The sequence below is a fragment of the Microvirga splendida genome (assembly GCF_016427565.1).
Classification (GTDB): Bacteria; Pseudomonadota; Alphaproteobacteria; order Rhizobiales; family Beijerinckiaceae; genus Microvirga; species Microvirga splendida.
Map to the genome: position 1 here is coordinate 56217 of NZ_JAELXT010000012.1, position 54319 is coordinate 110535.

Below are 54319 nucleotides of genomic sequence, written 5' to 3' on the forward strand. Positions count from 1 at the left end.
GGCGCTCGCCATCGATGCGGCGACCCGCGCCAACCTGGAACTGACCCGCACCCTGTCGGGCGAGCGGGCGGGGAGCCTGCTCGCCACCATCGACTGCACTGTGACGCCGGGCGGCGCGCGGCTGCTCGCCGAACGGCTGGCGGGTCCCCTCACCCATCCGGACCTGATCCGCGACCGGCAGGATTCCGTCACCGCGCTCGTCGAGAACGGCGACTTGCGCGACCGGCTGCGGCGCATCCTCAAGCGCTCCCCGGATCTCGCCCGCGCCCTCTCGCGCCTCAGCCTGGGGCGCGGCGGACCGCGCGACCTGGCCTGCGTGCGCGACGGCCTGTTCGCCGCGCGGGAGCTTGGCCTGGAACTCGCCATCGCGCCCAACCTGCCGAGGGAGTTGGCCGAGGCCGCAGGGGTGCTGCAGCGCCTGCGCACCGACGTGGCCGACCGGCTGAGCGCGGCTCTCGCCGATGAGTTGCCCCTGTTGAAGCGCGACGGCGGCTTCATCCGCGCAGGCTTCGACCCGAACCTCGACGAGTTGCGCGAGTTGCAGCAGGATTCGCGCCGCTTCATCGCGGCCCTCCAGGCGCGCTACGCCACCGAGACCGGCTGCCGGACGCTTCGCGTCAAGCACAACCACATGATCGGCTACTTCGTGGAGGTGCCGCAGAATGTGGGCGAGGACCTGTTGAAGGAGCCGTGGAAGGACACCTTCGTCCACCGCCAGACCATGGCGGGCGCCATGCGCTTCTCGACCATGGAACTGGGCGAACTCGAATCCAAGATCGCTTCCGCGGCCGACCGGGCGCTGAAGATCGAACTCGCGCTGTTCGACGAGATGGTGCAGGCGCTGCTCGACCTCACGGCGGACATCGCGACGGCTGCGGAATCCATGGCCGTGATCGACGTGACGGCGGCGCTCGCCGACCTCGCCATGCGCCTCGACTGGACACGGCCCCTTGTCGACACCGGCCTTGCCTTCACGATCAAGGGCGGCCGCCATCCGGTGGTCGAGGCGGCCCTCAAGCGCGAGGGCGTTCCGTTCATCGCCAACGATTCGGACCTGTCGGGCAAGGATGCGGGCCATATCCTGCTGATCACGGGCCCGAACATGGGCGGTAAATCCACCTATCTGCGCCAGAACGCGCTCATCGTCGTGCTCGCCCAGATGGGCTCCTACGTTCCGGCTAAGCAAGCGCATATTGGCATCGTCGACCGGCTCTTCTCCCGCGTGGGCGCCGCCGACGATCTGGCACGGGGCCGCTCGACCTTCATGGTCGAGATGGTGGAGACCGCCGCCATCCTGAACCAGGCCACCGCCCGCTCGCTTGTCATCCTCGACGAGATCGGCCGCGGAACGGCCACCTTCGACGGGTTGTCCATCGCCTGGGCGGCCATCGAGCACCTGCACGAGACCAACCGCTGCCGGGCGCTGTTCGCCACGCACTTCCACGAACTGACGGCGCTGGCGGAGCGCATGCCGCGCATCTCGAACGCGACCCTGAAGGTCACGGAATGGAACGGCGAGGTGGTGTTCCTGCACGAGGTCGTGCCCGGCGCCGCCGACCGCTCCTATGGGCTGCAGGTGGCGCGTCTCGCCGGCCTGCCCGCAGCCGTGGTCGAGCGGGCGAAGACGATCCTGAGCGAGTTGGAGAGATCCGACCGGGAGGCCCCGAAGCGTGCGCTGCTCGACGACCTGCCGCTCTTTGCCGTGCCCGTGCGCAACGAGCCCCCGCCCGCGCCGAAGCAGGATGCCCTGCGGGAGGCGCTCGCGGCTCTTGATCCCGACCAGATGACCCCGCGGGAGGCGCTCGACGCGCTCTACAGGCTCAAGTCGCAGGGGTAGCGAAAAGGCCGGTCAGGACATCCGGGAGCTACGCTGGCGGGTCGCCGGGTCGAAAGGGACGAAGGTGACCGTTCGCGCCTCCTGATCCTCGCGCGGATGACCGGCCATCACGTAGGACAGGGCTTCCCGCACGCCGCGCTCCGTATAGGGCTTGGCGATGACCCCCCAGGCGCCTGCGAAATCCTCAGGGATACGCTTGGCATTGGCGGTCATGAACAGCACCGTGACCTCATGCTCGTTGCTGAGATGGCGCGCCACGTCGACCCCGGTCGGCCCGTCGGAAAGATGAATATCGACGAAGGCAAGATCGGGCTTGAGATCCCGGCCGAGGGACAGGGCGTCCTGGGACGAGGCTGCGATCCCCACGACGTCATGCCCTAGATCCTGGAGCAGGCTTTCGAGTTCGAGCGCGATCAGGATTTCATCCTCGATGATGAGGACGCGCAAAGGCTTCTCGCTACTCAAACTTCGTCTCCTCCGCCGCCGCGGGCACTCCAGTCCCGGCGCGTGTACCTGGCTTCCAATCGCGCCAAGTCAACCGCCCCTTCAATCGAGAGACCAGCATGGTGATTTCCGAGAACCGTCAACGTTTCATGAGCGGGGCGCGCCTTGCGGCTTCAGCGAAATGGAATCGACCCGCGTCATGAATGGCCCCTCTCTGGCAGGCGCTTCGGAAACCCGTTGCCTTCGGCTCACCTGCAGTCGGACTCAACGCTCATCCGGGCGCAGGGTTCCGCAGGAAAGTTCAAACCCCGCCAATAGATAGAGCAACACTATCGCGTTTCAAAAGACCGCGTTAACATCGGGCTTCTGCGGGAGGTTCAGGCAGGATGGTGACGCGCGTTTCCACTGTGGCGTTCGAAGGGATCGAGGCGCGCGCAGTCGATGTCCAGGTGCAGATCTCACCGGGCGCGGTGGTGTTCACCATCGTCGGCCTGCCGGACAAGGCGGTGGCGGAATCCCGCGAGCGGGTCCGCTCTGCCCTGATCGCCTCCGGACTGGCCCTGCCGGCCAAGCGCATCACGGTCAATCTCGCCCCGGCCGACCTGCCGAAGGAAGGCAGCCATTACGACCTGCCCATCGCCCTGGGGGTCATGGCGGCCATCGGAGCCATTCCGGCGGACGCCCTGGGCGGGTTCACGGTGCTGGGCGAGCTGGCGCTCGACGGCTCGATCACCGCCGTGGCGGGCGCTCTTCCAGCCGCCATGGCGGCCCATGAGCGCGGGTATGGCCTGATCTGTCCCGCGGCCTGCGGCTCGGAAGCCGCCTGGGCCGGCAGCGACATCGAGATCCTGGCGCCGCGCTCGCTCATCCAGCTCGCCAACCACTTCAAGGGTACCCAGGTGCTGGCACGTCCCGAGCCCGCCATCATGCCCGCCTCCGGCATGCTGCCCGACCTCAGGGACATCAAGGGGCAGGAAAGCGCCAAGCGGACCCTCGAGATCGCGGCGGCCGGCGCCCATAACCTGTTGATGAACGGCCCGCCCGGCGCCGGCAAGTCCATGCTGGCCCAGCGCCTCCCCTCCATCCTGCCGCCGCTCTCGCCGCGGGAGCTGCTGGAGGTCTCGATGATCCAGTCCGTGGCCGGGCTGCTGGCGGAGGGCGCCCTGTCGAACCGCCGCCCGTTCCGGGCCCCGCACCACTCGGCCTCCATGGCCGCGCTGGTCGGCGGCGGCCTCAACGCCCGCCCCGGCGAGGCCTCGCTCGCTCATCACGGGGTGCTCTTTCTCGACGAGCTGCCGGAGTTCCAGCCGCAGGTGCTCGACTCCCTGCGACAGCCGCTGGAGGCAGGCGAGATCCTGATCGCCAGGGCCAATCACCGGGTCACCTATCCGGCCCGCTTCCAGCTCGTCGCCGCCATGAACCCGTGCCGCTGCGGACAGGCGATGGAGCCCGGCTATGTCTGCCGCCGCCAGCCGAACGAGCGCTGCATGGCGCAATATCAGGCCCGTATGTCGGGTCCCCTCCTCGACCGCATCGACCTCGCCATCGACGTGCCGGCCGTCACGGCGGCCGACCTGATCCTGCCGGCGCCCGCCGAGGGCTCGGCCCAGGTCGCCGCGCGGGTCGCCAAAGCCCGGGAGCTCCAGGCCCGGCGCTATGGCGCCCTCCAGCTCGACGGCGTGACGACCAATGCCGCCTGCCCGCCGGCGCTCCTGGAAGAGATTGCCCAGCCCGATCCCGAGGGCCTGTCCCTCATCCGCGATGCGGCCAATGCCATGCGGCTCTCCGCCCGCGCCTTCCACCGGGTGCTGAAGGTGGGACGGACCCTGGCCGATCTCGACGGCGAGGAGCGGGTCCGGCGCATCCATGTGGCCGAGGCGCTCTCCTACCGCGCCCATGCGGACCGGCGCCCAGCCGCCGCGTGACGGCAGGCCGGCCTCTCTCCCCGGACTTGTGAATCCCTGGACCGGCCCCGACATTTTCCACCGGCACAGACATGTTTTCTGTCACAAAACAGTTTGGAACGGGTTCTATGTCATGGCGGAAGCGGCCGGTGCCGGAGAGACGACCCTGTGAGGCAACGATGAGTCAGTATCCTTCGAACCATGCCGCGGCCGGCCTGGCGCCTGTCGGTTCGGGTCCTCTCGGGCTCAACCTTTTGCCCGGCGGCGACAGGATCGTCCGCGACTACGGCAGCCTCGATCCCGTACTCGGCCGGATCGGCTCCCTCGAGGTCCGCTTGGCCACCACCGCCAAGGAAATCCGGCGCGCCCAGCGCCTGCGCTTCAAGGTGTTCTACGAGGAGATGTCGGCCTCCCCCAGCGGCGCAGCCCTGATCTCCCGCCGCGACGTGGACGAATACGACCGCATCTGCGACCATATCCTCGTCCTCGATCATGATGTGAAGGCCAAGCCCTTCCGTTCGGCGAAGCCGAAGGTGGTGGGCACCTACCGCCTCCTCCGCCAGGACGTCGCCGAGCGACATGGCGGGTTCTACACCAAGGCTGAGTACGATATCGCGCCGCTCCTGAAGGCCCATCCCGACCTGCGCTTCCTGGAGCTCGGCCGCTCCTGCGTGCTCAAGCCCTACCGCAACAAGCGCACGGTCGAACTGTTGTGGCACGGCATCTGGGCCTATGTGCTCCACCATCGTATCGACGTGATGATGGGCTGCGCCAGCCTGGAGGGCACCGACCCGCGGGCGTTGGCATTGCCCTTGAGCTTCCTGCACCACTACGCCGCCGCCCCGGCCGAGTGGCAGGCCAGCGCCCTGCCGGAACGCTTCACGCCCATGGACATCCTGCCGAAGGAGTCGATCGACCCGAAGGCCGCCCTGCACGCCCTGCCGCCTCTGATCAAGGGCTACCTGCGTGTCGGCGCCACTTTCGGCACGGGCGCCGTGATCGACCGCCAGTTCGGCACTACGGACGTGCTGGTCCTTCTGCCGGTCTCGGCCATCAATCCGCGCTACATCGACCATTTCGGCCCGACGGCGAACCGCCACGCGGCGTGAATCTGGCTCGTCAGCAAAGCCGCACTTCACACCCTCAACCCTCATCCTGGGGAGCAGCCGTGAGGCTGCGTCTCGAAGGATCATCCAGTGCTCTCTGGAGGCTCCTTCGAGACGGCGCTTCGCGCCTCCTCAGGATGAGGTTGGAGGATGATGGTTCGCTTCTCAGGGTTAGGCCAAAGCCTCGATTCGTGGCTCCATCGCCCGGCGCCACTCCTCGCGCACGTCCGGATCGCTCTCCTGCTCCAGCCGCTCCGCGGCATGGAGCGCCATCGCCTTGGGCGGCAGCAAACGTCCGAGCGCCCAGACCGCCATGGCGCGCACCAGCGGGGAGGCGTCGTCCAACAGCCGCTCGGCATTCTCGGCGAGACCCGCATCCCCCGAGTTGCCGATGGCGATCAGCACGTTGCGGATGAACCGGTCGCGGCCCGTGCGCTTGATCGGCGTGCCGGCAAAGCGGGCGCGGAAGCTCGGATCGTCGAGACGGGCGAGATCCGCCAACGGCAGCAGGGCAAGATCGTCGCGCTGCACGAGCCGCGCCTCGCGTCCGGCCTGGGCGAACTTGTTCCAGGGGCACACCGCCAGGCAGTCGTCGCAGCCGAAGATGCGGTTGCCGATGCCGGAGCGCAGCTCTTCGGGGATGTGCCCCTTATGCTCGATGGTCAGATACGAGATGCAGCGCCGCGCATCGAGCTGATAGGGCGCCGGGAACGCGTTGGTCGGACAGATGTCGAGGCAGCGGCGACAGGAGCCGCAATGGTTGCGCTCCGGCGCGTCGGCGGGCAGCTCCGCCGTGGTGAAGATGGCGCCTAAGAAGAGCCAATTGCCGAACTCCCGCGACACGACGACCGTGTGCTTGCCCTGGAAGCCGAGGCCCGCCGCTTCGGCCAGCGGCTTTTCCATCACAGGCGCCGTATCGACGAACACCTTCACGTCGGACGAAGCTTTTGAGGCCAGGAAGCCAGCCACCTCCTTGAGCTTGCCCTTGATCACGTCATGGTAGTCGCGGTTGCGGGCATAGACCGAGATGTAGCCGCGATCCTTGTGGGCGAGTTCCGCGAGAGGATCGTCGGCCGGGCCGTAGTTCAGCCCGAGCAGGATGACGCTGCGCACCTCCGGCCAGAGGGTTCGGGGGTCGGCACGGCGGTCCGCCGTGTCCGCCATCCAGTCCATGGAGCCGTGATGCCCGGCCTCGAGCCAGGCCTGAAGACGCTCCGGCGCGAGCGGGATCGAATCCGGTTGGGCGATGCGAACGATGTCGAAGCCGAGGGCCTTGGCGCGCTCGATGAAGGTGCGCTTGAGCGCGTCCCCGTCTAGAAATCCAGATTGTCGTAATGGTCCGCCGGCGCCATGCCCGGCACCCGGTCCGCCAGGAGCGTGCGAAAGGACGGCCGGGACTTGATCCTGGCGTACCAAAGCTTCGCTGTCTCGTCCTCGTTCCATGGCACGTCGCCGAGATAATCCACCACCGACAGATGGGCCGCCGCCGCCAGATCCGCATAGGTCATCTGGTCGCCGGCGAGCCAATTCCGTTTTGAGATCAGAAAACCGATATATTTGAGGTGGTATCGCACATTGCTCTGGGCCGCGCGAATCGCGCCCATGTCCGGCGGCCCGCCCCCCAGTTCGCCCGGCATGAACCGCTTATAGATCTTTTCTGTGGCAAGGTAGTCCGACACCTCGCCGTGAAACTTGACCAGAAACCAGTCGAGCAGGCGGCGCACCTCCACCCGCCCGGCGAGATCGCCCGGCAGGAAGCGGCGGTCCCGAAGATCCTCGCCCCGCGTCTCGTCTAGATATTCCGCAATGCCGACAGGACCGGGCACCGCGAGGCCGTTGTCGTCGACCAGAAGCGGCAGATTGCCGGCCGGATTGATCTCGAGATACGGGATGCGGCGATCCCACGGCCTTTCCTCGACCACGTGCGGCTCAAGGCCAAGCTCCGCCAGAATAAGGCGCGCGAACCGCGACTGCGGGCAGAAGGGATAGGAATGCAGGGTGGCCATGAATGATGCTGACGCGAAACAGGCGGCAAGAATAAGGCCGTGCTTCGTTAAGGGTTGGTAAGGAATAATGGTGAATCTCATGCCTCTGACGCAGAAGGGCCGCGCCTGCAGCGCAAACCTTTCTTGACAGAGGTCGAGGCGCCCCCGCATCTGGCGCCGTTCTCAGGATTTCCAACGATGTCGCAAATCATCGAGGCGCTCTTTCTCGGCCTCATCGAAGGGCTGACGGAGTTTCTCCCCGTCTCCTCCACCGGCCATCTGCTCCTCGTCGGCCACTTCCTCGGCTTCGAGTCCACGGGCAAGACCTTCGAGGTGCTGATCCAGCTCGGCGCGATCCTGGCGATCCTGTCGGTCTACTTTAACAAGCTCTGGTCGATCGCCAAGGCCCTGCCGCACGACCCGATGGCACGCCACTTCGTCATCGGCGTGCTGGTGGCCTTCCTGCCCGCCGCCCTGATCGGCGCGGTGCTGCACGGCTTCATCAAGGAGGTGCTCTTCGACCCCTGGATCGTGTGCATCACGCTGATCGTCGGCGGCTTCGTGCTGCTGGCCATCGACCGGATGCCCCTGGAGGCGACGAAGACCGACGCGACCCGGTTTCCCCTGTCCATGTACCTCAAGATCGGCCTCATCCAGTGCGTGGCCATGATCCCCGGCGTGTCGCGCTCCGGCGCGACCATCGTGGGCGCCATGCTGATGGGAGCCTCGAAACGCGCGGCGGCGGAATTCTCGTTCTTCCTCGCCATGCCCACCATGGCGGGCGCCTTCACCTACGACCTGCTGAAGAACTACAAGATCCTCTCGGCCAACGATGCCGCGATCATCGTGGCAGGCTTCATCTCCGCCTTCGTGGCCGCACTCGTGGTGGTGAAAATGCTGCTCGACTACGTGTCGCGCCACGGCTTCACGCCGTTCGCCTATTGGCGCATTCTCGCCGGGGCCGCGGGCCTTGCGGGCCTGATCGTCTACGGCTGATCCATGCTGTCGCGCGACGAGGCTCTGGCCGTCACCCTCTCCATTGCAGTCGCGCTGCTGGTTGTAACATTCGCGGTTCTTTTCGGCATGAGCGCGGAACCTCGTGCGGCAAGGAAGGACGGCGCGCCGGATGCGACGTGCCTGGAATGGACCGACGGCTACGTCGTCTGCAGCCGCACGTCGCAAGGGCTCGCCTGCTCGACGCCGGGCATCGCCTGCACACGCTCCGCGCCGCACTGCTTGAGGCGGTAGCTGCACTCACAGTGTCATTCCCGGCCGGAGCGCAGCGGAGGGGAAGGGAATCCACTCGCACGCGCTGCGCTATGGATCCCCTCCCCTCGCCTATGGCTCGCCGGGGATGACACCGAGTTTCACGGAATCGTCTTGTCCGGGTAGCGGCACAGGTCGTTGACCTGGCAGCGCCAGCATTCGGGCTTGCGGGCCTTGCAGATGTAGCGGCCATGCAGGATGAGCCAGTGATGCGCGTGGAGCCGGTACTCGTCCGGGATCAGCTTCTCCAGCGCCACCTGCGTGTCGAGCGGCGTCTTGGTGATCGCGAGCGGCAGGCGATTGGTGACGCGGAAAATGTGCGTGTCGACGGCTACGCGTGGGTCTCGGAACGCGATGTTGACCACGACGCTCGCGGTCTTGCGGCCGACGCCCGGCAGGGTCTCCAGGATCTCCACGGAGTTGGGCACCTCGCCGTTGAACTCTTCCACCAGGCGCCGGGCCATGGCGATGACGTTCTTCGCCTTGGTGTTGAAGAAGTTCAGCGTCTTGATGTGCTGGCGCAGGCCCTCCTCGCCAAGCTCCAGCATCCTCTGAGGCGTGTCGGCGACGGCAAATAGCCCGCGGGTCGCCTTGTTGACGCCGACATCGGTGGCCTGGGCGGACAGCGTCACGGCGACCAGCAGCGTATAGGGATTGGTATAGTCGAGCTCGCCCTTGGGCTCGGGATCGGCCGCATGCCAGCGGCGGAAGATCTCCACCATGGTGGCCCGGTCGACCGGCTTCGGCATGCGCGAGCGCACGGCCTTGCCCACGGCCTTCGCCGGCACGGAGGGCTTCGGTTTCGCCTTGGAAATGCGACGGGAGGTCTGCTTCAGATCGGACATCTCTGCGTTATATCCATGCTATGGCAGGCAGCAAGGCGACATTTGATGGCGCGGACCGGTTCGAGCAGCCGGTGTTTTCGGCCGTCATCCGCCCGCATCGGTCGTTGAGCCCGCAAGGTTTCAGGATCGTCATGGTGCTGGTCTGCCTCACCTCCCTGGTGGCCAGCATCCCCTTCGTGGTCATGGGCTTCTGGCCCGTGGCCGGCTTCTTCGGCCTCGATTTCCTCGGCCTCTACATCGCCTTCCGGGTCAGCTACCGGCAGGGCGACGCCTTCGAGCTACTCGAGCTGACCCCGATCCGGCTCCTGTTCCGAAAAGTCAGCCCCAAAGGCGAGGTGAAGGACTGGCAGTTCAACCCGCTCTGGACCCGCCTCGACCGGGAGGTCGACGACGAATACGGCATGCAGAAGCTTGCGCTCACCTCCCGCAACAAGCACGTGGTGATCGCCCGCGACCTCTCCCCGCCGGAACGGGAGACCCTGGCCGAAGCCTTGGGCCGCGCCCTGGCGGATGTGAAGCGGGGCTATTGAGAAAGAGCCAGCGCCTTGGGGCCCGCAGCGATGTGCTGCGAGCCTGAAGGTCAGTCGAGGGTGGCGTGCTGGGCAGCCCGGCTCGATGTGGTGTTGGTAAGTGAGAGCCAGACTGCTCGTCACGCGCGGTTTGTTTCAGCGGACCTGGTCAGGCCAGGATCGGCCACCCGCGATCACAGGCGTGCGAGACCTGCGGCGGGACCGCTTCCCACCCCACTCCTGCGACGCCTCGCGAGCGCGCCCCTCGAAGGGCGGGAATGCACAACGATATAGCCGAGCTTAAGGCAACAGTCAAGAACAAAATGAGAACACACGTTCGCTCCCTCCCGTCATGGTACGGTGTGTCCTGGCCATCCACGTCACAGCCCGGAGCTCTTTCAGTAGGTCTTGTGCCCCCTCCATGCTTCCGAAACGTAGCCTAAAGTATTTCTGGCCTATCGGATTATTGTCAGATTGAGCATGCTATGAATGCAAAGCTTAACTTAGCTAGGGGCAAAACCTGATGAGCAAGAAGTCCTTCATCGACCTCGACTTGTTCGACGATCTTTTCGAGGATGCCACACCGGACATTACGGCAACCGCCACCACCTGGACGGTCAAGTTCACATCGGGATCCTACGCCGGCTATACGCTGACCCTGAAGGGCACTGGCCTCTCGGGAAGCAGTTTCCTGCCCGACACCGGAATCGTCAGCGATATCACCCTCATGGATGGTGAAACCTCGCTCGTCGCCATCACGGGCCTGTCGATCGAGGCGGCTCGCCTTCTCAAGGCCGCCGACCTCGAAGACGACGAGGATGAGGACGATGAGGATGATGAGGACGAGGACGACGATGACATCCTGTGCGGCGACGACGATGACGACGTCAGGGGCGGCATCGGAGACGATGACATCTACGGCGGCACAGGAGACGATTCGCTCTCCGGTGGGGCGAATGACGATCTTCTCTGCGGCGAGGGCGGCAACGACGACTTGCTCGGCGGACGCGGCAAGGACGATCTTCGGGGCGGTGTCGGCAGGGACGATCTCTACGGCGGGTCCGGCAGGGACATTCTTCGCGGCGGCAACGGCTTCGACAAATTCATCTTCAAGTCCAAGGGCGACAGCGGCGTGACCGCTGCCGCCTGCGACGTGATCACCGACTTCCTGCGGGGCGACAAGATCGATTTCTCCGCCATCGACGCGAATGCGAAGGCCGCTGGCAACCAGCGCTTCAAATTCGTGGCCGAACTCACCGGCAAGGCTGGCGAGTTGGAATGGGACAGGACCTCGAAGGGGTTCAAGGTCAGCGGCGACGTCGACGGCGACGGCAAGGCCGACTTCAGCGTTCAGGTGAACAGTTCCGTCGTCAAGCTCTACGGGTCAGACTTCCTGCTCTGACGGATTTGGCCCTTCCTGCGTGAGAACCCTGCCCTTCGAGGCAGGGTTTTTCATGGGCTTCGATGGAACACGCTCCTTAGGGTCGGCAGTGCCTTGGGATGCGCAACAGAAATCGGGTGTCGCGTGCTCACCCAATGGCTAGGATGGTCGGCAATGAAGGATCATTCCCATGCTCGATACCTTGCGCGACATCACCATTGAGCCGGCAGACCTCATGGTGCCGGACGAGCCCCATTCCGATTATGAGCGGGTGCGCCGGATCATTGCGTTCATCTCCGAGCGCTGGCGCGAGCAGCCCTCGCTGGAGGCGATTGCCGACCATGTGGGGCTCTCCACCACCCATGTGCACCACCTGTTCCGGCGCTGGGCGGGCCTGAGCCCCAAGGCCTTTCTCCAGGCGATCACGCTCGACAACGCCAAGGCGCTGCTGGCGGATTCCGCGAGCGTGCTCGACACCACCTACGAGCTCGGCCTCTCGGGACCGGCCCGGCTGCACGACCTGTTCGTGACCCATGAGGCCATGACGCCCGGCGACTACAAGGCGGGCGGCGCAGGGCTCACCATGCGCTTCGGCTTCCATCCCTCGCCCTTCGGCGAGGCGCTGCTGATCGTGACCGACCGGGGGCTCGCGGGCCTCGGCTTCGTGGACGACGGCGACCGTCCGGCGGCGCTCGCCGACATGACCCGCCGCTGGCCCAAGGCCGAGTACGTGGAGGACCCGGCCGCCACGGGGCCCGTGGCCAAGCGCATCTTCAGCCCGTCGCAATGGCAGGCCGAGCAGCCGCTCCGGGTGGTGCTGATCGGCACGGATTTCGAGGTCCGGGTCTGGCAGACCCTGCTGCGCATCCCCCGCGACCGGGCCACCACCTATTCCGACATCGCCCGCCACATCGGCAAGCCCGCCGCAGCCCGAGCCGTGGGTGCGGCCGTGGGCAAGAACCCGGTCTCCTTCGTGGTCCCCTGCCACCGGGTGCTCGGCCGCTCGGGCGCGCTCACGGGCTATCATTGGGGACTCACCCGCAAGCAGGCGATCCTGGGGTGGGAGGCTGGGCGGAGTGTGGCCCCGCCGGTCGCTTAGGCGCCATCAACCGCGAAACTGCGGACCCGGTCGGCTCCGCAGTTTCGCGCCTCAGGCTCAGGGTTTCTTACGCGGATCGTCAGCGGCGTTGGCGTAGTCGATGTTGGTTGGAGAGGTGCTATGCACTTCGATCACCGTCTCCTCAGGCCCCGTCCAGACAACATGGGTGGTCTTCGCGGGCATGGCGAAGAAGCCTCCGGCCTTGAGCATGCCGGCCGGTTCCATGGTGTAGGCCTCACCCTTTGCCACCCCAAGACTTCCACTGATGACGGTCACCATCTCCATATCGGGATGGGTATGCGGCGGAATGCGGTAATTTGCAGGGAATTTGTGCCGGCGCACGTAGATCCCCGGCTTGTTGGACTCGCCGAGCAGGCCTGTGCTCATCACGCCCTCAGGCAGGGAACGGTTGGGCATCCAGGACAGCTTGTCGGGCTGAACGATGACGGGCTCCCGGAGCTGTTGCTGAGCGTCCTGAGCCAGAACGGACCCTGCCAGCATGGCCAATGCGGCAGAGAGCAGAAGCACTTTCATAGGACTCCTCCTCTGAAGTTCCTTGCCCCCCAACACAGGTCACGTGAGAACCGCAAATATAGCACAGGCGCGGCTCCGGCGCGCGCCTTGGTTTCCGGGCCGCTGAGGCTTTGAGAGGCGTCGCCCCGGAGGGGGGGGGGCCCCGCATGTTCAAGGAATGGGGCGTCTGCGAACCGACGGCCGAACAGACCGCGGCGCAGGAGCATGAGCGCACCGAGCGGTTCAAGAGCGATCAGCTCTTGCCGATCATGGAGAATCGGAGGGGAAACGCCGAGCCCGCCGTCTTGAACCACAGGAAGCTTGGGTATTGCCGCGTCCACCCGTCCCTGTTCAAGCCTTTCCGTCCTGCCGAAGGTGCAGATAAAGCGGGTCGAAATCGCCGGCCTCCTTCAGGCGATCCCAGTCCAGGATCTGGATCTGCGTTCCCCTGCTCCGGATGAGCCCGTCGGCCCGCAGCTCCTGCAGGACCCGGTTGACGTGGACCGTGCTGGCCCCGATGGCATCCGCGAGCTCGGTCTGGGTGACGGGCAGGTCGAAGGTCTCGTCCTCCGCCACGCCCACCGCCTTCAGGCGCACCAGCAGCTCGCACAGGAGATGGGCCATCCGGTTGTAGGCCTCGCGCCGGCCGATGCCGGTCATCCACTCCCGGAAGATCGAGGCGTCCACGAGGGTCTCGCGCCAGAGGGCGGCGGTGATGCGGGGATAGCGGTTGCAGAGGTCGTAGAGGGCCTCATGGGGGATGAAGCCCAGCGTGCACGCGCTGACCGTGGCGACGCTGTGGTCCATGACCTTCAGGTGCAGGCTCTGGAGGTCCGGGAGGTCCCCGGGCACATGGAAGGCCACGATCTGGCGCTTGCCCTCGGCGGTGAGCTTGTAGACGCAGGTGAAGCCCTGCAGCACCATGAAGGACTGGGACGGGCGGTCGCCGATGCGCACGATGTCCCGGTCGGGCTTGAAGGTCGCGACCTGCACCGGGAGGCTGCCAAGGACCTGCCTCTCCTCGTCCGACAGCGAGAAGATGCTGTCCAGCTTGCGGATCATCAGGGCGTTGGGGGAATGGGCCATCCTGGTCGGGCTCCTTCTCGCGGGCACGATGTCCCACAACCAGCCACAGCCATACCGGCTATGCGCCTGCATGGTAGGCCCGAGCCCTCCGCTTGGCCAGCCATTGATCGAGGCCGCCAGCCGCTTGAATTTCCAGGCCTTTCCGTTTCCCCTAAGGAATGCCGAACAAACCAGCCTTTGCTTGAGTTGTCAGACACCAGGCCATGAGGGAATGCCGTTGGCACGCTTTTTTTCGATACTTATGATGGCAGCCGTCTCATCTCCGACACCGACGGAATCGAGCTGGAAAGCGTCGAAATGGCCAGGATCGAGGCCCAGAAGGCCCTGCCCGACCTGGCGCGGGATGCCCTCCCCGACGGCAACCAGAAAACCTTCATCGTCAGCGTCAGGGACGAAGCCGGGCAGGTGGTCCTGCGGGCAGCACTCAGCCTGATCGTCGAGGTCACCCCCGAAAACCGGCCCGCCTGACCCGGATTCCGGGGCAGAGGCCCTGGCCTGCGGCCCTTATTGCAGGAATGCAACAGGGGCCGGCTCCGATGAATTGGCGCAAACTCGCCGCCATGATCGTCTTGCAGCTCTGAAAACCCCTTCTTATATCAGCGCCAGCACGGGGCACGGCTCGGTTGAGGCGGCTCCGGCAATTTGTCAGCAACATGTAAGCCATGGGCCGAGCTGCTTTGAGGGCTCGGCGGTCTGCTTGAAAGTGAGGGATCCCGCCATGGGTAAGGTCATCGGTATCGACCTCGGCACCACCAACTCCTGCGTCGCAGTCATGGAAGGCTCGACGCCCAAAGTCATCGAAAACGCGGAAGGCGCCCGGACGACCCCGTCCATCGTGGCCTTCACGGACGACGGCGAGCGCCTCGTCGGCCAGCCGGCCAAGCGCCAGGGGGTCACGAACCCGTCGCGCACGTTCTTCGCCATCAAGCGCCTGATCGGCCGCACCTTCGACGACCCCATGACCAAGAAGGACATGGGCCTCGTCCCCTACCACATCGTGAAGGGCGGCAACAACGACGCCTGGGTCGAGGCCGACGGCAAGCAGATGTCGCCCTCGCAGATCTCCGCCTTCACCCTTCAGAAGATGAAGGAGACGGCCGAGTCCTATCTCGGGCAGCCGGTCACCCAGGCCGTCATCACGGTTCCGGCCTACTTCAACGACGCCCAGCGTCAGGCCACCAAGGACGCCGGCAAGATCGCCGGCCTGGAGGTCCTGCGCATCATCAACGAGCCGACGGCGGCTGCCCTGGCCTATGGCCTGGACAAGAAGCAGACCGGCATGATCGCGGTCTATGATCTGGGCGGCGGCACCTTCGACGTGTCCGTGCTCGAGATCGGCGACGGCGTGTTCGAGGTGAAGTCGACGAACGGCGACACCTTCCTCGGCGGCGAAGACTTCGACATGCGCCTCGTCGAGTACCTGGCGGCGGAGTTCAAGAAGGAGCAGGGCATCGACCTGACCAAGGACAAGCTCGCCCTTCAGCGCCTGAAGGAAGCGGCCGAGAAGGCCAAGATCGAGCTGTCCTCGACCTCGCAGACCGAGATCAACCTGCCCTACATCACGGCGGATGCCTCCGGTCCCAAGCACCTGGCCCTCAAGCTCTCGCGCGCCAAGTTCGAGCAGCTCGTGGACGACCTCGTGCAGAAGACCATCGAGCCCTGCCGCAAGGCCCTCAAGGATGCCGGCATCTCGCCGGGCGACATCGACGAGGTGGTTCTGGTCGGCGGCATGACCCGCATGCCGAAGATCCAGGAAGTGGTGAAGAACTTCTTCGGCAAGGAGCCCCACAAGGGCGTCAACCCGGATGAGGTCGTGGCCATCGGCGCGGCCATCCAGGCCGGCGTGCTCCAGGGCGACGTGAAGGACGTTCTGCTCCTCGACGTGACCCCGCTGTCGCTCGGCATCGAGACGCTCGGCGGCGTGTTCACCCGCCTGATCGACCGCAACACCACGATCCCGACCAAGAAGAGCCAGGTGTTCTCCACGGCGGAAGACAACCAGAACGCGGTGACGATCCGGGTCTTCCAGGGCGAGCGCGAGATGGCGGCGGACAACAAGCTGCTCGGCCAGTTCGACCTCGTGGGCATTCCGCCCGCGCCCCGCGGCGTGCCGCAGATCGAGGTGACCTTCGACATCGACGCGAACGGCATCGTGAACGTCACGGCGAAGGACAAGGCGACGGCCAAGGAGCACCAGATCCGCATCCAGGCGTCTGGCGGTCTCTCGGACGCCGACATCGAGAAGATGGTGAAGGACGCCGAGGCTCATGCCGAGGAAGACAAGAAGCGCCGCGAGCTCGTCGAGGCGAAGAACCAGGGCGAGAGCCTGATCCACGCCACCGAGAAGTCGCTCACCGAATACGGCGACAAGGTGTCGGAGGCCGACAAGCAGGGCATCACCACCGCCATCGACGCGCTGCGTCAGGCGCTGGCCGGTGAGGATCCCGAGGTCATCAAGGCCCGCACCACGGACCTGATGCAGGCCTCCATGAAGCTCGGCGAGGCCATGTACGCGGCTCAGGCCGGCGCTGCGGAAGGCGGCGAGCAGCCCGAAGGCGGCGACGACAATGCCCAGAAGGACGACGTCATCGACGCCGACTTCCAGGAAGTCGACGAAGGCGACAAGAAAAAGCGCGCCTAAATGGCGAGCGCTTTCTGAAGAATTCGGCACCCGGTTTCATGACCGGGTGCCGTTTTCATGAAACGGGCTTGAAACACCGATGACCGATCAACCGACCGCTTTTCGCGATATTCCGGCAAAGGCTTGTGGAGCCTTTCCCTGTGCAGCGCATGCAATGCGGACGATGAACAAGACGGAGCGGCCCATCGCTCCGAGGGGCGCCTGACATGTCCAAGCGCGATTACTACGAGGTTCTGGGCGTCGCGAAGACCGCGACCGATGCGGAGATGAAATCCGCCTTCCGGAAGCTCGCGATGCAGTATCACCCGGACCGAAACCCCGGCAATCACGAGGCCGAGGTCAAGTTCAAGGAAATCAACGAGGCCTACCAGACCCTCTCGGACGGCCAGAAGCGCGCGGCCTACGACCGCTACGGCCATGCGGCCTTCGCCAATGGCGGCGGCGCCGGAGGGCCGGGCTTCAACGGCGATTTCTCCGACTTCATGTCGGACATCTTCGAGAACTTCTTCGGCGATGCCGGCGGCGCGCGGGGCCGCGGACGCAGCGCCGGCGGGCGCGAGCGTGGCGCCGACATGCGCTACAACCTCGAGATCAGCCTCGACGAGGCCTTCCACGGCAAGAACGCGGAACTCAGGATCCCGACCTCCGTCACCTGCGAGGCCTGCACAGGGAGCGGCGCGAAGCCGGGCTCCAAGCCCAAGGCCTGCCCGACCTGCGGCGGCGCTGGCCGGGTGCGGGCGACGCAAGGGTTCTTCTCCATCGAGCGCACCTGCCCCAACTGCCATGGACGCGGCGAGGTCATCGACGATCCCTGCACGTCCTGCGGCGGTGCGGGCCGCGTCACCCGCGAGCGCACCCTCTCGGTCAACATTCCGGCGGGCGTCGAGGACGGCACGCGCATCCGCCTTGCGGGCGAAGGCGAGGCAGGCGTGCGCGGCGGGCCCGCGGGCGATCTCTACATCTTCCTGTCGCTCAAAGCCCATCCGTTCTTCCAGCGCGACGGCGCGGACCTGTTCTGCCGCGTGCCGATCTCCATGGTGACGGCGGCGATCGGCGGGGAGTTCAATGTCCCGACGCTCGGCGGCACCGACGCGCTCGTGAAGGTTCCCGAGGGCACCCAGACTGGCAAGCAGTTCCGCCTGCGCGGCAAGGGCATGCCGGTGCTCCGTTCGCGCGACGTCGGCGACCTCTACATTCAGGTTGTTGTGGAAACCCCGCAGAAGCTCACCAAGCGCCAGCGCGAGCTCCTGATGGAGTTCGACCAGGAGTGCTCCAAGGAAAACCACCCGGAAAGCTCGGGATTTTTCTCGCGATTCCGCGAGTTTCTCGACGGTCTGGGCGGATCAACTTAACTTGACGGTCGTTTTCTCAAGCCATCGTGCGGACCCGCAGGGCCACGTCAGGGAAAAGTGGATCCGGTTTTTCCGCTCTAGACGATGCGCTGCCTGAGAGGATAAGCATCGGATCGATCCCAAAAGTGCCTTCCAGTTTTGGGATCGATGCCTAGGTTCTAAAGAGCGAACGTGATCTGCGAGATCGAGGGGTCAGCTTAGTGGTTCAGTCGTTCCAACGGCCAACGGCCCGGAAAATCCCTCTCAAGAAAGATCGCTTCCAGGATGAGGCGCGCTTCCTGCGCTCCTGGCTCGAACGACCGCTCACCGTCGGCGCGGTCACCCCGTCCGGCAAGGTCCTGGCCCGGACCATGGCCGCCTATGTGGACCCGCGCATTCCCGGCCCGGTCATCGAGCTCGGTCCCGGCACCGGACCGGTGACCGATGCCCTGATCCGCCGCGGCGTGGCCCAGGACCGGCTGGTCCTCATCGAGTACAACCCCGAATTCTGCCAGCTGCTGAAGCGCCGCTTCCCCAAGGCGACGATCATCCAGGGCGATGCCTACGACCTGCAGGAGACGCTCTCGGGCATCCTGGCAGAGCCGGGAGCCGCCACCGTGTCGAGCCTGCCGCTCTTCACCAAGCCCATGGACCAGCGCCTGGAACTCCTGGAGGCCGCCCAGGCGATGATGCATCCGGGTGCGCCCTTCATCCAGTTCACCTACGCGGTGGTGCCGCCGATCCCGGCACGCTCGGACAGCTACAGCGCCCGCGCCTCCAACCGGATCTGGCGCAACCTGCCCCCGGCCCGCGTCTGGGTCTACAACAAGGTCATGAACCCATGAGCGCCGCGATGTCCCTTCCGACCAATCCCGTTTCCGAAGGCGACATCCGCGACAGGCTCATCATCGGTCTCGACGTTCCCTCCGTCGAGGAGGCCCGCGCCCTCGTGGAGCGCATCGGCGACGCCGGCACCTTCTACAAGATCGGCTACCAGCTCGCCTATGCGGGCGGGTTCGAATTTGCCCGCGAACTGATCGGCCAGGGCAAGAAGGTCTTTCTCGACCTGAAGCTGCACGACATCGGCAACACGGTGGAAGAAGGCGTGCGCTCGGTAGCGCGTCTCGGCGCCACGTTCCTGACCATCCACGCCTATCCGCAGACCATGCGGGCGGCTGTGGCCGGAAAGGCCGGCACGGGCCTGAAGATTCTCGCCGTGACGGTGCTGACCTCCTACGACGACAATGACCTCATGGAGGCGGGCTACGCCCCCGTCCCGGCGGCGGAACTCGTGGCGCGTCGCGCCGAGCAGGCCCGCGATACTGGCATCGATGGCATTGTCTGCGCCGCCACCGAAGCGCAGCGCGTGCGCTCCATCGTCGGCCGCAACCGCCTGATCGTCACCCCCGGCATCCGCCCGGCCGGCGCGGACGCAGGCGACCAGAAGCGCATCGTCACGCCGGCGGAAGGCATCCGGCTCGGCGCCAACCACCTCGTGGTGGCCCGCCCCATCGTGAAGGCCGCCGATCCGCGCGCGGCGGCGGAAGCCATCGTGCGCGACATCGCGGGCGCCTGAGACACGCCATGCTGGCTCGCCTGCTCCTTGCATGCTCCTGCCTGCTCGCGCTCGCCGGCGCGGCCCGGGCCGATGCCTGCACCCTCGTCACCGAGCTTGAGACCGGCCGCGTGCTGAAGCGCGAGGGCGATTGCGAGCGCCGCAGCAGTCCGGCCTCCACCTTCAAGGTTCCGTTGAGCCTGATGGGCTTTGACTCCGGCATCCTTGAGGACGAGGACGAGCCTGCCTGGCCCTACAGGCCTGAGTACAAATCCTGGAACGAGGCTTGGAAGGGGACCAAGAACCCGCGCTCCTGGCTGAAGGATTCCGTGGTCTGGTACTCGCACGTTCTGACCCGCGAGCTGGGCGAGCAACGGTTCAAGCGCTATGCCGACGCGTTCGGGTACGGCAACCGGGACGTCAGCGGCGACAGGGGTAAGGCCAACGGCCTGACCCGCGCATGGCTGAGCGCCTCCTCCCTGCAGATCTCGCCTGTCGAGCAGATCGCTTTCCTGCGCAAACTCCTGAAGCAAGAACTGCCGGTCTCAGGCAAAGCCCGCGACATGACGCTCGCGATCATGCCCGTCTTCCCGCTGCCCGACGGCTGGACGGCCTATGGCAAGACCGGCACGGGCTTTCAGCCGCGGCGGGACGGCACGTTCGATCGCTCCCGCCAGTTCGGCTGGTTCGTGGGATGGGCGCAGAAGGGCGAGCGCAGGATCCTGTTCGCGCGGCTGATCCGGGACGAGCGGAAAGAGAACTCCGTGGCGAGCTTCCGCGCCCGCGACGGCCTGCTGGCGGAATTGCCGGCTCTCATCGCCGATTGATCCTCCCCGGAAAACCCGCGACGGCGGCTTGACGCTGCGGCCGCCCTGGCGTTCGCTGCCACACCCGAATCCTCCAAAGGAGCGCCCGATGCCCAAAGGCTATGTCATTGCCCGCGTGACCGTCACGAACCCCGAGGCCTATGCGGAATACGCCAAGGGCGCCACGGAGGCGATCAGGCAATATGGCGGCCGGCCGCTCGTGCGCGGCGGCGCTTATGAGGCGCTGGAGGGCGAGGCGCGCCCCCGCAACGTGGTGATCGAGTTCGACTCGGTGGAGCAGGCCAGGACCTATTATCATTCGCCGGAATACCAGGCCGCGAAGGCCAAGCGCGACGGCGCCTGCGTGGCCGAATTCGTTCTCGTGGAAGGAGCTTGAACCATGAAGGGTTACTGGATCGGCCGCGTCGACGTCTCGAACCCCGACGCCTATCAGAACTATGTGAAGGCGAACGCAGTGCCGTTCGCCAAATACGGCGCCCGCTTCCTGGTGCGCGGCGGCGCCTACCGGGTCGCCGAGGGCGAGGCCCGGGCGCGCAACGTGGTGATCGAATTCCCGAGCTATCAGGCGGCCTTGGAGTGCTGGGACTCGCCCGAGTATCAGGCGGCGAAAGCCGAGCGCGACGGCCACGCGGTCGCCGACATCATCATCATCGAAGGCTACGAGGGACCGCAGCCGGGGTGAAGCAGCGCCTGCCCTCTCCCCACCCGATCCTGGGTGTTCCCAGAATCGGCATTCTGAATGCGCAAGTCGGGAACACCCGACTTGCGGTGGGAGAGGGTGGCCCTCGCGTCAGCGAGGGTCGGGAGAGGGGCCGCAGTAAGATGCTCGCTTCTTCCTAGCTCACGACGTCGGCTTCCGCGATGAACCGGACGCTGCCGGAGTCGAGCGCATACAGACCATCTTGAGGCGTAGGCAACTCCAGCATCTCACTCCTCGACAGCCCCAGGTACAAACCGCGTATAATGCGTCCCGTCACACCATGCGAAATGACGACGGCGGGGGTGCGTGCGTCCTTGAGCCAGGATGAAATGCGCGTGACGAAAGCGTCCAAGCTTTCGCCATCCGGAGAGCGAAAATACCAGTCATAGCGGCTGGATTCGGCCAAAGCCTCGGGATATTCCATCGAGACCTCATAATGAGTCATGCCATCCCAAGAGCCCATCGAGACCTCCATGACTCGAGGTTCATCAAGACGGTTAAGGCTTACATGACGCCCAATGATATCGGCTGATTCCTGAGCGCGCCCAAGCGGGCTGACATAGGCAAGGAGGGGGTCTTTAGAAAATCGGTGCAGTCGGGATAGGATACGACCCAAGGATGCAGCCTGATCACGACCGCGAGGTGTGAGGGGAGAGTCTTGATGACCCTGATAGCGGCCTGCCGCATTCCAGGTCGTTTCTCCGTGGCGAAGCAGGTAAAGCATAAGATTAGCGCCGTGTATCCGACCACCCTCTGGTGGACCTCCCATGTTGGGCCGACAAGGTCAAGCTTCTGAAACTTGACCTGAACTTCTCAGGCGAGCATGAAGCCGCTATATCCGCACGCGACAGAACAGGAGAACGGCCATGAGCGAGATGCGACTTGTCGTGGTGGGAGCCGCCGGACGCATGGGGCGCATGCTCATCAAGGCCGTGGCCGAGGCGGAAGGCTGCGCCCTCGTCGGCGCCATCGAGCGGGAGGGCTCGCCCGCTCTCGGGCAGGATGCGGGGCTTCTCGCCGGCACCGGCGAGCTCGGCGTGACCGTGACCGACGATCCCCTGACCGTCTTCGCCCAGGCCGACGGCGTGCTCGACTTCACGGCGCCTGCGGCCACCGTGGCTTTCGCCGCGCTCGCCGCTCAGGCGCGCATCGTGCATGTGGTCGGCACCACCGGCCTTCAGGAAGCCGATTTCGCCAAGCTGGAGGCGGCCGCGCGCCATGCGCGCATCGTCCAGTCCGGCAACATGTCGCTTGGCGTCAACCTGCTCGCAGGCCTCGTGCGCAAGGCGGCGGCGACGTTGGGCGAGGACTTCGACATCGAGGTGCTGGAAATGCACCACCGCATGAAGGTGGATGCGCCCTCGGGCACGGCGCTGCTTCTCGGCGAGGCGGCGGCGGAAGGACGGAAGGTGTCGCTCAAGGACCGCTCCGTGCGCAGCCGCGACGGGCATACCGGTGCGCGCAACCCCGGCGATATCGGCTTTGCGACCCTGCGCGGCGGCACCGTTGTCGGCGAGCACTCGGTGATCTTCGCCGGAGCCGGCGAGCGCCTGGAGCTGGCGCACCGGGCCGAGGACCGGGGCCTCTTCGCCCGCGGCGCCGTGAGGGCCGCCCTCTGGGGCTTCGACAAGAAGCCGGGTTATTACACCATGGCCAATGTCCTTGGCCTCGATCAGCTCTAAAATCACGCCCACACGATATCTTTCAGGAGACGCTAACGACATGGACCGCCTTCTTGTGCTTGCCCGCCACGGCCAGAGCGAATGGAACCTCAAGAACCTGTTCACCGGCTGGAAGGACCCGGGCCTGACCGATCTCGGCGTGCAGGAAGCCCGCACCGCCGGCCAGCGGCTCAAGGAGATGGGCGTCCAGTTCGACATCGCCTTCACGTCCGATCTGTCGCGCGCCCAGCGCACCTGCAAGCTCATCCTGGAGGAGATCGGCCAGCCCGATCTCAAGACCATCGCCGACCAGGCGCTCAACGAGCGCGATTACGGCGATCTTGCCGGCCTGAACAAGGACGACGCCCGCGCCCGTTGGGGCGAGGAGCAGGTCCATCTCTGGCGCCGCTCCTACGACGTGCCCCCGCCCGGCGGCGAGAGCCTGAAGGACACGGTGGCCCGCGTGCTGCCCTACTACATCCGCGAGATCCTGCCCCGCGTGATGCGCGGCGAGCGCGTGCTGGTGGCCGCCCACGGCAATTCCTTGCGCGCCCTCGTGATGGTGCTCGACGGCCTCACCTCCGAGACGATCCCGGGCCTCGAGCTCGCGACGGGAATCCCGCTCGTCTACAAGCTCAACGAGGACACGACGGTCGCCAGCAAGGAAGTGCTGGAGGGGTAAGACACGGATAGCGTTATTGCACCCTTTCACGTCATGGCCGGGCTTGTCCCGGCCATCCACGTTTTAAGCGGGTTCAAGACGTGGATCCCCGGAACAAGTCCGGGGATGACGGTCGAGAGCAGAGCGTGCCACGATAAAAGATATGTCCGCCATCACCCTTAGCCCCGGCCTCACCTACTATCCCGACTACCTCGACCGCCCGGCTCAGGAGCAGCTGCTCCAATCCCTGCGCGAGATCACGAAGGCCGCGCCGCTCTTCACCCCGCGCATGCCGCGCACGGGAAAGCCGTTTTCCGTGCGCATGACCAATTGCGGGCGGCTGGGCTGGGTGTCGGACGTGCAGGGCTATCGCTACCAGCCGGCGCATCCCGAGACGGGCGAGCCCTGGCCTTCCATGCCCGAGCAGGTGCTGCGGGCCTGGCAGGACTTGAGCGGCTACCCGCACCCGCCCGACGCCTGCCTGGTCAACTTCTACGAACCGACGGCCCGCATGGGGATGCACCAGGACAAGGACGAGGAGGCGTTCGACGCGCCCGTCGTTTCCTTGTCGCTCGGCGACACGGCGCTGTTCCGCTATGGCGGGCTGGAGCGCGGGGATCCGACGAAATCGATCAGGCTCCGCTCTGGTGACGCGATCGTGTTCGGCGGGCCGGCCCGGCTGATCTATCATGGCATCGACCGGCTCAACGCCGGCAGCTCGGACCTGCTGCCGCAGGGCGGGCGGCTCAATCTCACCTTGCGCAAGGTGGAAAAGGCGCTCTAGCCTTGGCGACGAAATTGTCCGCGACGATTGTGGAGGGGCACCCATGAAAGCTATCGCAGCCGCTGCATTGGGCTTCGTTCTGTCAGTTCAGGCGGCCCTCGCGGCCGAGCCCGTGTTTCCGCCCGCGTCGCGAATCGGCATCGTGCCGCCGCAGGACATGACCGTGTCGCGACGGTTCAGCGGGTTCGAAAACGAGGAGAAGGCCGCGGCCATCAACCTCGTGGAGATGCCGGCCGAGGCCTACGAGCAGGTGGTGAAGGGCTTCACCAAGGATGCCCTCAAGCGCCAGGGCCTCAACGAGACCTCCCGCGAGACCCTGAAGCTCGGCGACAAGGCCGGGGTGCTGATCGGCGGCACCATGGAAGGCCCCGTGAAAGGGCGCAAATGGGTCATGGCGGTCAAGGGCCAGGACATGGCCGGCCTCATCATCGCGCAGGTGCGCGGCGGCAGCGACGGCTACAGCGAAGACCAGATCCGGGACGCCCTGAAATCCGTTGCCCTGCGCGGGCCGATCTCCATCGACGAGCAGGTCTCCGCCCTGCCGTTCCGGCTCGGCGACCTGGCGGGATTCAGGCCCGTTCGGGCGATCTCCGGCAACTCCGTGCTGTTCACGGACGGTCCCAAGGACACGATCAAGGCGGTGGAGCAGCCGATCCTGATCATGGCCGCCTCCTTGAGCCCTGCGCCGCCCGCCGGCGAGCAGCGCAACCTTTTCGCCCGCGCGGCCCTCAACGCCAACCAGATCCTCAAGGACATCAGGGTCGAGCGCTCGGAAGCCTTCCGCTTCCAGGGCCAGGACTGGCACGAGATCGTCGCCAAGGCCGTGGAGGCGGATTCGGGCCAGCCCGTCATCGTGATGCAGACCATCCGCTTCGAGCCCGGCCGCTACGTGCGCATGGTGGGCCTCACCCGGGTGGAGCAGCGGGACGAGAATCTGCGCCGCTTCCGGGCGGTGATCGACGGCGTGGAGATGAATGCCTACTAGTCCCGAGCCGGAAAGGCCGGCAGGGACCAGCCGCGCAGGATGGCCAGCGCCCGCAACGTGAAAGCGGCCCCGAAACCGGCGGCTGCGCTGAAGAACGGGTCGAGGCCGAAAGCCTGCAGGGCCACCATGACGGAAGCCCCCAGAGCCGCCGCCGTGACGTAGATCTCCTGGCGCAGGACAAGGGGCGTCGTTCCCGCGAAGATATCGCGGATGATGCCGCCGAAGGTGGCCGTAACAGTGCCGAGCGCCACCGCCGACAGGACCGGAACTCCGGCGCCCAGGGCCTTGGCGGTTCCCGAGACGGCGAAAAGGGCCAAGCCGAGCGCGTCCGCCCAGAGCAGGAGCCGGCCCTGCCGCCCGCCCTCGATCTGCACGACGCGCTTGGGGCCCAGGGCAAAGACGAGTTCCGCCACGATCAGACAGACGAGCACATCGGTCGGATCCCCCACCCAAAAGACCGGCCGGATGCCGATGAGCAGATCCCGGATGGTGCCGCCGCCAACGCCCGTGAGCGTGGCCAGAAGTGCGAACCCGAACGGATCCATGCCCTTGCGGGCTGCCATGAGCGCGCCGGAGAGCGCGAAGACGGCAACTCCGATGGTCTCGAAGGGGATGGATTGAAGGAAGTTCACGTCGGGCCTGCGCTGACCGGCGGCACCGCCGATTTCCCTCCCCCTTGCGGGGAGGGACAGCCGCGAAGCGGCCGGGTGGGGGTGGTGCGACCGGGTGAGAGATCGATGTTCCGGGCACTGTAACCATGTGGAGCTCTTCTCGCCACAGGCAGTGCCTTACTTTCCGACCCCCACCCTACCCCTCCCCGCAAGGGGGAGGGAAAAGCGCAGTGCTAATCGGTTTAGGACGCCGACGAATTGTCCGCCGTCTCGCCGCCGGCCCCGTTGGCGGCCGCCTTCGGGCCGCCCTTGGAGACGCCGACCAGGGCCGGGCGCAGGACGCGGTCGCCGATGACGTAGCCGGACTGGACCACCTGCAGGACCGTGCCGTTCGGCACCTCCGCGTTGGGGATCTCGAACATGGCCTGGTGCAGGTTCGGGTCGAATTTCTGGCCCTGCGGCTCGAGCCGCTTCACCCCGTGGCGCTCCAGGGTCTTGAGCAGGTCGCGCTCGGTGAGGTCGATGCCGTCGATCAGGCCCTTGAAGGCGCCCTCGGCGGTCTTGCTCGCCTCCTCCGGCACGCTCTCGATGGCGCGGCGCACATTGTCGGCCACGTTGAGCATGTCGCGGGCGAAGTTCGCCACCGCATAGGTGCGGGCATCGCCCATCTCGCGCTCGGTGCGACGGCGCAGGTTCTCCATGTCGGCCATCAGGCGCAGGAGCTTGTCCTTCAGATCCGTCTTCTCGGCCTCGAGAACGGCAATCGGGTCGGCCTCGGGCGCGGAAGCAGCCTCGGGGGCAGCGTCGTTGGCGGGCTCGGCCTGCGGGGCCGCGTTCTGGTTTTCCGGGTCGTTCGGATTCATGGTCGATCAACTGAAGGTGGGAGAAACAAGGGTTCGGGGCACATATCAGGTCACGGGCGCCACAAATCAAGCGCTGCGGCGCAGGCCGGCCTCGGTTTCCTCTGCCTTGAACACGTCCAGCAGGGCCCGGCGGATGGTGGCCTGGCGGCCCGCATGGGTGACCTTCGTGCCGGTCAGGTCGGTCACGTAGAACACGTCCACGGCCTTCTCGCCGAAGGTCACGATGTGGGCCGAGGCGATGTTGAGGTTGAGCTTCCCCAGGGCCGTGGTGAGGTCGTAGAGCAGGCCCGGCCGGTCGAGGCCGGAGACCTCGATCACCGTCTGGCGGTTCGAAAGGGAGTTGTCGATGGTGACCTCCGGGGGCACGTGGAAGGCCCGCGAGGCAGGCTTGGTCGGGCGCTTGCCATCCACGAGATCGGCGATCCTCACCTCGCCCTTCAGGGCCCGCTCGATGGCTTTGGCGACCCGCTCGGCCCGGCGAAGCTCGTCCTCGTCCCGGTCGAAGGCGCGGGAGAGCACGATGGTGTCAAGGGCGATGCCGTCCGTGGTGGTGAAGATCTGCGCATCGACGATGTTGCCGCCCGCCGCCGCGCAGGCGCCGGTGATGATCGCGAGCAGGCGCGGATGGTCCGGCGACAGGATGGTGAGCTCGGTCACGCCCCGGAACTGGTCCGTCTCGTAAGCCGTGGTGACGGTCCGACCGCCCTTTTCCGATTCCCTCAGGAGACGGGCCTGCTTGGCCCGCCGGGTCTCGTCGGTCTTCATCCAGTAGCCCGGGGTATGGCGGGCCGCGTAGGCCTCGAATTCCTCGTCCGACCAGTCGGGCAGCTCGGCGCGCAGCTGCTCCTGCGCCAGGCGCACGCGCTCGGAGCGGGCGAGATCCGCAGCGCCACCGCCGAGGAGAACCTCCGTCTCGTGATAGAGATTGCGCAGGAGCTGGCCCTTCCAGCCGGTCCAGGTGCCCGGCCCGACGGCCTTGATGTCGGCGATGGTGAGTACGAGCAGGAGCTTCAGGCGCTCCATGGTCTGCACCACCTCGGCGAAGCTCTTGATGGTGGCCGGATCGGACAGGTCGCGGCTCTGCGCGGTGTTCGACATGAGCAGGTGATGCTCGATGAGCCAGGCGACCGTGTCGGTCTCCGCATCGCTAAGGCCGAAGCGGGGCCCCAGCTTGCGGGCGATGGCCGCGCCTGCCGTCGAGTGATCCTCCGGCCTTCCCTTGGCGATGTCGTGCAGGAACACGGCCACGTAGAGCGCCCGCCGGTTCTGGATGGTGGAAAAGATCCGGTTGGCGAGCGGATGCTCGTTGCCGAGGTGACCGGCCTCGATCTCAGTGAGCACGCCGACCGAGCGCACGAGGTGCTCGTCCACCGTATAGTGATGATACATGTTGAACTGCATCATCGCGACGATGCGGCCGAAATCCGGAACGAGACGGCCGAGCACGCCGGCCTCGTTCATGAGGCGCAGCACCACCTCCGGGGCGTTCTTCGAGGTGATGATCTCGAGGAACAGCCGGTTGGCTTCGGGATCGTTGCGCAGGCTCGGACCGATGAGCTTGAGGGAGCGTGTCGCCAGGCGCGTCGCATCGGGGTGGATCGCCAGGTTGTGCCGGTCGGCGAGCCAGAACAGGCGGATCAGGTTGACGGGATCGCGCTCGAACGCCTCCTCGCAGGCGACGTTGAGGCGGTTGTTGTCGATGGTGAAGTCGTCCCCCACCAGCGCGCCGCCGCGGCGGCGGCGGAAGCGCCCAAGCACACGGTCGAGCATGGGACGCGGCTTGGTCTGGCGGGCCTCGAGCTCGGCGCACACGATGGCGGTGAGGTCGCCCACATCCTTGGCGATGAGAAAGTAGGCCTTCATGAACCGCTCGACCGCCGACAATCCACCTCTGGGCGCAAAGCCGATGCGCTCCGCGATGGTGCGCTGCAGGTCGAAGGTCAGGCGCTCCTCGGCGCGGCCGGTGGCGAAATGCATATGGCAGCGCACCCGCCACAGAAATTCCTCGCAGCGGGCGAACAGGTTGAACTCGTCCTTGGTGAAGAGGCCCGCCGCCACCAGTTCCTCGGGCTCCTTCACCCGGTAGACGTATTTGGCGATCCAGAAGAGCGTGTTGAGGTCGCGCAAGCCGCCCTTGCCGTCCTTCACATTGGGCTCGACGAGATAGCGGGAGGCGCCGGCCTTGGCCACCCGCGCATCCCGTTCTTTCAGCTTGGCATCCACGAAGGCCGGGGCCGAGGTAGCGACGATCTCCTTGTCGAAGCGCCGGGTCAGATCGTCGAAGAGTTCCCTGTCGCCGAACAGGAAGCGCGTTTCCAGCAGGGAGGTGCGGATCGTCATGTCGGCACCCGCCTCGCGCAGGCACTCCTCCACGGAGCGGGTCGCGTGCCCCACCTTCAGCTTGAGGTCCCACAGCACGTAGAGCATCGCCTCGACGACGCTCTCGCTCCAGGCGGTCTGCTTGTAGGGCAGGAGGAACAGGAGGTCGACATCCGAGCCGGGCGCCAGGGTGCCACGCCCGTAGCCGCCCGTCGCCGCCAAGGCGAGGCGCTCTCCGGCGGACGGGTTAGCGCTGGGGTAGAGGTGCCGCACGACGGCATCGTGCACGATGCGCACAAGCTCATCCATCCGGTCGCACAGGTAGCGGGCGCAGACGAGCCCGTCCTGGCTCTCCAGGAGCTTCGCCTCGGCCTCCGCCCTCCCCTGGTCGAGAAGGGTCTTCAGCAGGGGGACGAGCGCGGCGCGCAGGCCGGCGGCATCCCGGATCGTCTGGTCGCCGAGGCTTTGCAGGATGGTCTGGGGCGTCAAGGATGGCATGGAGCAACCGTATACGAGGTGCCGTTCGGCTCGCCACCGGAAAAAGCCCGCGCCCAAAGGTGGACTGGCGTTATCCGGAAAAGCGGATAAGATGTTCTTTATAAGAGATATTGTTTGACATAACAAACATGCCGTCCTATAAAAAGGACACGCGCCGATTTGAGCATGCAGCTTGCGGGCGCGAAACAAGTGCAGCTAAAGCGCCGGGTGCCTCGCACGATGCCCCATGCGCCCAACATGGGACCCAACCGATGAGCCTGACCCGCCGCATCCTCCTCGCCGCCTCCGTCGCCACGAGCCTGACATTGCTCGCCAACGGCGCTATCGCGCAGCCGAAAGAGATCAGGATCGACTTCGCCACCTACAATCCCGTGAGCCTCGTTCTCAAGGACAAGGGCTTCCTCGAGAAGGAGCTGGAGAAGGACGGCATCAAGGTGCGCTGGGTGCAGTCGCTCGGATCCAACAAGGCGCTCGAATTCCTCAATGCCGGCTCGATCGATTTCGGCTCCACGGCCGGCGCCGCCGCCCTGATCGGCAAGATCAACGGCAACCCGATCAAGTCGATCTACGTCTATTCCCGTCCCGAATGGACGGCCCTCGTCACCCGCAAGGACACGGGCATAGCCAAGGTCGAGGACCTGAAGGGCAAGCGCGTGGCCGTGACCCGCGGCACCGATCCGCACATTTTCCTGGTGCGCGCCCTGCAGGAGGCCAAGCTCACCGAGAAGGACGTGAAGCTCGTCCTGCTCCAGCACCCCGACGGCCGCACCGCTCTCGAGCGCGGCGACGTGGATGCCTGGGCCGGCCTCGATCCGCTGATGGCGGCCTCTGAGGTGGAAAGCGGCGCAAAACTGTTCTACCGCAATGCCGGCGCCAACACCTGGGGCGTGCTCAACGTCTCCGAGGCTTTCGCCAAGGAGAACCCGGCCCTCGTGGAGCGCGTGCTCAAGGCCTATGAGGAAGCGCGCACCTATTCGCTCGCCAACCCGGCCGAGCTGAAGAAGACCCTCGTGGCCTACACCAAGCTGCCCGAGCCGGTGATCGAGCGCCAGCTCGAGCGCACGGAACTCACGCACTCCTCCATCGGTCAGCCTCAGGTCGACACCATTCTCGCCGCAGGCCTCGCCCTGCAGCAGGCCGGCGTCATCGCCCCTGAAACCGATGTGCGCGCCGCTGTCGACTCGCTGATCGACCGCCGCTTCGCCACCGCGTCCCGATAATGACAGAATCGCGGGAGAGCGCCGTGACAGGCCAAGCCTGGTCCTCCCATGAGGGTGCCGCCGCTCTCGCGGCCCCAACCTCCACCGAGAAGCGACGCGCCTTCGACGGGCGCATCCTTCTCGGCTTTTTCCTGCCTGTCGCCATTGCGCTTCTCTGGGAAGGTGCCGTCACCTTCGGCCTCGCCGAGGGACGCCTCGTGCCGCCGCCGAGCCGCATCATCGCCACGCTCTCGGCGCTCGCGCAAACGGGCGAGTTGTGGACCCATGCCTGGATGACGCTGTGGCGCGTTCTTGTCGGCTTCGTCATCGGCGCGGTCTCCGGCATCGTGCTCGGCGCGCTCTCCGGCTCCAGCCAAACCCTTCGCCAATTGCTCGATCCGACCCTGCAGGCCCTGCGCGCGATTCCCTCCATCGCCTGGGTGCCCTTGTTCATTCTCTGGCTCGGCATCTTCGAGGCCTCGAAGGTGGCGCTGATTGCGGTCGGCGTGTTCTTTCCGGTCTATCTCGGCATCGCCGGCGCGATCCTCTCCGTCGATCGCAAACTCGTGGAAGTGGGACAGGTGTTCCGCCTCTCGCGCGTCCAGCTCGCCCGCCGCATCCTGCTGCCCGCCGTGCTGCCCGAAGCCGTGATCGCGCTGCGCTCAGGCCTCGGCCTCGGCTTCATGTTCGTGGTCGCAGCCGAGTTCATGGGCGCGTCCGAGGGCCTAGGCTATCTGCTCGTCGACGGGCAGCAGATGGGCAAGCCCGACCAGATCCTCGCGGCCATCATCGCCTTCGCGATCCTCGGCAAGCTCGCCGACAGCCTGCTGGTCGCCGCCACCAGGCCGCTCGTGCGATGGCAGGACATAGTGCGGGAGAGGTTGTGATGCTGAGCTTCGAGCACCTCTCCAAAACCTACGCCGACGGCACGCGGGCGCTCTCCGACATCAATCTCACCGTGCACGAGGGCGAGATCGTCGCGCTGATCGGCGGCTCTGGCTGCGGCAAGACCACGTTGCTGCGCCTCATCGCCGGCCTCGACCGGGAAAGCGCCGGCCGCATCCGTCTCGACGGCGAGGTGCTGTCGGGTCCGCATCCGGCCGTGGGCATCGTGTTTCAGGAGCCGCGCCTGCTGCCGTGGCTATCAGTGTTCGACAACATTGCTTTCGGCCTCGCTGGCGTGAATGCTGCCGAACGGCAAGCGCGCGTGACGCACGCTCTCGAAAAGATCGGTCTCGTCGAGCATGCCAACCGCTGGCCGCGCGATCTGTCAGGCGGCCAGCAGCAGCGCGTCTCGATTGCACGCGCCTTCGTGACCAACCCGAAGGTGCTGCTTCTCGACGAGCCGTTCTCGGCCCTCGATGCCTTCACGCGAGCAAGCCTGCACGATCATCTGCTCGGCCTGTGGGAAGAGACGCGCCCGACCGTGGTGCTCGTCACCCACGACGTGCAGGAGGCCGTGACGCTCGCCGACCGCGCCGTGGTCATGCAGCCCAAGCCCGGCCGCATCTTTGACGAATTGCCGCTCACGCTGTCGCGGCCGCGCGACAGGACGGGCCTTCCCTTCGAGACCTCCGTGCGCCGCATCTTGACGGCCCTCGACCATTCCCTCAAAGCTCCGCAACAGCAGCCGCAGCGCGAACGCGACCGTCAGGCCGCTGCGCTGTGGTGGTAACAAGGAACATCATCATGGACGCCACCGCCCTTCGCGCCCTCCAGGCGCCGCTGAAGGACCAGTACCGCAGCGATCCGAACGCCGCCGTCATCACCCTCAAGGCGCAAGGCACGCTCGACGACCAGCACATCGCCTGCAAGGTCGAGACCGGCCGCGCGCTTGCCGTCGCTGGCCTGCACCCGGCCACCGGCGGCTCCGGCGCGGAGCTGTGCTCCGGCGACATGCTGCTCGAAGCGCTCGTGGCCTGCGCGGGCGTGACGCTGAAGGCCGTTGCGACCGCCCTCGAAATCGACCTGCGCCACGGGGCTGTGAAGGCGGAAGGCGATCTCGATTTCCGCGGCACGCTCGGCGTCGACAAGGGCGCGCCCGTGGGCTTCAAGAACATCCGCCTGTCCTTCGAGGTGGACACGGATGCCCCACAGGAGAAGGTCGACCAACTGCTCAAGCTCACCGAGCGCTACTGCGTGGTGTTCCAGAGCCTCAACAACAAGCCGGAGTTGAGCGCGACGCTCACGCGCAAGTAATGCGGCCTGTCCTTGCTTGAGTGAAACCTTTCCGTCATGGCCGGGCTTGTCCCGGCCATCTCGATCAGAAGAGCGCTTCCCTCAATCGGGATCACCGGAACAAGGCCGGTGATGACGGGGTGGGTGCTGACATGGTGTCAGTTGCCCGCCACCAATGTGCGCGGCGCGCCGCTGATCGCAACGGCGGCGCCGTTGCGGATCTCCTGCACCGTCAAGGCGCGCTGGTTGGTGCCGTCAGGATTGAAGCGGAACACGCCGTCGGCTCCGGCAAAGCCCGCCGGATTGGTCAGCATCGCATCGCTGAAGCCCTGCACGCCCTGCATGCGCGCGAGCGCGGCCGCGAGCGTGACGGCATCGTAGGAGAGCGTCGCCAGGCGGATCGGATCGGCGCTGAAGCGCGCGCGGTAGCGTTCGGCGAAGGCCTCGAAGCCGCGGTTGTCGGGTGCTGCGAACCAGCCGCCCTGGAGGGCCGGCAGACCGAAGATGCGTGGCTCGTTCCACACGCCCGTGCCGAGGGGCTTGACCCGCGCAGGATCGAAACCCGCCATCTGCAGCGCCTGAGCGACCGCCGGCAGGCCTTCGCCGTTGTCGGGAATGAACAGCGCATCCGCCTGCGGGGCAGCACCGCCGATCACCCGTGACAGGCGCTGCACGCCCACCTGCGGCTGACCCGGTGGGTAGTATTCGAGCGCGACGATGCGCAGTCCCTGCCGGGCGGCCGCCTGCTGCAGCCGCGCCTCGGCCACGCGGCCATATTGCGTTTCCGGGATCAGGGCCGCGATGGAACGGCGGCCTTGGGAAGCCGCAAAGGCGACGATGCGGTCCACCTCCTCCTGCACGAGGAAGCTCAGGAGATACACGCCGCGGGTGGCGACGGCCGCATCGGACGAGAAGCCGATGAGGGATTTGCCCTGCGCGCGCGCCGCCTGCCCCGCCGCCTGGACGGAGCCGGCAAAGAGCGGGCCGACGATGAGCTCCGCCCCTTCCGCAAGGGCCTGCTGTGCGGCGGCCTGAGCCCCCTCCGGGGTGCCACGATCGTCCTTCACGAGCAATGTGATGTCCGAGCCCTGGAATTCGCCGACGGCCATCTCGGCGGCGTTGCGCATGCTCTGCGCCACCACGGCGCCCTGCCCGGCCGCGCTCATGGGCAGGATCAGGGCGACCTTGATGGGTCCGGTGCCGATGGTGGAGCCGCCGAGCGCTCCCGGCGAAGCAGCCTGCATCGGAGCGGCCTGCGGCGCGGCCCCGGCCGCATAGGCCGGCTCGACGGGAGCGGGCTGAGCCCGGCTCACGTTGCGCGGCGGCAAAAGGGTTTCGGACCCGACGCAACCCGACAGGGCCAGCGAACCGGCCACAACGAGCGCCCAGGCTGCACGGCCTGCGCAGACCTTGGCCTTACCAATCGATACGCGCGCCATCTCCACCCCCCTTGGAAATAGCCTCTGTCATGGAGGAAGCGTGGCAGCAAAAGGTAAACATTGTTTCCAATGCGGTGTATCGGGCCTGACGACCCGCTTCCGCTAGGCCCTCGCTTCATGCGAGAGTGCCGGCCTCATGACTCAGAGAATCGACAACCGGACCAGGCGGCGCGAACCCAATGAGCGGGTCGCCACCTTCACCGCCTTCGGCCTCGCCGCCGAGGCCAAGCCCCTTTCGCCCGGCCTCTATGTGGTCGCGACGCCCATCGGCAACCTGCAGGACGTGTCCTTCCGTGCGCTGAGCGTGCTCGCCGCCGCGGATGCGGTCCTGGCCGAGGACACGCGGGTGACGAAGACGCTGCTCGCCCATTACGGCATCACCACGCCGCTGGTGGCCTATCACGAGCATTCCAACGAGGCCGTGCGCGAGCGCATGGTCCACCGGGTCCGCGAGGGCCAGGCCCTGGCGCTGGTCTCGGACGCCGGCACGCCGCTGGTGTCGGACCCCGGCTACAAGCTCGTGCAGGCGGCGATCGAGGAAGGCTTGCCGGTCACCCCGATCCCCGGCCCGTCCGCCGTGCTCACGGCCCTCGTGGCCTCGGGCCTGCCCACGGACCGCTTCTTCTTCGAGGGCTTCCTGCCGGCGAAGAGCGGCGCACGGCGCGCGCGTCTGACGGAGATCGGCACCATTCCCGGCACGCTCATGCTCTTCGAGGGCCCGCACCGCCTGCCCGAGATGCTGGCCGATGCGGCGGACGTGCTCGGCGAGCGGCAGGCCGTGGTGGCGCGCGAGCTCACCAAGATGTTCGAAACCATCAGGCGCGGCACGCTCCCCGAACTCGCCCGGCAATTCGCCGAGGAAGGTCCGCCCAAGGGCGAGATCGTGGTGCTGATCGGCGAGGCCACGAAGGAGATGCATGCGGCGGAAGCCGACGCGGCCCTCGACGGCAGGCTGGAGGCGGCGCTCAAGAACCACTCGATCAAGGATGCGGCGGCCATCGTGGCGGCGGAGCTCGACATGCCCAAGCGCGAGGTCTATGCCCGCGCCCTGACGCTCGCCAAGAAGGGCGAATGAAGAGCGCCCTCGAACGACGCGAAGCGACCTTTCTGCGCGGACACCGCGCGGAATGGATCGCGCTGCTGCACTTGATCGCAAAGGGATACCGCCCGCTCGCCCGTCGCTATGCCGCCTCGGGCGGCGAGATCGACCTGATCGTGATGCGCGGCGACACCATCGCGTTCGTCGAGGTGAAGGCGCGTGCGCTCATGGACGATGCGCTCGCCGCGATCACCCCCGCCAAGCGCCGGCGCTTCTCCCGCGCGGCGCGGGCCTGGCTCTCACGCAACGGCTGGGCGGCGGACAAGACATGGCGTGCGGACGCGGTGTTCATCGCACCCAGGAAGTGGCCGCAGCACATCGTGTCGGCGTTTGAGCTGGAGATAAGTTAGGAAGACGTCTCTACTGTCATTCCGGGGCGCCAAAGGCGAGCCCGGAATCCATAACCGCTAGCGGTTCAGAAAGAAGCGTGACGCCGCTCACAAATCCTTGAGACGTCGTGTCTATGGATTCCGGGCTCTCGCTCCGCTCGCCCCGGAATGACAGCCAAGAGCATAAGCATCAACCCTTGGCCTTCTTCGGCGCGAACACCGTCACGGCCGAGGGGCGGATCGAAAAATGCGCCGGCGTCTGGGTGACGATCTCGCCGTCCGCATTGACGGGCCTGGGCTTGCGGGTGCGGATGTCGAATTCCTTGGCGCGCACGGCCCGCACCTCGCTCCAGGCGCCTTGCCGGCCCTGGCGGAACGAGCGTGCCATCAAGGCGAGTTTCCAAGCCCGCCTCAGCTCCAGGCTATAGAGATCGAGATGATGGTCGTCGATGGCGGCATCCTGCTCGACCGCATTGCCGCCGCCGTAGAAGCGCCCGTTGCCGACGGCGACCTGAAGCGTCCGGACGCGCGCCGCCTCGCTCTCGCTGTAGATGGTCGCCCGGAAGGGTTTTGCGTGCATCAGGACATTCAGGGCCACCATGGCGTAACCGAGACGGCCCCAGCGGCGCTTGATGTCGCGCGTCAGCTTCTGGGCCAGGTCCGCCGAAAGCCCGATGCTCGCCACGTTGAAGAAGGGCTCGCCGTTGACGATGCCGAGATCGATCTTGCGGGTGTGGCCGTCGGCGATGACCTGAGCGGCGCCGTCGAGATCGAAGGGCACATCGAGGGTGCGGGCCAGATCGTTGGCGGTGCCGAGCGGCAGGATGCCGAGCGGCAGCCCGGCCTCGATCACCCCGAAAGCCGCCGCGTTGAGCGTTCCGTCGCCTCCGCCGATGACGGCGCACTCCACATCCTTCGCATGCTTGACGATGAGGGGCGACAGGTCCTCCCGGCGCCCGCAATCCACATGAATCGGCTCGATGCCGTGGTCCTTCAGGCGCTCGATGGCGATTTCGCACTGGAGGGCGCCGCTGCGGCTCTTGGCATTGACGATCAGAAGGGCGCGGCGGGGCATGGACTCTCACATGGACAAGCCTGAGGGGATCTGCAAGGGGCCGGGCTCAAGCGGGGCTGTTGAATAACCCACCTCCCCGGATTTCGTTCACAGGGCCCGCGATGAAGAGTTGCCATCCTGCATTTTACGGCCAATAACCCTGCTTCCCCAAGGAGTCTTGCCAAGGAGGCTCGACGCATGACCCTCACCGTTGCGTTCCAGATGGATCACATCCGCAGCATCAAGATTGCGGGCGATACCGGCTTCGCGCTCCTGCTCGAGGCCCAGCGGCGAGGACACCGGGTCCTGCATTACACGCCCGACCGCCTGTCGCTGCGGGATGGGGCCGTGATCGCGATGGCGGAGCCCATCGAGGTGCGCGACCAGGAGGGCGACCACTTCACTCTGGGAACGCCCGAGCGAGTCGATCTCTCAGGCGTCGATGCGGTGCTCATGCGCCAGGATCCGCCGTTCGACCTGGCCTACATCACCGCCACGCATTTCCTGGAGCGCGTTCACCCCAAGACCCTCGTGGTCAATGATCCGACCCATGTGCGCAATGCGCCGGAGAAGATCTTCGTCACGCATTTCCCGCACCTGATGCCCCCGACCCTGATCTCCCGCGACAAGCAGGAAATCGAGGAGTTCCGGCGCGAGCATGGCGACGTGGTGATGAAGCCGCTCTACGGTCATGGCGGCGCGAGCGTGTTCAAGGTCGGGCGCGAAGATCCCAATTTCGGCTCGCTCTATGACCTCTTCGCCAACCTGTTCCGCGAGCCCTGGGTCATCCAGCGCTTCCTGCCCAAGATCACGGAAGGCGACAAGCGCATCATCCTCATCGACGGCGAGGCGGCGGGCGCCATCAACCGGGTGCCGGCGGCGAACGACATCCGCTCCAACATGGTGCGCGGCGGCGCGGCAAAGCCCACCGACCTGACGCCGCGCGAGCGCGAGATCTGCGAGACCATTGGGCCGGACCTCAAGCGCATGGGCCTCGTTCTCGTGGGCATCGACGTGATCGACGGCAACCTCACCGAGATCAACGTGACGGCCCCCACGGGCATCCGCGCCATCAAGCGCCTTGGCGGGCCGGATCTGGCGGTGACGGTGTGGGATGTGATCGAGAGCAAGGTGGGGCGATAAGCCCCTTTATGCACTCGACCGTCATGCCCGCACTTGTTGCGGGCATCCACGTCTTAACTTCATCAAGTCTCCCTCATCCTGAGGAGCCGCGGAGCGGCGTCTCGAAGGAGCCTCCAGAGAGCACTGGAACCTCCTTCGAGACGGCCACTGCGTGACCTCCTCAGGATGAGGCTTGAGAGCGCTTGAAACGCTCAAAGACGTGGATGGCCGGGACAAGCCCGGCATGACGGGTAGGCACGCTGCTTCAAGCCGCCAGTTCCGCAATCACCGCATTGAGCACCGGAAAGCCCTTCGGCGTCACCGCGAGGCGCGTGCCGTCGTGGCGGATCAGGCCTTCCTCCTCGAGGATTCTCAAGCCGCGCCGGTTGAGCGTCTTGCCGGTGAACGCCTCGAAACGGCGCGGGTCGACGCCTTCCTTCAGGCGCAGGCCCATGAGCAGGAACTCGTCGCCCTCGGCCTCGGAGGTCAGAACCTCCTCGTCGATCACGCCGTGGCCCTCGCGCTCGACCCGCTCCAGCCAGGTCTCCGGGTGCTTTTCGGTGGAGGTCGCCAGCCGTGCGTTGGCCGTGACCAGGCGCCCATGGGCGCCGGGTCCGATGCCGGCATATTCGCCGTAGCGCCAGTAGAGCAGGTTGTGCTGCGATTCCGCGCCGGGCTGGGCATGGTTCGAGATCTCGTAAGCGGGAAGGCCGTGCCTCTCGCAGGTTTCCTGCGTGATGTCGTAGAGCGCGCGGCCGGTCTCCTCGTCCGGCACCGTGATTTTTCCCGCATCGTAGAGACGCTGGAACCAGGTGCCGGGCTCGATGGTGAGCTGGTAGAGCGACAGGTGCTCGACCGCATGGGAGATGGCCTGCTCCAGCTCGGCCGCCCAGGCGCCTGGCGTCTGGCCGGGGCGGGCATAGATCAGGTCGAAGGAGTAGCGTTCGAAGATGGAGGCGGCGATCCTCACCGCGCCCAGGGCCTCGTCGACGGAATGCATGCGCCCGAGTCGCCTGAGATCGGGATCGTTGAGCGCCTGGACGCCGAGCGACACCCGGTTGATGCCCGCACCGCGATAGCCGCGGAAGCGCTCCGCCTCGACGCTGGTGGGGTTGGCCTCAAGCGTAACTTCGGCCTTGGCGTCGATGCCCCAGACGCCGCCAATGGCGTCGAGAATGGCGCCCACGGTCTGAGGCTTCATGAGCGAGGGCGTGCCGCCGCCGAAGAAGACGCTTGTCACGGTGCGCCCGGGAATGCGCGCGGCCGTGTGGGCGATCTCGCGTTTGAACGCCGCCAGAAACCGCTCCTGATCCACCGGCTGGTGGCGGACATGGCTGTTGAAGTCGCAATAGGGGCATTTGGAGGCGCAGAAAGGCCAATGGACATAGACGCCAAAGCCCACATCGCGCGTCGGGTGATCGATCATCGGGCGTATATGGCAGGTCCAGCGGCGAACGTCACGGGTGCCGGTGTCGCGTTGACCCTAAGATCCTCCTGTCATTCCCGGCCGGAGCGCAGCGGAGGGGAAGGGAATCCATGGCGCAGCGCGTGAGACTGGATCCCCTTCCCTCGCCTGCGGCTTGGCCTGAGGATGACACGTGGCGGGAGATCGAAAGATTTCTGAACCTCTTCACCCACAATGATGTTCACTCTATGAGCCATTCGATTCTGGCTTCCGCCGCACCGGAAGCCTAAGGTGGCCGGCAGAGAATTAGGAACCCATCATGCGGCATTGGCGCGGCCCGTCCGACCGGCAGGGCTATCACCACGGCAATCTGAAGGAGGCGCTGATCGAGGCGGCCCAGCGCTTCATTGCCGAGCGGGGAATCGGCGGGTTCACCCTTGCGGATGCAGCCAAGCTCGTGGGCGTGACGCCGGCGGCGCTCTACCGCCACTTCCGGGGCCGGGAGGCCCTGGTGGCCGAGGTGGCGTTCCGCGGCTACGACGAACTCGCCAAGCGCCTCGGCCGGGCCCTGCAGAGCGAGGGCACGGCGCTCGAGCGCTTCACCCGCATGGGCGAGGCCTATCTCGCCTTCGCCGAGCAGGAACCCGGCTTCTATGCCGCCATGTTCTCGGCCAAACCCGCCGAGAGCGAATCCTGCAGCCCGTTCTGGGCCAAGGCTGTGGAAAGCGGGGGCAAGCCCGCCGGCAACGCCTTCGACTTCCTGGTGAAGGCCCTCGCCGACACCTTCCCGGAGGGCTTCCAGACCGTCGACGCCCGCTTCATCGCCGTTGAGGTCTGGGCGCTCTCCCATGGCATTGCCACGCTCGACGCCGCCGGGCAGTTGCCCAAGGGACCGGGCCTGCCCGACAAGTACGAACTCCTGCGCGCGGGCGTCCTTGCCCTGGTCCATGGAGCCCTGAAGGGCAAATCGTAAGCTCCCTGTCGATTTTTGGAATCGATCTCTTGAAAGCGCCAAGATCGATCCGCATGTTAATGTTGTTAGCATTAACATAGGACCCTTTCGATGTCAGATTCTGCCTCCGCCGCCTGGAACGCGGGCCCGCATGCGGGGCCGTGGGAAAACCGGACCAACCGCCGCTGCGGGCGCAAGCCCGGCCGCGGTCTGGAGATCGCCGGCATCATTCTGGGCTTCATCTTCGTCTGGCCGCTCGCGCTGGCCTACCTGGTGTGGAAAATGTGTGGATATCCGAAATACGACGAGGCCAAGGCCTTCCTGAACCAGACCTTCGGCCGTGCCAAGGATGACCTCTTCCGCGGCCCGACCGGCTTCGGCGGCTTCGCCAGCACCGGCAATGCGGCTTTCGACGACTATCGCCGCAGCGAGCTGGAGCGTCTCGAGGAAGAGCGCCGCAAGCTCGACGAGGAGGCCCGCGACTTCCGCAACTTCGTCGAGGAGCTGAAGCGCGCCAAGGACCGCGAGGAGTTCGACGCCTACATGGCCAAGCGCCGCGGCAACGGCCCGACCAACGCCTAAAGCAGCAAGAGCGCCCTTCGGGGCGCTCTTTTCTTTTTCGATGACACGTTCTTCGTCATGGCCGGGCTTGTCCCGGCCATGACGATAAGCGTATCACACCCTGTGCAGACACCCGGCCGCAAGCTTCACGAAAGCCCGCGCGCGGTGGGAGAGACCCGAGGGCTGGGGCTTCGACCAGTCGATGCCGTGCTTCTCGTCCGAGGAGATCTCGCCGAAGGTCTCGGCGAAGCCGTCCGGCTGGAACATGGGGTCGTAGCCAAAGCCCTTGTCGCCGCGCGGCGGCCAGACCACCTGGCCGAAGACGCGGCCCTCGAACAGCTCCTCGTGCCCGTCCGGCCAGGCGATGACCAGGGCGGAGACGAAATGCGCCCGCCGGTCGGGGGCCTCGCGCTTCTCCAGCTCGCGCATGACCCGCTCCATGGCGGCATAGAAATCCTTGTTCGGGCCGGCCCAGTCGGCTGTGAACAGGCCTGGCGCGCCGTCGAGCGCATCGACGCAGAGCCCCGAATCGTCGGAGAGCGCCGGCAGGCCCGTGGCCTTGGCGGCCGCATGGGCCTTGATGGCGGCGTTCTCGGCGAACATGTGGCCGGTCTCGTCCGGCACGGGCAGGCCGAGCGCGCCCGCCGACACGGCCTCGATGCCGAAAGGGGCGAGCAGCTCCTGCATCTCGCGCAGCTTGCCCGCATTGTGGGTGGCGATGACGACCCTGCCGGTGAGAGCGCGATGCAGGCTCATGCCACAGCCTTCTTCTGCAGGTCCACGAGCTGCGCCACGCCGGCCTTGGCGAGGCGGAGCAGGTTCAGGAATTCGTCCTCGGTGAAGGGCTTGCCCTCGGCCGTACCCTGCACCTCGACGATGCCGCCGGAGCCCGTGATCACGAAATTCGAATCCGTCTCGGCGGCCGAGTCCTCCGCGTAGTCGAGGTCGAGCACCGGGGTGCCCTTGTAGATGCCGCAGGAGATGGCGGCGACGGGCTCGCGCAGGGGATTGATCGAAATGATCGAGCGGCTCTGCATCCAGGTGAAGCACTCGTGCAGGGCCACCCAGGCGCCCGTGATGGAGGCCGTGCGCGTGCCGCCGTCGGCCTGGATCACGTCGCAATCGACCACGATCTGCCGCTCGCCGATGGCCGGCAGGTTGACCACGGCGCGCAAGCTCCGGCCGATGAGGCGCTGGATTTCCTGGGTGCGGCCCGACGGCTTGCCGGAATTGACCTCGCGCCGGGTGCGCTCGTGGGTGGCGCGCGGCAGCATGGAATATTCCGCCGTCACCCAGCCCTTGCCCGTGCCGCGCAGCCACGGCGGGCCCTTCTCCTCCAGCGAGGCCGTGCAGATCACCTTCGTGTTACCGAACGAGACGAGGCAGGAGCCTTCCGCATAGCGCGCGACCCCGCGCTCCAGGGTGACGGGCCGCATTTCGTCGGGGGCACGGTTGGATGGGCGCATGTCGTTGTCTCCTAAGGTTTTGATGCTCATAGAGGCCCTGGACCGCAACGGCAAGGCGGGCCGGGCCCGAACCATCGCCCTCTCCGGGCATTAGCGAGGCGGGAGGAAGCCGATATGTTCTTTCAAGGCTGGTTCGGGTTGTGGCGCGTTCTCGTGGTCGGCACGCTGGCTTACATCGCCCTCGTCATCCTTCTGCGGATCTCGGGCAAGCGGACACTCGCCAAGTTCAACGCCTTCGACTTCGTGGTCACGGTCGCGATCGGCTCGACCCTGGCCACCATCCTTCTCAGCAATTCCGTCGCCCTGGCCGAGGGGATCCTGGCCCTCGCGCTGCTGATCGGCCTGCAATATGCGATCTCCTGGCTGTCGGTTCGCTCCGAGCGGTTCCAGGAACTCATCAAGTCCGAGCCGACCCTGCTCGTCCATCGCGGCCGGTTTCTGGAAAGCGCGCTCCAGTCGCAGCGCCTCTCCCGTGAGGAGGTGCTGGCTGCCGTGCGCGCCGACGGGCATGCGCGGCTCGAGGACGTGGGAGCGATCGTTCTGGAGACCGACGGCACGATCAGCATCATCACGGGGAACGATCCGCAACCCTCCGACGCGGCCCTCAAGACGGTTCAGGGCTTCGGGCGCACTTGCCTTCACGCTCAAGCATCGTCACATAATGACGATGCCACAGGAAAACCCCTCGACGCCTCATGACCTCCGATGCATGTGCCAGGTTATTCTGCCCTCATGAATGATCCCCGCGCCATCGCGGAGCTGAACGACCGTTCCCGCGAGATCTTCCGCCAGATCGTCGAGAGCTACCTGATCACAGGCGAGCCGGTGGGCTCGCGCCACCTGTCGCGCATCCTGCCGATGCCCCTCTCGCCGGCCTCGATCCGCAACGTGATGGCGGACCTGGAAGCAGCGGGCCTGATCTTCGCTCCCCATACCAGCGCCGGGCGCCTGCCGACCGAGACGGGCCTGCGCTTCTTCGTCGATGCCATGATGGAGATCGGCGATGTCACCTCCGACGAGCGCGCGCGCATCGAGGCGCAGATGCGGGCCGCTGCCTCGGGTCACACCATGGAGACGGCGCTGGCCGAGGCCTCGGCCCTGCTCTCCGGCGTCTCGCGCGGCGCGGGCGTGGTGGTGACCTCCAAGTCCAATGCGCGGCTCAAGCACATCGAATTCGTGCGCCTCGACCCGACCCGCGCCCTGGTGGTGCTGGTCTCCGAGGACGGATCGGTGGAAAACCGCCTCCTCGACCTGCCCGCGGGCCTTCCCGCCGGGGCCCTCGTGGAGGCCGGCAATTTTCTGAACGCCCGCATCCAGGGCAAGACGCTCGGCGACATCAAGCGCGAGATCCAGGCCCGCCGCAGCGACATGGAGCGCGACCTCGATACGCTGACCGCCCGGCTGGTGGAAGCGGGGCTCGCCACCACGGTGGGGCCGGCGGAATCCCGCCAGCTCATCGTGCGCGGCCAGGCCAATCTGCTGGACGACCTGAAGGCGGCGGAAGACCTCGAGCGCATCCGCCTGCTCTTCTCCGATCTCGAAACGCAGACCGACGTGATCGACCTCCTGAGCCGCGCCGAGGGCGGCGAAGGGGTGCGCATCTTCATCGGCTCGGAGAACAAGCTGTTCTCGCTCTCAGGCTCCTCGATGATCGCCGCCCCGTTCCGGGACGGCAGCCAGAAGATCGTCGGCGTTCTCGGCGTCATCGGCCCGACGCGGCTCAACTATGCCCGCATCGTCCCGATGGTGGACTACACGGCCAAGGTGATCTCGCGCATTCTGGAGAAGGGGCGTTAGGAGCCCCGTCCATCGCCTCGATCACGGCTTCGACGGAAGCGGATCCGGCACCTTGTTCTTCACTGGGGGAACCTGGCGAAGATAGGCGAAGACCGCCTTCAGGTCGTCGTCCGTCATGTTGGCGTAGGCCGGCCAGGGCATTGGCGGCAGGATCTGCCGGCCCTGGCCCTGGTGACGGCCCGTGCGGATGGTCTGGATGAACTGCTGCTCGGTGAAATCCCGCAGCACGCCGGTTTCAGGATCCGACGTGAGATTGGCCGAGAAGCTGACGCCCCAGGGGCCGGACCAGGCTGTCGAGGTCGGATTCATGGCGCCATTCCAAGGTGCCGAGAGGGTGGCCGGTGCGGAGATCGCCAGATCCTGCGGGTGACCCGACAAGGCCCGTTTCATGTCGGGCTCCGGACCGGCAGAGCCCATCATCCAGGGCGTATGGCAATCGTGGCAGCCCGCAATCGACACCAGGTACTCGCCGCGCTTCACCTGCGCGCCTGCGGCGCTGTCCTGAGCGGGCGCCGGAATGGGCGCCAGCAAGGCGATCGTCACCATCAACGGTAGGGCGCGGTGCATATTCATCTCCCTTCATGTGCAGAGGCTTGTTGGATGGAAGCGCCTTTCTCGGCGATCCAGCGCTCGAGCAGACGCACGGCCTCATCGTCGATCAGCTCGGTTCCGAGCGGCGGCATCTGCAAGGCAGGGTAGCGGGAGGAGATCCGCTGCATCACACCGCTGCGGTCGGGATGCCCCGGATCCACGCGCAGCACGGCATCCGGCGATTGCCCGGGTGCCGGTTTCCTCACGGGCTGGCCAACGGTGCTCGCAAGCGCGGGCTCGTTCGAGGTTTCAGCATTGTGGCGCAGGAACAGCGCGATGCTCTGCAACGAGCCGCGCTCGTTGTGGCAATGGCCGCAATTGGCGTGCATGTAGCCGAGAGCGGCGCGCTCCGTTGCCGTTGCCGCCGCGATCCGAGGTGGCGCATCGAGCAGGGCCTTGGGTAGGCCGACCAGCAAGCCTCTGTCGACAAGATACCTGAGGTCCACATCCGGTGCGGGTCGAAGCTCCGCATGCGGAGCGCCGGGATCGCGCTCCGGCGACAGTTGCAGGGTGCCGAAGCCCAGAACCTCGGACGGGCCGCCCTGGTGGCAGGCCTTGCAGTCGGCGACGCCCGGAATCACATGCGAGCGTCCGCCGGCGAGCGGATAGGCGCCACGCTTGCCGCGCGGTGACACCAGTTGCGCCTCGCGGCCATCCGCGCTCCAGGCATAGGCAGCGTAGAGCCACTGCCCATCGGCTTTGCGCTCGAGATAGCGCGTCTCGACCCGCTGACCATTGAAGGAAAACTCCTTCCAGAAGCGCGTGCCCACCGGGAAGACCCACGCCTCCGGATCGGAACCGTCGATGGCCGTGCCCGGCGGCAGCGAGATCCAGCGGCGCTTGGCGGCGCCGTCGCTCCACAGGGGATATTGGGGCGCGAAGGCAAGATGCGCGGGATCGACCTGCAGCGTATCCGGATCGGCATAGAGGCCGGTTTCCTGGAGCGTCGACGGCGGAATCGCCGTTGCGGGCTGCGGAATCGCCGGCACGTTGGTGAACAGGACGAAAGACAGAACCAGCATCGTACCGATGACGGCCGAGCAACGGCCCTGAACGGACCGCAACAGCGGGGTGGTGACAATCACCTTGGCCATGCACGTCTTCCTTCTTGCAGGATGAACGCATGCCGATGAATACGCCTGTCTTTCCAAGACCGCGGTGATCCTACGCACCTGCGCGTCGTACTCCTAAAACTCTTCTGGGGTGGCCCTTCGGACGGCTCTCGTCTCGAAAGGGATCAGGGGTTCGGGCCGAGGCGGTCCGCCTTGGGCCGGAACAGCGCATAGAGCAGGAGGATCCCCGCCAGCATGCCGCCCGCGAGCGCCGGTGCGCGCCAGTCGCCGGTGGTGACGCGCACGATCACGAGACCCGCGCAGACGAGGCAGCCGAGGATCGGCAGGAAGACAGGGATCTCGAAGCGTCCGTGCGGCTCTCCTTGCCGGTTCTTCAGCAGCACCAGCGCTCCGTTCATGAGCGCGAAGACGAGGAGCAGAAGCAGCACGGTGGCGGCCGCGAGTTGGCCGATGGTGCCGATGAGGGCGAGCGGAGTCACGACGACGAACAACGCGATGATCGCCAGATGCGGCGTGCGCCGGGTGGCATGGACCCGGCCGAGCCAGGAGGGCAGCAGGCCCTGGTGCGACATGCCATAGGCCAGCCGCGAGGCGGTCACGTAATTGACGAGCGCCGTATTGGCCACGGCGAACAGGGTGATGGCCGTGTAGACGATGGGCGGCAGCCAGGGAGCCGCCCGCTCCATCACGGCCGTCAGCGGACCCGGCGCCGCCGCGAGCTCGCGCCAGGGCAGCACCGAGACGGCCGTGATGGCCACGGCCACGTAGATCACGGCCGCCATCGCCATGGCGGCGATCAACCCGATGGGAATGGTGCGCTGCGGATCGCGGCACTCCTCGGCCACGTTGATCGTGTCCTCGAAGCCGATGAAGGCGAAGAAGGTGAGCACCGCCCCCTGGAGCACGAGGAGCATCATCACGTCGCTCGCCGCCTCTCCGGGGGGCGGCGTCTCGAACAGGTCGACGCTGCCCCAGTAGCTGATACCCACCGCCACCACGAGCAGCAGCCCGCCCGCTTCGATGCAGGTGCAGAGCACGTTGACCCACATGGATTCCCGGATTCCGCGCAGCACCAGCCCGGTGAGCAGCAGCAGAAAGCCCACCGCCAGCCATGTCGCCATGGACTCGCCGCCGCCCGTGAGCGTGGCGAGATTGGCCGCGAAGACGCGTGACTGGGTGGCCACCGAGGTGAGCGACGAACAGGCCACCGCCAGGCCCACCACGAAGCCGATGAGTGGCGAACGGTAGGCCCGCTCCGAGATGTAGGCCGCTCCTCCTGCCCGCGGATAGCGCGAGCCGAGCGAGGCGTAGGAGAGCGCCGTCAGCAGAGCCACCACCAGGGCCACCAGAAAGGCGAGCCAGACCGCATTCCCCACCTGCCCAGCCGCCTGCCCGATGAGGCCGTAGACCCCGGAGCCCAGCATGCTGCCCAGACCGTAGAGCGCCATCTGGAAAGGGCCGATGGTCCGGTGAAGCTCGGGGCGGCTGCCGGCGCCGGCATCCTGCGGAGCATCTGAGAGGGCCGAACTTCCTGCCATCGCCGCCTCGGGAGCATGATGTGTGAGCCACAGAATAGCGCACAGGAGCAGGATTTCGAACCTATCCGGCTCCCTGCATGCGCCTGGAACATGCCCTGATCCCGGGTGGAAAGGTTGCAATACAGGATCATGCTGTTAAGGAGGGGCATGGTTCATGACAGCTTCCCCGCGAAGACCTTCACGATGACCCCGCCGTAGCGCGGCGCATCGGCGCCTTGCCGCGCTCCCGAACCTGTTTGCCAATTTTCAGCGCCCACGGCCGCTCCTGCCCTACGGCAAGGCTTTTTGCCCGCGGCCCAGCATGCCCTCGCCAGCAGGGCTCACGAGACTTTTGACATGACGCATCTCTCCCGCCTCAAGTCCGAGTGGTTTCCCAACGTGCCCCGCGATCTTCTCGCCGGCACCGTGGTGGCGCTCGCCCTGATCCCGGAGGCCATCGCCTTCTCGATCATCGCCGGCGTCGACCCGAAGGTCGGCCTCTACGCCTCCTTCTGCATCGCCGTCGTCACCGCCATCGCGGGCGGGCGCCCCGGCATGATCTCCGCCGCCACCGGGGCCATGGCCCTCGTCATGGTCACGCTCGTGAAGGAGCACGGCCTGCAATACCTGCTCGCCGCCACGCTTCTGACCGGCGCGCTTCAGATCGTGGCCGGCCTCCTGCGGCTCGGCGACCTGATGCGCTTCGTCTCCCGCTCGGTGGTGACGGGCTTCGTCAACGCGCTCGCCATCCTGATCTTCATGGCGCAGCTGCCTGAGTTCGTGGGTCAGGGACCCCTCATGTACGGCATGGTCGCGGCAGGCCTCGCCATCATCTACCTCCTGCCTATGGTGACGAAGGTCGTCCCCTCCGCGCTCGTCACCATCGTGCTGCTGACGGTGGTGTCGATCTGGTTCGGCTTCGACCTGCGCACCGTCGGCGACATGGGCCAGCTGCCGAGCGACCTGCCGGCGTTCGCCCTGCCAGACGTGCCGCTGACCCTGGAAACCCTGCAGATCATCCTGCCCTACTCGCTCACGCTTACCATGGTGGGCCTGCTCGAATCCCTCATGACCGCGGCCATCCTGGACGAGATGACGGATACGGACAGCTCCAAGAACCGGGAATGCGGCGGTCAGGGCCTTGCCAACATCGTGGCCGGCCTGTTCGGCGGCATGGCGGGCTGCGCCATGATCGGCCAGTCGGTGATCAACGTCTCGTCCGGTGGGCGCGGGCGGCTCTCAACCCTCTGGGCCGGCGCCTTCCTGCTCTTCCTCATCCTCGTCCTCGACGACTGGGTGCGCCAGATCCCCATGGCGGCCCTGGTGGCGGTGATGATCATGGTGTCGATCAACACCTTCCAGTGGGGCTCGATCCTGACCATGCGCCTCTACCCGAAGAGCTCCAGCATCGTCATGCTGGCCACCGTCGCGGTGGTGGTGTTCACCCATGACCTCGCCAAGGGCGTGCTGGTAGGCGTGATCCTCAGCGGCATCTTCTTTGCCCGCAAGGTCGCCAAGTTCTTCACCGTCACCTCGGAGCGCGAGGGCGACGTGCGGACCTACCGGGTGAACGGCGAGATCTTCTTCGCCACGGCCGAGGCCTTCCACAGCGCCTTCGACTTCCGTGAGGAGGATCTGAAACAGGTGGTCATCGATGTCCGCAGCTCCCATTTCTGGGACATCACCGGCATCAATGCCCTGGACCGGGTGGTCCTGAAGTTCCGCCATCACGATATTCCGGTGGAGATCGTGGGCCTCAACCAGGCGAGCGCCACCCTGGTCGACAAGCTGGGCACCCACCAGAAGGAGGGGGCCAGCCTCTCGGTTGGGCACTGAGGGCGTTTGGGACCCTGGAAAGCGGCCACGCGACACCGCCTTCCCTTGGCATAAGGGGGCCGGGCTGCTATTGCCCGGCCAACAGGGTTTCACACCCGCCAGAGTTTACTGATGACCGCTCGCACCTTCGACAACATCCGCAACTTCTCCATCGTGGCCCATATCGACCACGGCAAGTCCACGCTGGCCGACCGCCTGATCCAGACCACCGGGGCGCTGACCGCCCGTGAGATGACGGAGCAGGTGCTCGACAACATGGATATCGAGCGCGAGCGCGGGATCACCATCAAGGCGCAGACCGTGCGCCTGGAATACAAGGCGCAGGACGGCAAGACCTATATCCTGAACCTCATGGACACCCCCGGCCACGTGGACTTCGCCTACGAGGTCTCGCGCTCGCTCGCTGCCTGCGAGGGCTCGCTGCTGGTGGTCGACGCCTCCCAGGGCGTGGAGGCGCAGACGCTCGCCAACGTCTACCAGGCCATCGACGCCAACCACGAGATTGTCCCGGTTCTCAACAAGATCGACCTGCCCGCCGCCGATCCGGACCGGATCAAGGAGCAGATCGAGGAGGTGATCGGCATCGACGCCTCCGAGGCCGTGCCGATCTCGGCCAAGACCGGCCTCAACATCGAGGGCGTGCTGGAGGCCATCGTCCAGAAGCTGCCGCCGCCGAAGGGCGACCCGGACGCGCCGCTCAAGGCCCTGCTGGTCGATTCCTGGTACGACGCCTATCTCGGCGTGGTGGTTCTGGTCCGCATCATCGACGGGTCCATGAAGAAGGGCTCGACCATCCGGATGATGGGCACCGGCGCCACCTACAGCCTCGACCGCGTCGGCGTGTTCTCGCCGAAGATGCAGGAAATGGCCGTGCTCGGCCCGGGCGAGGTCGGATTCTTCACCGCCTCGATCAAGGAAGTGGCCGACACCCGCGTCGGCGACACCATCACGGACGAGCGCAAGCCCACGGCACAGGCCCTGCCCGGCTTCAAGCCCGTGCAGCCGGTGGTGTTCTGCGGCCTCTTCCCGGTCGATGCGGCCGAGTTCGAGAACCTGCGCGCCGCCATGGGCAAGCTTCGCCTGAACGATGCGAGCTTCTCGTACGAGATGGAGACCTCGGCGGCGCTCGGCTTCGGCTTCCGCTGCGGCTTCCTCGGCCTGCTGCATCTGGAGATCATCCAGGAGCGCCTGGAGCGCGAGTTCAACCTCGACCTGATCTCCACCGCACCAAGCGTGGTCTATCACCTGAAGCTGCGCGACGGCTCTACCATCGAGCTGCATAACCCGGCCGACATGCCGGACGTGATGAAGATCGAGACCATCGAGGAGCCGTGGATCCGCGCGACGATCCTCACGCCCGACGACTATCTCGGCTCGGTGCTGAAGCTGTGCCAGGAGCGGCGCGGCGTGCAGATCGACCTGAACTATGTCGGCAAGCGCGCCATGGTGGTCTACGACCTGCCGCTCAACGAGGTGGTGTTCGACTTCTACGACCGCCTGAAGTCGATCTCGAAGGGCTACGCCTCCTTCGACTACCATATCTCCGACTACCGCGAGGGTGACCTCGTGAAGATGTCGGTGCTCGTCAATGCGGAGCCGGTGGATGCGCTCTCCATGTTGGTCCACCGCGACCGGGCCGAGGGCCGGGGCCGCGCCATGTGCGAGAAGCTGAAAGAACTGATCCCGCCGCACATGTTCCAGATCCCGGTCCAGGCGGCCATCGGCGGCAAGATCATCGCCCGCGAAACCATCCGGGCCCTGCGCAAGGACGTGACCGCCAAGTGCTACGGCGGCGACGCCTCCCGCAAGCGCAAGCTGCTCGACAAGCAGAAGGAAGGCAAGAAGCGGATGCGCCAGTTCGGCAAGGTCGACATCCCGCAGGAAGCCTTCATCGCCGCGCTGAAGATGGATACGTAAAAAAGAGGGCCCCGAGGCCCTCTTTTTTATTCAGCCGCCGTCGCGGGAGCCTCGGATCGGGTGCGACCGCGCTCGTACCAGCCCTGGCTGCGGTTCACGATCTTCACGAGCGACAGCATCACCGGAACCTCGACGAGCACGCCCACGACGGTTGCAAGCGCCGCGCCGGACTCGAACCCGAACAGGCTGATGGCGGTCGCCACCGCGAGCTCGAAGAAGTTGCTCGCCCCGATCAGGGCCGAAGGTCCGGCGACGCAGTGCGCCTCGCCGCTGACCCGGTTGAGCCAGTAGGCGAACCCGAATGTCAGGTAGGCCTGCAACATGATCGGCACGGCCAGGATCGCGATGATGAGCGGCTGGCTCAGGATCTGGCCGCCCTGGAAGGCGAAGAGCAGGATGAGGGTCGCCAGCAGCGCCGCAAGCGACAGGGGCTGGATGCGCCCCAGCAGCGCCTGGAGCGCGGGCTCGCCACCCGAGGCGAGCAGGTGGCGGCGCACCGCGTAGGCGATGACCACCGGCACGACGATGTAGAGCCCCACCGACAGGAGCAGCGTGTCCCAAGGCACGGTGATGGCGGAGAGCCCGAGCAGGAGCGCCACGATGGGCGCGAAGGCAAACACCATCACCACATCATTGAGGGCGACCTGGCTGATCGTGAAGCGTGGCTCGCCGCTGCACAGGTGGCTCCAGACGAACACCATGGCGGTGCAGGGGGCCGCACCGAGAAGGATCAGGCCCGCGATGTAGCTGTCGATCTGCGCCTCCGGCAGCCAGGAGCGGAACAGGGTGCCGACGAAGATCCAGCCGAGTACCGCCATCAGGAACGGCTTGAAGGCCCAGTTCACCAGGAGGGTGATGCCGATGCCGCGCCACTGGCTGCGGACCTCGCCCAGAGCACCGAAGTCGATCTTCAGCAGCATGGGGATGATCATGAGCCAGATCAGGACGGCGACCGGCAGGTTGACGCTGGCGATCTCGGCCGCGCCAATGGCCTGGAAGACACTCGGCATCATCGAGCCGAGGGCAATGCCGGCCACGATGCACAGGGTCACCCAGAGCGTGAGATAGCGCTCGAACACGGATATGCGGTTGCTCCGGAACGGTGAGGATCAGGCGACGTCGAGGCGGGCGGACGTGGCACCTTCGGTGCGCCCGATCTCGCCCAGCCGGTGGTGGAGCGCGGCCCCATCGAGCCGGTCGAGCGGCAGGTTCAGGAACAGCTCGATCCGGTTGTGGAGATACTTGAAGGCCTGCACGAAGGCGCGCTCCTTCTCCATGTCGGAGCCCTCGACCGCAGCCGGATCCTCGATGCCCCAATGGGCCGTCGCCGGATGCCCCGGCCAGACCGGGCAGGCTTCGCCGGCCGCGCTGTCGCAGACGGTGAAGATGAAGTCCATCTGCGGAGCGCCGGGTCCGGTGAACTCGTCCCAGTTCTTGGAGCGGTAGCCCTGGGCGGGATAGCCATAGGCCTCCAGCACCTTCAGGGCGAAGGGATTGACCTTCCCTTTCGGCTGGCTGCCGGCCGAAAAGGCGCGGAAGCGCCCCGCGCCATCCTTTCGCAGGATGCCTTCGGCCAGGACCGAGCGGGCGGTGTTGCCCGTGCAGAGGAACAGAACGTTGTAGACAGGCTCAGCCATGGGCCGGCTCCTTGGGCGGACAGCAGGGGGTGAGATCGGCAACCAGCGGCGCGCAGACCTCCGGCCTGCCGCCGCAGCAATCCTTCAGCAGGAAGGTCGCGACCGAGCGGAAATGCTCCAGGTCCGCCCGGTAGATGATCGAGCGGCTGCGGCGCTCCGAGCGGACGAGCCCCGCCCGCGTGAGCACCGAGAGGTGCGCCGACATGGTGTTGGCGGGCACCGCCAGCTCGCGGGCGATCTCGCCTGCCGGAACCCCAGCGGGCTCCCGGCTGACGAGCAGACGGAACACGTCGAGGCGGGTCGACTGGGCAAGGGCCGCAAGGGCGAGGATGACGGCTTCTGATTCCATAATTCCAGACTTATAGAATTATAATCTGCGAAGCAAACTTTTTGTTATTCGGTTTCGGGGTGCGCCTTGCAGGCTCAAAGCCTTGTGGCCCCGAGCTTCCTGGCGCCTTGCCGGAACGAAGCGCCGCGGCTCCAGCGTCACGCCCGCCTTTGCCGCCGGGAACCCGATTCGATAGCCCGAGTTCAACCAAGGCACAGGGCTTGGTCTCTCCACTGTCATTGGCCGCTCAACGGGATCCTGCGACCCCGGGCTTCCGCACGTCCACAGGCCGAAATCGAGGAGGCCGGGCTCCCATGCGCCGCACATCCGCACCACAGGATCTCGCTTCACGAGGAGAGCCATGACTTCGCCCCTGCGGACCACCCTGCCGACCCTCTTTGCCCTTCTCCTCGGCTACGCCCTCATGCAGGTGGGCAATACCCTGCAGGGCACGCTGCTCAGCGTGCGCGGGAGCATCGAGCAGTTCACACCCACCGAGATCGGCGCCGTGGCTGCGGCCTTCTGGGTCGGCATCGTCATTGGATCGCTTTGGGCCGGACGGGTGATCCATCAAGTGGGGCACACGCGTGCGTTCTCGGCCCTGGCGGCCGTGGCCGCATCGGCGGTTCTGCTCCACCTGCTGGTGATCGGCCCGGGCGTGTGGTTCGCCGCGCGGGCGGTCACGGGCTTCTGCTTCGCGGGAATGTACATCGTCGTCGAGAGCTGGCTCAATGCCTCCGTGACGGCGCAGACGCGCGGACAGGTCTTGGGTTTCTACGGCATGACGGGCCTGATCGCCGGCATCGGCGGCCAGATGCTCCTGCCTGCGGGCGATCCGCACGGGTTCCGGCTGTTCTGCTTCGTGGCCATTCTCATCTCTCTCGCGCTCGTGCCCACCGCCCTATCGCGGGCCTCCGCCCCGGCCCATGCGGTGAGCGGCAAGAAGATCAACCTGATGCAGCTCTACCAGCAGTCACCTTTCGGCGTGGTGGCAGCGGTTCTGTGCGGCATCACCACCAGCTCCTTCTTCGCGCTCGGCCCGATCTGGGCGCAGGAGCGGGGCCTGAACACCACGGAAATTGCAATCTTCATGGCCTGCGGCACGCTCGGCGGCTTTGTGACCACATGGCCTTTGGGGTGGCTTTCCGACCGCATGGATCGCCGCCATGTGATCATGGGAACAGCCGCCATGGCGGCCTCGATCCTGCTCGTGCTCATCCACGTCGTGCCGCTCACCGTGCCGGTCTGGCTGCTCTTCGTCTATGTGGCGATCTTCGGCGGCAGCGTGATCCCGACCTACAGCATCGTCACGGCGCATGTGAACGACATGGTGAAGCCCGGCGAGTTCGTGGCTGCGGCCGGCGGCCTCCTGATCCTGCTGGGCGTAGGCGCCGCCGTCGGGCCCGTG

54 protein-coding genes and 1 pseudogene (2 of these 55 only partly in view) are annotated in these 54319 nt (G+C 66.3%); 34 read left to right on the top strand and 21 right to left on the bottom strand.

Going from position 1 to position 54319, the window contains the following annotated elements:
- Window positions 1–1837, top strand: partial view of a DNA mismatch repair protein MutS gene (mutS, locus tag JAO75_RS13215; protein ID WP_199049610.1) — the 3' portion only. The gene continues 887 nt to the left of window position 1, outside the view; only the last 1837 of its 2724 coding nucleotides appear in the window; the start codon falls outside the window, past its left edge; it ends in the stop codon at window positions 1835–1837.
- 12 nt (window positions 1838–1849) lie between these two features.
- Here mutS and JAO75_RS13220 read toward each other — a convergent pair whose 3' ends face one another.
- A complete protein-coding gene (locus tag JAO75_RS13220; protein WP_199049611.1) occupies window positions 1850–2302 on the bottom strand; it encodes a response regulator in 453 nt (150 codons plus the stop codon).
- Between the two features lie 365 nt (window positions 2303–2667).
- On the opposite strand from JAO75_RS13220, the gene JAO75_RS13225 reads away from it, so the two are divergent.
- Window positions 2668–4206 carry a YifB family Mg chelatase-like AAA ATPase gene (locus JAO75_RS13225; protein WP_199049612.1) on the top strand — a complete coding sequence of 513 codons (1539 nt, stop codon included), beginning with the start codon at window positions 2668–2670 and terminating at the stop codon, window positions 4204–4206.
- Window positions 4207–4364: 158 nt separating this feature from the next.
- Window positions 4365–5294: a l-ornithine N(alpha)-acyltransferase gene (gene olsB, locus JAO75_RS13230; RefSeq protein WP_246742487.1), complete on the top strand. Its 930-nt coding sequence runs from the start codon at window positions 4365–4367 to the stop codon at window positions 5292–5294.
- A gap of 168 nt (window positions 5295–5462) precedes the next feature.
- Here the strand turns inward: olsB and queG are convergent, their stop codons facing one another.
- Together queG and JAO75_RS13240 are read right to left on the bottom strand one after the other, a co-directional pair.
- Window positions 5463–6707 carry a tRNA epoxyqueuosine(34) reductase QueG gene (gene queG / locus JAO75_RS13235; protein ID WP_199049679.1) on the bottom strand — a complete coding sequence of 415 codons (1245 nt, stop codon included), beginning with the start codon at window positions 6705–6707 and terminating at the stop codon, window positions 5463–5465.
- Window positions 6605–7297 carry a glutathione S-transferase family protein gene (locus JAO75_RS13240; RefSeq protein ID WP_199049614.1) on the bottom strand — a complete coding sequence of 231 codons (693 nt, stop codon included), beginning with the start codon at window positions 7295–7297 and terminating at the stop codon, window positions 6605–6607. Before JAO75_RS13240 ends, queG begins: the two co-directional genes overlap by 103 nt.
- 177 nt (window positions 7298–7474) lie before the next feature.
- On the opposite strand from JAO75_RS13240, the gene JAO75_RS13245 reads away from it, so the two are divergent.
- Together JAO75_RS13245 and JAO75_RS13250 are read left to right on the top strand one after the other, a co-directional pair.
- Window positions 7475–8272, top strand: coding sequence for an undecaprenyl-diphosphate phosphatase (locus JAO75_RS13245; RefSeq protein WP_199049615.1), 798 nt, complete (start codon window positions 7475–7477; stop codon window positions 8270–8272).
- Window positions 8273–8275: 3 nt separating this feature from the next.
- The gene (locus tag JAO75_RS13250; RefSeq protein WP_199049616.1) at window positions 8276–8524 is read left to right on the top strand and encodes a hypothetical protein; all 249 of its coding nucleotides are present in this window, start codon (window positions 8276–8278) and stop codon (window positions 8522–8524) included.
- A gap of 119 nt (window positions 8525–8643) precedes the next feature.
- On the opposite strand, the gene nth is transcribed toward JAO75_RS13250, so the two are convergent.
- Entirely contained in the window at window positions 8644–9387 is a 744-nt protein-coding gene (gene nth / locus JAO75_RS13255; protein WP_199049617.1) for an endonuclease III, read from the bottom strand.
- 20 nt (window positions 9388–9407) lie between these two features.
- Between nth and JAO75_RS13260 the strand changes: the two genes are divergently transcribed.
- From JAO75_RS13260 to JAO75_RS13270, 3 genes are all read left to right on the top strand, one after another.
- Window positions 9408–9917 carry a DUF2244 domain-containing protein gene (locus tag JAO75_RS13260; RefSeq protein ID WP_199049618.1) on the top strand — a complete coding sequence of 170 codons (510 nt, stop codon included), beginning with the start codon at window positions 9408–9410 and terminating at the stop codon, window positions 9915–9917.
- A gap of 502 nt (window positions 9918–10419) precedes the next feature.
- A complete protein-coding gene (locus JAO75_RS13265; RefSeq protein WP_199049619.1) occupies window positions 10420–11298 on the top strand; it encodes a calcium-binding protein in 879 nt (292 codons plus the stop codon).
- A gap of 214 nt (window positions 11299–11512) precedes the next feature.
- Entirely contained in the window at window positions 11513–12376 is an 864-nt protein-coding gene (locus tag JAO75_RS13270) for a bifunctional helix-turn-helix domain-containing protein/methylated-DNA--[protein]-cysteine S-methyltransferase (protein ID WP_246742494.1), read from the top strand.
- A gap of 57 nt (window positions 12377–12433) precedes the next feature.
- On the opposite strand, the gene JAO75_RS13275 is transcribed toward JAO75_RS13270, so the two are convergent.
- Together JAO75_RS13275 and JAO75_RS13280 are read right to left on the bottom strand one after the other, a co-directional pair.
- Window positions 12434–12910 carry a cupin domain-containing protein gene (locus tag JAO75_RS13275; protein ID WP_199049621.1) on the bottom strand — a complete coding sequence of 159 codons (477 nt, stop codon included), beginning with the start codon at window positions 12908–12910 and terminating at the stop codon, window positions 12434–12436.
- A gap of 330 nt (window positions 12911–13240) precedes the next feature.
- A complete protein-coding gene (locus JAO75_RS13280) occupies window positions 13241–13975 on the bottom strand; it encodes a Crp/Fnr family transcriptional regulator (protein WP_199049622.1) in 735 nt (244 codons plus the stop codon).
- 240 nt (window positions 13976–14215) lie between these two features.
- On the opposite strand from JAO75_RS13280, the pseudogene JAO75_RS13285 reads away from it, so the two are divergent.
- The 8 genes and pseudogenes from JAO75_RS13285 to JAO75_RS13320 form a co-directional block, all read left to right on the top strand.
- Window positions 14216–14443 (top strand): annotated as a pseudogene (locus JAO75_RS13285) (DUF6894 family protein); the annotation flags it as partial.
- Window positions 14444–14693: 250 nt separating this feature from the next.
- Window positions 14694–16616, top strand: a complete 1923-nt coding sequence (gene dnaK, locus JAO75_RS13290) for a molecular chaperone DnaK (protein WP_199049623.1) — start codon at window positions 14694–14696, stop codon at window positions 16614–16616.
- Between the two features lie 206 nt (window positions 16617–16822).
- Window positions 16823–17968 carry a molecular chaperone DnaJ gene (gene dnaJ, locus JAO75_RS13295; protein ID WP_199049624.1) on the top strand — a complete coding sequence of 382 codons (1146 nt, stop codon included), beginning with the start codon at window positions 16823–16825 and terminating at the stop codon, window positions 17966–17968.
- A 200-nt stretch (window positions 17969–18168) separates the two neighbouring features.
- Complete coding sequence (locus tag JAO75_RS13300; protein WP_199049625.1) at window positions 18169–18792, top strand: rRNA adenine N-6-methyltransferase family protein; 624 nt, start codon at window positions 18169–18171, stop codon at window positions 18790–18792.
- An 8-nt stretch (window positions 18793–18800) separates the two neighbouring features.
- Window positions 18801–19523 carry an orotidine-5'-phosphate decarboxylase gene (pyrF, locus tag JAO75_RS13305; protein ID WP_246742488.1) on the top strand — a complete coding sequence of 241 codons (723 nt, stop codon included), beginning with the start codon at window positions 18801–18803 and terminating at the stop codon, window positions 19521–19523.
- 8 nt (window positions 19524–19531) lie between these two features.
- Entirely contained in the window at window positions 19532–20329 is a 798-nt protein-coding gene (blaOXA, locus tag JAO75_RS13310) for a class D beta-lactamase (RefSeq protein WP_199049627.1), read from the top strand.
- 88 nt (window positions 20330–20417) lie between these two features.
- The gene (locus JAO75_RS13315; RefSeq protein ID WP_199049628.1) at window positions 20418–20705 is read left to right on the top strand and encodes a DUF1330 domain-containing protein; all 288 of its coding nucleotides are present in this window, start codon (window positions 20418–20420) and stop codon (window positions 20703–20705) included.
- Between the two features lie 3 nt (window positions 20706–20708).
- Window positions 20709–21011, top strand: a complete 303-nt coding sequence (locus tag JAO75_RS13320) for a DUF1330 domain-containing protein (protein WP_199049629.1) — start codon at window positions 20709–20711, stop codon at window positions 21009–21011.
- 154 nt (window positions 21012–21165) lie between these two features.
- Here the strand turns inward: JAO75_RS13320 and JAO75_RS13325 are convergent, their stop codons facing one another.
- Window positions 21166–21798 (bottom strand): histidine phosphatase family protein, encoded by a 633-nt coding sequence (locus JAO75_RS13325; protein WP_343234613.1) that lies wholly within the window; start codon window positions 21796–21798, stop codon window positions 21166–21168.
- A 106-nt stretch (window positions 21799–21904) separates the two neighbouring features.
- Between JAO75_RS13325 and dapB the strand changes: the two genes are divergently transcribed.
- The 4 genes from dapB (at window position 21905) to JAO75_RS13345 (ending at window position 25120) form a co-directional block, all read left to right on the top strand.
- Entirely contained in the window at window positions 21905–22711 is an 807-nt protein-coding gene (dapB, locus tag JAO75_RS13330) for a 4-hydroxy-tetrahydrodipicolinate reductase (RefSeq protein WP_199049675.1), read from the top strand.
- A gap of 40 nt (window positions 22712–22751) precedes the next feature.
- The gene (locus JAO75_RS13335) at window positions 22752–23372 is read left to right on the top strand and encodes a 2,3-bisphosphoglycerate-dependent phosphoglycerate mutase (protein WP_199049631.1); all 621 of its coding nucleotides are present in this window, start codon (window positions 22752–22754) and stop codon (window positions 23370–23372) included.
- Between the two features lie 142 nt (window positions 23373–23514).
- On the top strand, window positions 23515–24135 hold the full coding sequence (locus JAO75_RS13340) for an alpha-ketoglutarate-dependent dioxygenase AlkB family protein (protein WP_199049632.1): 621 nt from the start codon (window positions 23515–23517) through the stop codon (window positions 24133–24135).
- Window positions 24136–24178: 43 nt separating this feature from the next.
- Window positions 24179–25120, top strand: a complete 942-nt coding sequence (locus JAO75_RS13345; protein WP_199049633.1) for a discoidin/SUN/FTP domain-containing protein — start codon at window positions 24179–24181, stop codon at window positions 25118–25120.
- On the opposite strand, the gene JAO75_RS13350 is transcribed toward JAO75_RS13345, so the two are convergent.
- The 3 genes from JAO75_RS13350 to JAO75_RS13360 form a co-directional block, all read right to left on the bottom strand.
- Window positions 25117–25752 (bottom strand): trimeric intracellular cation channel family protein, encoded by a 636-nt coding sequence (locus tag JAO75_RS13350; protein WP_343234614.1) that lies wholly within the window; start codon window positions 25750–25752, stop codon window positions 25117–25119. The two genes, JAO75_RS13345 and JAO75_RS13350, sit on opposite strands and share 4 nt — an antisense overlap.
- 221 nt (window positions 25753–25973) lie before the next feature.
- Window positions 25974–26594: a nucleotide exchange factor GrpE gene (gene grpE / locus JAO75_RS13355; RefSeq protein WP_199049634.1), complete on the bottom strand. Its 621-nt coding sequence runs from the start codon at window positions 26592–26594 to the stop codon at window positions 25974–25976.
- A 66-nt stretch (window positions 26595–26660) separates the two neighbouring features.
- Window positions 26661–29411 (bottom strand): [protein-PII] uridylyltransferase, encoded by a 2751-nt coding sequence (locus JAO75_RS13360; RefSeq protein WP_199049635.1) that lies wholly within the window; start codon window positions 29409–29411, stop codon window positions 26661–26663.
- 251 nt (window positions 29412–29662) lie between these two features.
- On the opposite strand from JAO75_RS13360, the gene JAO75_RS13365 reads away from it, so the two are divergent.
- Genes JAO75_RS13365 through JAO75_RS13380 form a run of 4 tightly spaced genes read left to right on the top strand, consistent with a single transcriptional unit; the run spans window position 29663 to window position 32809 of the window.
- Window positions 29663–30631: an aliphatic sulfonate ABC transporter substrate-binding protein gene (locus JAO75_RS13365; protein ID WP_199049636.1), complete on the top strand. Its 969-nt coding sequence runs from the start codon at window positions 29663–29665 to the stop codon at window positions 30629–30631.
- Window positions 30631–31497: an ABC transporter permease gene (locus JAO75_RS13370; protein WP_199049637.1), complete on the top strand. Its 867-nt coding sequence runs from the start codon at window positions 30631–30633 to the stop codon at window positions 31495–31497. The genes JAO75_RS13365 and JAO75_RS13370 overlap by 1 nt, the downstream gene beginning before the upstream one ends.
- Window positions 31497–32285 carry an ABC transporter ATP-binding protein gene (locus tag JAO75_RS13375; protein WP_199049638.1) on the top strand — a complete coding sequence of 263 codons (789 nt, stop codon included), beginning with the start codon at window positions 31497–31499 and terminating at the stop codon, window positions 32283–32285. The genes JAO75_RS13370 and JAO75_RS13375 overlap by 1 nt, the downstream gene beginning before the upstream one ends.
- Window positions 32286–32299: 14 nt before the next feature.
- Window positions 32300–32809 (top strand): OsmC family protein, encoded by a 510-nt coding sequence (locus tag JAO75_RS13380; protein ID WP_199049639.1) that lies wholly within the window; start codon window positions 32300–32302, stop codon window positions 32807–32809.
- A gap of 137 nt (window positions 32810–32946) precedes the next feature.
- On the opposite strand, the gene JAO75_RS13385 is transcribed toward JAO75_RS13380, so the two are convergent.
- Window positions 32947–34227 carry a penicillin-binding protein activator gene (locus JAO75_RS13385; protein WP_199049640.1) on the bottom strand — a complete coding sequence of 427 codons (1281 nt, stop codon included), beginning with the start codon at window positions 34225–34227 and terminating at the stop codon, window positions 32947–32949.
- A gap of 136 nt (window positions 34228–34363) precedes the next feature.
- Between JAO75_RS13385 and rsmI the strand changes: the two genes are divergently transcribed.
- Entirely contained in the window at window positions 34364–35302 is a 939-nt protein-coding gene (gene rsmI / locus JAO75_RS13390) for a 16S rRNA (cytidine(1402)-2'-O)-methyltransferase (protein ID WP_199049641.1), read from the top strand.
- Window positions 35299–35676, top strand: coding sequence for a YraN family protein (locus JAO75_RS13395; protein ID WP_199049642.1), 378 nt, complete (start codon window positions 35299–35301; stop codon window positions 35674–35676). The genes rsmI and JAO75_RS13395 overlap by 4 nt, the downstream gene beginning before the upstream one ends.
- Before the next feature lie 169 nt (window positions 35677–35845).
- Here JAO75_RS13395 and JAO75_RS13400 read toward each other — a convergent pair whose 3' ends face one another.
- Window positions 35846–36730 carry a lipid kinase gene (locus tag JAO75_RS13400; RefSeq protein ID WP_199049643.1) on the bottom strand — a complete coding sequence of 295 codons (885 nt, stop codon included), beginning with the start codon at window positions 36728–36730 and terminating at the stop codon, window positions 35846–35848.
- 177 nt (window positions 36731–36907) lie between these two features.
- Here JAO75_RS13400 and gshB point away from each other — a divergent pair, with 177 nt between their 5' ends.
- Window positions 36908–37852: a glutathione synthase gene (gene gshB, locus JAO75_RS13405; protein WP_199049644.1), complete on the top strand. Its 945-nt coding sequence runs from the start codon at window positions 36908–36910 to the stop codon at window positions 37850–37852.
- 244 nt (window positions 37853–38096) lie between these two features.
- On the opposite strand, the gene hemW is transcribed toward gshB, so the two are convergent.
- Window positions 38097–39257, bottom strand: a complete 1161-nt coding sequence (hemW, locus tag JAO75_RS13410; RefSeq protein WP_199049645.1) for a radical SAM family heme chaperone HemW — start codon at window positions 39255–39257, stop codon at window positions 38097–38099.
- 298 nt (window positions 39258–39555) lie between these two features.
- Here hemW and JAO75_RS13415 point away from each other — a divergent pair, with 298 nt between their 5' ends.
- Window positions 39556–40209 (top strand): TetR/AcrR family transcriptional regulator, encoded by a 654-nt coding sequence (locus JAO75_RS13415; protein ID WP_199049646.1) that lies wholly within the window; start codon window positions 39556–39558, stop codon window positions 40207–40209.
- A 90-nt stretch (window positions 40210–40299) separates the two neighbouring features.
- Window positions 40300–40770 carry a DUF2852 domain-containing protein gene (locus JAO75_RS13420; RefSeq protein WP_199049647.1) on the top strand — a complete coding sequence of 157 codons (471 nt, stop codon included), beginning with the start codon at window positions 40300–40302 and terminating at the stop codon, window positions 40768–40770.
- A 93-nt stretch (window positions 40771–40863) separates the two neighbouring features.
- Here JAO75_RS13420 and rdgB read toward each other — a convergent pair whose 3' ends face one another.
- Window positions 40864–41505, bottom strand: coding sequence for an RdgB/HAM1 family non-canonical purine NTP pyrophosphatase (rdgB, locus tag JAO75_RS13425; RefSeq protein WP_199049648.1), 642 nt, complete (start codon window positions 41503–41505; stop codon window positions 40864–40866).
- Window positions 41502–42215 (bottom strand): ribonuclease PH, encoded by a 714-nt coding sequence (rph, locus tag JAO75_RS13430; protein ID WP_199049649.1) that lies wholly within the window; start codon window positions 42213–42215, stop codon window positions 41502–41504. The genes rdgB and rph overlap by 4 nt, the downstream gene beginning before the upstream one ends.
- A gap of 114 nt (window positions 42216–42329) precedes the next feature.
- On the opposite strand from rph, the gene JAO75_RS13435 reads away from it, so the two are divergent.
- Window positions 42330–42914 carry a DUF421 domain-containing protein gene (locus JAO75_RS13435; protein ID WP_199049650.1) on the top strand — a complete coding sequence of 195 codons (585 nt, stop codon included), beginning with the start codon at window positions 42330–42332 and terminating at the stop codon, window positions 42912–42914.
- A 33-nt stretch (window positions 42915–42947) separates the two neighbouring features.
- Window positions 42948–44012 carry a heat-inducible transcriptional repressor HrcA gene (gene hrcA, locus JAO75_RS13440; protein WP_246742489.1) on the top strand — a complete coding sequence of 355 codons (1065 nt, stop codon included), beginning with the start codon at window positions 42948–42950 and terminating at the stop codon, window positions 44010–44012.
- Between the two features lie 21 nt (window positions 44013–44033).
- Here hrcA and JAO75_RS13445 read toward each other — a convergent pair whose 3' ends face one another.
- From JAO75_RS13445 to JAO75_RS13455, 3 genes are all read right to left on the bottom strand, one after another.
- Window positions 44034–44579 (bottom strand): c-type cytochrome, encoded by a 546-nt coding sequence (locus JAO75_RS13445; RefSeq protein WP_199049652.1) that lies wholly within the window; start codon window positions 44577–44579, stop codon window positions 44034–44036.
- 2 nt (window positions 44580–44581) lie between these two features.
- A complete protein-coding gene (locus JAO75_RS13450; protein ID WP_199049653.1) occupies window positions 44582–45697 on the bottom strand; it encodes a hypothetical protein in 1116 nt (371 codons plus the stop codon).
- Window positions 45698–45840: 143 nt separating this feature from the next.
- Entirely contained in the window at window positions 45841–47214 is a 1374-nt protein-coding gene (locus JAO75_RS13455) for an APC family permease (protein ID WP_199049654.1), read from the bottom strand.
- A gap of 336 nt (window positions 47215–47550) precedes the next feature.
- Between JAO75_RS13455 and JAO75_RS13460 the strand changes: the two genes are divergently transcribed.
- Entirely contained in the window at window positions 47551–49029 is a 1479-nt protein-coding gene (locus tag JAO75_RS13460; protein ID WP_199049655.1) for a SulP family inorganic anion transporter, read from the top strand.
- 111 nt (window positions 49030–49140) lie between these two features.
- Window positions 49141–50946 (top strand): translation elongation factor 4, encoded by a 1806-nt coding sequence (lepA, locus tag JAO75_RS13465; RefSeq protein ID WP_199049656.1) that lies wholly within the window; start codon window positions 49141–49143, stop codon window positions 50944–50946.
- A 26-nt stretch (window positions 50947–50972) separates the two neighbouring features.
- Here the strand turns inward: lepA and arsB are convergent, their stop codons facing one another.
- The 3 genes from arsB to JAO75_RS13480 are packed head-to-tail and all read right to left on the bottom strand — an operon-like array spanning window position 50973 to window position 52932.
- The gene (arsB, locus tag JAO75_RS13470) at window positions 50973–52031 is read right to left on the bottom strand and encodes an ACR3 family arsenite efflux transporter (RefSeq protein ID WP_199049677.1); all 1059 of its coding nucleotides are present in this window, start codon (window positions 52029–52031) and stop codon (window positions 50973–50975) included.
- Window positions 52032–52055: 24 nt separating this feature from the next.
- Entirely contained in the window at window positions 52056–52583 is a 528-nt protein-coding gene (locus tag JAO75_RS13475) for an arsenate reductase ArsC (protein ID WP_199049657.1), read from the bottom strand.
- Window positions 52576–52932, bottom strand: a complete 357-nt coding sequence (locus tag JAO75_RS13480) for an ArsR/SmtB family transcription factor (protein ID WP_199049658.1) — start codon at window positions 52930–52932, stop codon at window positions 52576–52578. Before JAO75_RS13480 ends, JAO75_RS13475 begins: the two co-directional genes overlap by 8 nt.
- A gap of 340 nt (window positions 52933–53272) precedes the next feature.
- Here JAO75_RS13480 and JAO75_RS13485 point away from each other — a divergent pair, with 340 nt between their 5' ends.
- Window positions 53273–54319, top strand: the 5' portion of a protein-coding gene (locus JAO75_RS13485) for an MFS transporter (protein ID WP_199049659.1). Its footprint extends 189 nt past the window's final position; the window shows 1047 of its 1236 coding nt (coding positions 1–1047); its start codon is at window positions 53273–53275; its stop codon lies off the right edge, out of view.

What these genes read in the sequence shown, in the direction of transcription:
- JAO75_RS13225 (WP_199049612.1), top strand. Translation starts at nt 2,668, where the DNA reads ATGGTGACGCGCGTTTCCACTGTGGCGTTCGAAGGGATCGAGGCGCGC.
- olsB (WP_246742487.1), top strand. Translation starts at nt 4,365, where the DNA reads ATGAGTCAGTATCCTTCGAACCATGCCGCGGCCGGCCTGGCGCCTGTC.
- JAO75_RS13240 (WP_199049614.1), bottom strand. Translation starts at nt 7,297, where the DNA reads ATGGCCACCCTGCATTCCTATCCCTTCTGCCCGCAGTCGCGGTTCGCG.
- JAO75_RS13245 (WP_199049615.1), top strand. Translation starts at nt 7,475, where the DNA reads ATGTCGCAAATCATCGAGGCGCTCTTTCTCGGCCTCATCGAAGGGCTG.
- JAO75_RS13250 (WP_199049616.1), top strand. Translation starts at nt 8,276, where the DNA reads ATGCTGTCGCGCGACGAGGCTCTGGCCGTCACCCTCTCCATTGCAGTC.
- nth (WP_199049617.1), bottom strand. Translation starts at nt 9,387, where the DNA reads ATGTCCGATCTGAAGCAGACCTCCCGTCGCATTTCCAAGGCGAAACCG.
- JAO75_RS13260 (WP_199049618.1), top strand. Translation starts at nt 9,408, where the DNA reads ATGGCAGGCAGCAAGGCGACATTTGATGGCGCGGACCGGTTCGAGCAG.
- JAO75_RS13265 (WP_199049619.1), top strand. Translation starts at nt 10,420, where the DNA reads ATGAGCAAGAAGTCCTTCATCGACCTCGACTTGTTCGACGATCTTTTC.
- JAO75_RS13270 (WP_246742494.1), top strand. Translation starts at nt 11,513, where the DNA reads ATGGTGCCGGACGAGCCCCATTCCGATTATGAGCGGGTGCGCCGGATC.
- JAO75_RS13275 (WP_199049621.1), bottom strand. Translation starts at nt 12,910, where the DNA reads ATGAAAGTGCTTCTGCTCTCTGCCGCATTGGCCATGCTGGCAGGGTCC.
- JAO75_RS13280 (WP_199049622.1), bottom strand. Translation starts at nt 13,975, where the DNA reads ATGGCCCATTCCCCCAACGCCCTGATGATCCGCAAGCTGGACAGCATC.
- dnaK (WP_199049623.1), top strand. Translation starts at nt 14,694, where the DNA reads ATGGGTAAGGTCATCGGTATCGACCTCGGCACCACCAACTCCTGCGTC.
- dnaJ (WP_199049624.1), top strand. Translation starts at nt 16,823, where the DNA reads ATGTCCAAGCGCGATTACTACGAGGTTCTGGGCGTCGCGAAGACCGCG.
- pyrF (WP_246742488.1), top strand. Translation starts at nt 18,801, where the DNA reads ATGTCCCTTCCGACCAATCCCGTTTCCGAAGGCGACATCCGCGACAGG.
- blaOXA (WP_199049627.1), top strand. Translation starts at nt 19,532, where the DNA reads ATGCTGGCTCGCCTGCTCCTTGCATGCTCCTGCCTGCTCGCGCTCGCC.
- JAO75_RS13315 (WP_199049628.1), top strand. Translation starts at nt 20,418, where the DNA reads ATGCCCAAAGGCTATGTCATTGCCCGCGTGACCGTCACGAACCCCGAG.
- JAO75_RS13320 (WP_199049629.1), top strand. Translation starts at nt 20,709, where the DNA reads ATGAAGGGTTACTGGATCGGCCGCGTCGACGTCTCGAACCCCGACGCC.
- JAO75_RS13325 (WP_343234613.1), bottom strand. Translation starts at nt 21,798, where the DNA reads ATGGGAGGTCCACCAGAGGGTGGTCGGATACACGGCGCTAATCTTATG.
- dapB (WP_199049675.1), top strand. Translation starts at nt 21,905, where the DNA reads ATGCGACTTGTCGTGGTGGGAGCCGCCGGACGCATGGGGCGCATGCTC.
- JAO75_RS13335 (WP_199049631.1), top strand. Translation starts at nt 22,752, where the DNA reads ATGGACCGCCTTCTTGTGCTTGCCCGCCACGGCCAGAGCGAATGGAAC.
- JAO75_RS13340 (WP_199049632.1), top strand. Translation starts at nt 23,515, where the DNA reads ATGTCCGCCATCACCCTTAGCCCCGGCCTCACCTACTATCCCGACTAC.
- JAO75_RS13345 (WP_199049633.1), top strand. Translation starts at nt 24,179, where the DNA reads ATGAAAGCTATCGCAGCCGCTGCATTGGGCTTCGTTCTGTCAGTTCAG.
- grpE (WP_199049634.1), bottom strand. Translation starts at nt 26,594, where the DNA reads ATGAATCCGAACGACCCGGAAAACCAGAACGCGGCCCCGCAGGCCGAG.
- JAO75_RS13360 (WP_199049635.1), bottom strand. Translation starts at nt 29,411, where the DNA reads ATGCCATCCTTGACGCCCCAGACCATCCTGCAAAGCCTCGGCGACCAG.
- JAO75_RS13365 (WP_199049636.1), top strand. Translation starts at nt 29,663, where the DNA reads ATGAGCCTGACCCGCCGCATCCTCCTCGCCGCCTCCGTCGCCACGAGC.
- JAO75_RS13370 (WP_199049637.1), top strand. Translation starts at nt 30,631, where the DNA reads ATGACAGAATCGCGGGAGAGCGCCGTGACAGGCCAAGCCTGGTCCTCC.
- JAO75_RS13375 (WP_199049638.1), top strand. Translation starts at nt 31,497, where the DNA reads ATGCTGAGCTTCGAGCACCTCTCCAAAACCTACGCCGACGGCACGCGG.
- JAO75_RS13380 (WP_199049639.1), top strand. Translation starts at nt 32,300, where the DNA reads ATGGACGCCACCGCCCTTCGCGCCCTCCAGGCGCCGCTGAAGGACCAG.
- JAO75_RS13385 (WP_199049640.1), bottom strand. Translation starts at nt 34,227, where the DNA reads ATGGCGCGCGTATCGATTGGTAAGGCCAAGGTCTGCGCAGGCCGTGCA.
- rsmI (WP_199049641.1), top strand. Translation starts at nt 34,364, where the DNA reads ATGACTCAGAGAATCGACAACCGGACCAGGCGGCGCGAACCCAATGAG.
- JAO75_RS13395 (WP_199049642.1), top strand. Translation starts at nt 35,299, where the DNA reads ATGAAGAGCGCCCTCGAACGACGCGAAGCGACCTTTCTGCGCGGACAC.
- JAO75_RS13400 (WP_199049643.1), bottom strand. Translation starts at nt 36,730, where the DNA reads ATGCCCCGCCGCGCCCTTCTGATCGTCAATGCCAAGAGCCGCAGCGGC.
- gshB (WP_199049644.1), top strand. Translation starts at nt 36,908, where the DNA reads ATGACCCTCACCGTTGCGTTCCAGATGGATCACATCCGCAGCATCAAG.
- hemW (WP_199049645.1), bottom strand. Translation starts at nt 39,257, where the DNA reads ATGATCGATCACCCGACGCGCGATGTGGGCTTTGGCGTCTATGTCCAT.
- JAO75_RS13415 (WP_199049646.1), top strand. Translation starts at nt 39,556, where the DNA reads ATGCGGCATTGGCGCGGCCCGTCCGACCGGCAGGGCTATCACCACGGC.
- JAO75_RS13420 (WP_199049647.1), top strand. Translation starts at nt 40,300, where the DNA reads ATGTCAGATTCTGCCTCCGCCGCCTGGAACGCGGGCCCGCATGCGGGG.
- rdgB (WP_199049648.1), bottom strand. Translation starts at nt 41,505, where the DNA reads ATGAGCCTGCATCGCGCTCTCACCGGCAGGGTCGTCATCGCCACCCAC.
- rph (WP_199049649.1), bottom strand. Translation starts at nt 42,215, where the DNA reads ATGCGCCCATCCAACCGTGCCCCCGACGAAATGCGGCCCGTCACCCTG.
- JAO75_RS13435 (WP_199049650.1), top strand. Translation starts at nt 42,330, where the DNA reads ATGTTCTTTCAAGGCTGGTTCGGGTTGTGGCGCGTTCTCGTGGTCGGC.
- hrcA (WP_246742489.1), top strand. Translation starts at nt 42,948, where the DNA reads ATGAATGATCCCCGCGCCATCGCGGAGCTGAACGACCGTTCCCGCGAG.
- JAO75_RS13445 (WP_199049652.1), bottom strand. Translation starts at nt 44,579, where the DNA reads ATGCACCGCGCCCTACCGTTGATGGTGACGATCGCCTTGCTGGCGCCC.
- JAO75_RS13450 (WP_199049653.1), bottom strand. Translation starts at nt 45,697, where the DNA reads ATGGCCAAGGTGATTGTCACCACCCCGCTGTTGCGGTCCGTTCAGGGC.
- JAO75_RS13455 (WP_199049654.1), bottom strand. Translation starts at nt 47,214, where the DNA reads ATGGCAGGAAGTTCGGCCCTCTCAGATGCTCCGCAGGATGCCGGCGCC.
- JAO75_RS13460 (WP_199049655.1), top strand. Translation starts at nt 47,551, where the DNA reads ATGACGCATCTCTCCCGCCTCAAGTCCGAGTGGTTTCCCAACGTGCCC.
- lepA (WP_199049656.1), top strand. Translation starts at nt 49,141, where the DNA reads ATGACCGCTCGCACCTTCGACAACATCCGCAACTTCTCCATCGTGGCC.
- JAO75_RS13475 (WP_199049657.1), bottom strand. Translation starts at nt 52,583, where the DNA reads ATGGCTGAGCCTGTCTACAACGTTCTGTTCCTCTGCACGGGCAACACC.
- JAO75_RS13480 (WP_199049658.1), bottom strand. Translation starts at nt 52,932, where the DNA reads ATGGAATCAGAAGCCGTCATCCTCGCCCTTGCGGCCCTTGCCCAGTCG.